This is a genomic window from Streptomyces sp. 2A115, assembly GCF_052245575.1.
GTDB lineage: Bacteria > Actinomycetota > Actinomycetes > Streptomycetales > Streptomycetaceae > Streptomyces.
This window is the reverse complement of sequence record NZ_JBQQCG010000081.1, coordinates 1-55,048: the sequence shown is the minus strand read 5'-3', so window position 1 is coordinate 55,048 and position 55,048 is coordinate 1. Positions and strand designations below refer to the sequence as shown.

The 55,048-nt window shown below is 70.2% G+C and carries 41 protein-coding genes and 1 pseudogene; 16 read left to right on the top strand and 26 right to left on the bottom strand.

Annotated elements, in window-relative coordinates; all coding sequences use genetic code 11:
• Positions 1-2,255: pseudogene (locus tag ACTWQR_RS44140) on the top strand (hypothetical protein); the annotation flags it as partial.
• A 53-nt stretch (positions 2,256-2,308) separates the two neighbouring features.
• Here the strand turns inward: ACTWQR_RS44140 and ACTWQR_RS44135 are convergent.
• The 11 genes from ACTWQR_RS44135 to ACTWQR_RS44085 form a co-directional block, all read right to left on the bottom strand.
• The gene (locus ACTWQR_RS44135; protein WP_443232934.1) at positions 2,309-3,778 is read right to left on the bottom strand and encodes an aldehyde dehydrogenase family protein; all 1,470 of its coding nucleotides are present in this window, start codon (positions 3,776-3,778) and stop codon (positions 2,309-2,311) included.
• A gap of 183 nt (positions 3,779-3,961) precedes the next feature.
• Complete coding sequence (locus ACTWQR_RS44130) at positions 3,962-4,927, bottom strand: ABC transporter substrate-binding protein (protein WP_443232933.1); 966 nt, start codon at positions 4,925-4,927, stop codon at positions 3,962-3,964.
• 88 nt (positions 4,928-5,015) lie between these two features.
• Positions 5,016-6,944, bottom strand: a complete 1,929-nt coding sequence (locus ACTWQR_RS44125; protein ID WP_443232937.1) for an ABC transporter permease subunit — start codon at positions 6,942-6,944, stop codon at positions 5,016-5,018.
• 193 nt (positions 6,945-7,137) lie between these two features.
• On the bottom strand, positions 7,138-8,229 hold the full coding sequence (locus ACTWQR_RS44120) for a quaternary amine ABC transporter ATP-binding protein (RefSeq protein ID WP_443232932.1): 1,092 nt from the start codon (positions 8,227-8,229) through the stop codon (positions 7,138-7,140).
• The gene (locus tag ACTWQR_RS44115; RefSeq protein ID WP_443232931.1) at positions 8,229-9,776 is read right to left on the bottom strand and encodes a GMC family oxidoreductase; all 1,548 of its coding nucleotides are present in this window, start codon (positions 9,774-9,776) and stop codon (positions 8,229-8,231) included. Before ACTWQR_RS44115 ends, ACTWQR_RS44120 begins: the two co-directional genes overlap by 1 nt.
• Before the next feature lie 137 nt (positions 9,777-9,913).
• On the bottom strand, positions 9,914-11,131 hold the full coding sequence (locus ACTWQR_RS44110; RefSeq protein WP_443232930.1) for an aromatic ring-hydroxylating oxygenase subunit alpha: 1,218 nt from the start codon (positions 11,129-11,131) through the stop codon (positions 9,914-9,916).
• A gap of 12 nt (positions 11,132-11,143) precedes the next feature.
• Complete coding sequence (gene solA, locus ACTWQR_RS44105; RefSeq protein ID WP_443232929.1) at positions 11,144-12,298, bottom strand: N-methyl-L-tryptophan oxidase; 1,155 nt, start codon at positions 12,296-12,298, stop codon at positions 11,144-11,146.
• Between the two features lie 120 nt (positions 12,299-12,418).
• Positions 12,419-14,905 (bottom strand): GcvT family protein, encoded by a 2,487-nt coding sequence (locus ACTWQR_RS44100; RefSeq protein WP_443232928.1) that lies wholly within the window; start codon positions 14,903-14,905, stop codon positions 12,419-12,421.
• Positions 14,906-15,000: 95 nt separating this feature from the next.
• Entirely contained in the window at positions 15,001-15,627 is a 627-nt protein-coding gene (locus ACTWQR_RS44095) for an MBL fold metallo-hydrolase (RefSeq protein ID WP_443232927.1), read from the bottom strand.
• Positions 15,624-16,709 (bottom strand): S-(hydroxymethyl)mycothiol dehydrogenase, encoded by a 1,086-nt coding sequence (locus ACTWQR_RS44090; RefSeq protein ID WP_443232926.1) that lies wholly within the window; start codon positions 16,707-16,709, stop codon positions 15,624-15,626. Before ACTWQR_RS44090 ends, ACTWQR_RS44095 begins: the two co-directional genes overlap by 4 nt.
• A gap of 246 nt (positions 16,710-16,955) precedes the next feature.
• Complete coding sequence (locus ACTWQR_RS44085; RefSeq protein WP_443232936.1) at positions 16,956-17,699, bottom strand: IclR family transcriptional regulator; 744 nt, start codon at positions 17,697-17,699, stop codon at positions 16,956-16,958.
• Positions 17,700-17,989: 290 nt separating this feature from the next.
• Between ACTWQR_RS44085 and ACTWQR_RS44080 the strand changes: the two genes are divergently transcribed.
• Together ACTWQR_RS44080 and ACTWQR_RS44075 are read left to right on the top strand one after the other, a co-directional pair.
• A complete protein-coding gene (locus tag ACTWQR_RS44080) occupies positions 17,990-18,310 on the top strand; it encodes a bifunctional 3-phenylpropionate/cinnamic acid dioxygenase ferredoxin subunit (protein ID WP_443232925.1) in 321 nt (106 codons plus the stop codon).
• Between the two features lie 430 nt (positions 18,311-18,740).
• Positions 18,741-19,925, top strand: coding sequence for an NAD(P)/FAD-dependent oxidoreductase (locus ACTWQR_RS44075; RefSeq protein WP_443232924.1), 1,185 nt, complete (start codon positions 18,741-18,743; stop codon positions 19,923-19,925).
• A gap of 142 nt (positions 19,926-20,067) precedes the next feature.
• On the opposite strand, the gene ACTWQR_RS44070 is transcribed toward ACTWQR_RS44075, so the two are convergent.
• The gene (locus ACTWQR_RS44070) at positions 20,068-20,649 is read right to left on the bottom strand and encodes a hypothetical protein (protein ID WP_443232923.1); all 582 of its coding nucleotides are present in this window, start codon (positions 20,647-20,649) and stop codon (positions 20,068-20,070) included.
• Positions 20,650-21,069: 420 nt separating this feature from the next.
• On the opposite strand from ACTWQR_RS44070, the gene ACTWQR_RS44065 reads away from it, so the two are divergent.
• The 3 genes from ACTWQR_RS44065 to ACTWQR_RS44055 are packed head-to-tail and all read left to right on the top strand — an operon-like array spanning position 21,070 to position 24,866.
• The gene (locus ACTWQR_RS44065; RefSeq protein WP_443232922.1) at positions 21,070-24,024 is read left to right on the top strand and encodes a nitrate- and nitrite sensing domain-containing protein; all 2,955 of its coding nucleotides are present in this window, start codon (positions 21,070-21,072) and stop codon (positions 24,022-24,024) included.
• Positions 24,021-24,461, top strand: a complete 441-nt coding sequence (locus ACTWQR_RS44060) for a roadblock/LC7 domain-containing protein (protein WP_443232921.1) — start codon at positions 24,021-24,023, stop codon at positions 24,459-24,461. Before ACTWQR_RS44065 ends, ACTWQR_RS44060 begins: the two co-directional genes overlap by 4 nt.
• 9 nt (positions 24,462-24,470) lie before the next feature.
• Complete coding sequence (locus ACTWQR_RS44055) at positions 24,471-24,866, top strand: DUF742 domain-containing protein (RefSeq protein WP_443232920.1); 396 nt, start codon at positions 24,471-24,473, stop codon at positions 24,864-24,866.
• A 93-nt stretch (positions 24,867-24,959) separates the two neighbouring features.
• Here ACTWQR_RS44055 and ACTWQR_RS44050 read toward each other — a convergent pair whose 3' ends face one another.
• Both ACTWQR_RS44050 and ACTWQR_RS44045 read right to left on the bottom strand, forming a co-directional pair.
• Positions 24,960-25,481, bottom strand: a complete 522-nt coding sequence (locus ACTWQR_RS44050; RefSeq protein ID WP_443232919.1) for a thioesterase family protein — start codon at positions 25,479-25,481, stop codon at positions 24,960-24,962.
• Positions 25,478-26,404 (bottom strand): 3-hydroxyacyl-CoA dehydrogenase NAD-binding domain-containing protein, encoded by a 927-nt coding sequence (locus ACTWQR_RS44045; RefSeq protein ID WP_443232918.1) that lies wholly within the window; start codon positions 26,402-26,404, stop codon positions 25,478-25,480. Before ACTWQR_RS44045 ends, ACTWQR_RS44050 begins: the two co-directional genes overlap by 4 nt.
• 1 nt (position 26,405) lies before the next feature.
• Here ACTWQR_RS44045 and ACTWQR_RS44040 point away from each other — a divergent pair, with 1 nt between their 5' ends.
• Positions 26,406-26,615, top strand: coding sequence for a hypothetical protein (locus ACTWQR_RS44040; RefSeq protein ID WP_443232917.1), 210 nt, complete (start codon positions 26,406-26,408; stop codon positions 26,613-26,615).
• A 38-nt stretch (positions 26,616-26,653) separates the two neighbouring features.
• On the opposite strand, the gene ACTWQR_RS44035 is transcribed toward ACTWQR_RS44040, so the two are convergent.
• Both ACTWQR_RS44035 and ACTWQR_RS44030 read right to left on the bottom strand, forming a co-directional pair.
• The gene (locus ACTWQR_RS44035; RefSeq protein ID WP_443232916.1) at positions 26,654-27,547 is read right to left on the bottom strand and encodes a 3-keto-5-aminohexanoate cleavage protein; all 894 of its coding nucleotides are present in this window, start codon (positions 27,545-27,547) and stop codon (positions 26,654-26,656) included.
• A gap of 180 nt (positions 27,548-27,727) precedes the next feature.
• Complete coding sequence (locus ACTWQR_RS44030; protein ID WP_443232915.1) at positions 27,728-28,642, bottom strand: IclR family transcriptional regulator; 915 nt, start codon at positions 28,640-28,642, stop codon at positions 27,728-27,730.
• 617 nt (positions 28,643-29,259) lie between these two features.
• On the opposite strand from ACTWQR_RS44030, the gene ACTWQR_RS44025 reads away from it, so the two are divergent.
• Positions 29,260-33,024, top strand: a complete 3,765-nt coding sequence (locus tag ACTWQR_RS44025) for a hydantoinase B/oxoprolinase family protein (RefSeq protein WP_443232914.1) — start codon at positions 29,260-29,262, stop codon at positions 33,022-33,024.
• A complete protein-coding gene (locus tag ACTWQR_RS44020) occupies positions 33,005-33,610 on the top strand; it encodes a GTP-binding protein (RefSeq protein WP_443232913.1) in 606 nt (201 codons plus the stop codon). Before ACTWQR_RS44025 ends, ACTWQR_RS44020 begins: the two co-directional genes overlap by 20 nt.
• A gap of 161 nt (positions 33,611-33,771) precedes the next feature.
• Here the strand turns inward: ACTWQR_RS44020 and glpK are convergent, their stop codons facing one another.
• The 6 genes from glpK to ACTWQR_RS43990 all read right to left on the bottom strand — a co-directional run bounded on the left by glpK (position 33,772) and on the right by ACTWQR_RS43990 (position 40,626).
• Positions 33,772-35,283, bottom strand: coding sequence for a glycerol kinase GlpK (gene glpK / locus ACTWQR_RS44015; protein WP_443232912.1), 1,512 nt, complete (start codon positions 35,281-35,283; stop codon positions 33,772-33,774).
• 22 nt (positions 35,284-35,305) lie between these two features.
• Positions 35,306-36,031, bottom strand: coding sequence for an MIP/aquaporin family protein (locus ACTWQR_RS44010; protein WP_443232911.1), 726 nt, complete (start codon positions 36,029-36,031; stop codon positions 35,306-35,308).
• A gap of 422 nt (positions 36,032-36,453) precedes the next feature.
• Entirely contained in the window at positions 36,454-38,094 is a 1,641-nt protein-coding gene (locus ACTWQR_RS44005; RefSeq protein WP_443232910.1) for an EAL domain-containing protein, read from the bottom strand.
• A gap of 147 nt (positions 38,095-38,241) precedes the next feature.
• Positions 38,242-39,432 carry a lipid-transfer protein gene (locus ACTWQR_RS44000; protein WP_443232909.1) on the bottom strand — a complete coding sequence of 397 codons (1,191 nt, stop codon included), beginning with the start codon at positions 39,430-39,432 and terminating at the stop codon, positions 38,242-38,244.
• A complete protein-coding gene (locus ACTWQR_RS43995; RefSeq protein WP_443232935.1) occupies positions 39,429-39,854 on the bottom strand; it encodes a Zn-ribbon domain-containing OB-fold protein in 426 nt (141 codons plus the stop codon). The genes ACTWQR_RS44000 and ACTWQR_RS43995 overlap by 4 nt, the downstream gene beginning before the upstream one ends.
• 280 nt (positions 39,855-40,134) lie before the next feature.
• Complete coding sequence (locus ACTWQR_RS43990) at positions 40,135-40,626, bottom strand: FBP domain-containing protein (RefSeq protein ID WP_443232908.1); 492 nt, start codon at positions 40,624-40,626, stop codon at positions 40,135-40,137.
• Between the two features lie 71 nt (positions 40,627-40,697).
• Here ACTWQR_RS43990 and ACTWQR_RS43985 point away from each other — a divergent pair, with 71 nt between their 5' ends.
• The 4 genes from ACTWQR_RS43985 (at position 40,698) to ACTWQR_RS43970 (ending at position 44,083) form a co-directional block, all read left to right on the top strand.
• Positions 40,698-41,267, top strand: coding sequence for a TetR/AcrR family transcriptional regulator (locus ACTWQR_RS43985; RefSeq protein WP_443232907.1), 570 nt, complete (start codon positions 40,698-40,700; stop codon positions 41,265-41,267).
• 95 nt (positions 41,268-41,362) lie between these two features.
• Positions 41,363-42,547, top strand: coding sequence for a GDSL-type esterase/lipase family protein (locus tag ACTWQR_RS43980; RefSeq protein WP_443232906.1), 1,185 nt, complete (start codon positions 41,363-41,365; stop codon positions 42,545-42,547).
• Positions 42,548-42,689: 142 nt separating this feature from the next.
• A complete protein-coding gene (locus tag ACTWQR_RS43975; RefSeq protein ID WP_443232905.1) occupies positions 42,690-43,526 on the top strand; it encodes a M15 family metallopeptidase in 837 nt (278 codons plus the stop codon).
• A 20-nt stretch (positions 43,527-43,546) separates the two neighbouring features.
• Complete coding sequence (locus ACTWQR_RS43970) at positions 43,547-44,083, top strand: NUDIX domain-containing protein (RefSeq protein WP_443232904.1); 537 nt, start codon at positions 43,547-43,549, stop codon at positions 44,081-44,083.
• 89 nt (positions 44,084-44,172) lie between these two features.
• Here the strand turns inward: ACTWQR_RS43970 and ACTWQR_RS43965 are convergent, their stop codons facing one another.
• Positions 44,173-46,536 (bottom strand): glycoside hydrolase family 31 protein, encoded by a 2,364-nt coding sequence (locus ACTWQR_RS43965; RefSeq protein ID WP_443232903.1) that lies wholly within the window; start codon positions 46,534-46,536, stop codon positions 44,173-44,175.
• A gap of 213 nt (positions 46,537-46,749) precedes the next feature.
• On the opposite strand from ACTWQR_RS43965, the gene ACTWQR_RS43960 reads away from it, so the two are divergent.
• Complete coding sequence (locus tag ACTWQR_RS43960; protein ID WP_443232902.1) at positions 46,750-48,717, top strand: acetoacetate--CoA ligase; 1,968 nt, start codon at positions 46,750-46,752, stop codon at positions 48,715-48,717.
• A gap of 43 nt (positions 48,718-48,760) precedes the next feature.
• Here ACTWQR_RS43960 and ACTWQR_RS43955 read toward each other — a convergent pair whose 3' ends face one another.
• Positions 48,761-50,080: an aminotransferase class I/II-fold pyridoxal phosphate-dependent enzyme gene (locus tag ACTWQR_RS43955; protein WP_443232901.1), complete on the bottom strand. Its 1,320-nt coding sequence runs from the start codon at positions 50,078-50,080 to the stop codon at positions 48,761-48,763.
• A 62-nt stretch (positions 50,081-50,142) separates the two neighbouring features.
• Between ACTWQR_RS43955 and ACTWQR_RS43950 the strand changes: the two genes are divergently transcribed.
• Both ACTWQR_RS43950 and ACTWQR_RS43945 read left to right on the top strand, forming a co-directional pair.
• On the top strand, positions 50,143-51,396 hold the full coding sequence (locus tag ACTWQR_RS43950; RefSeq protein ID WP_443232900.1) for an MFS transporter: 1,254 nt from the start codon (positions 50,143-50,145) through the stop codon (positions 51,394-51,396).
• Between the two features lie 22 nt (positions 51,397-51,418).
• Positions 51,419-52,315, top strand: coding sequence for a hypothetical protein (locus ACTWQR_RS43945; protein ID WP_443232899.1), 897 nt, complete (start codon positions 51,419-51,421; stop codon positions 52,313-52,315).
• A gap of 78 nt (positions 52,316-52,393) precedes the next feature.
• Here the strand turns inward: ACTWQR_RS43945 and ptsP are convergent, their stop codons facing one another.
• Both ptsP and ACTWQR_RS43935 read right to left on the bottom strand, forming a co-directional pair.
• Entirely contained in the window at positions 52,394-54,064 is a 1,671-nt protein-coding gene (gene ptsP, locus ACTWQR_RS43940; RefSeq protein ID WP_443232898.1) for a phosphoenolpyruvate--protein phosphotransferase, read from the bottom strand.
• A 77-nt stretch (positions 54,065-54,141) separates the two neighbouring features.
• Entirely contained in the window at positions 54,142-54,591 is a 450-nt protein-coding gene (locus ACTWQR_RS43935) for a PTS sugar transporter subunit IIA (RefSeq protein ID WP_443232897.1), read from the bottom strand.
• Positions 54,592-55,048: the final 457 nt, after the last annotated feature.

The following is a 55,048-nucleotide window of genomic DNA, read 5'->3' as shown; positions in this document are numbered from 1 at the left end:
ACCCGGCCATGCACGACGAGCACGCCGCCGACGAGGAGCGGCAGGCGCTGCGTACACGTGCGACCGAACGGGACGAGGAGATCCGGGAGCTGGCGGCCCGGCTCGCCAAGGACCGGGAGCTGGCCGCGCGGCTCGCCTCCTGGCGGACCGGATGCCCGGCGGGGCGGCTCGCCGAGCTGGCCACGGCGGCCCACGACGCGCGCGTGTTCGCCGAGGAGGCCGAGGCGGAACTCGCTGAGGCGCGCACCGTCCGGGCCGAGGCCGACGAGTCCGCGGCCGAGGCGGCTCTCGTACGGGACGAGCGGCAGGAGGCCGCGCAGCGGGCCCGGCGTGCCGCCGACGCGCTCGCCGGACTCGCCTTCCGGTTGCGCGAGCGCGCCGGCTGGCAGGTCAAGCTGCGTGAACTCGCCGATGAGGCGGCCGAGTCGGAGGCCCGCGCCCAGTCCTGTCTGGAGCGCGCCCGCGCCGCCGACGAGGACCGGCGCGGCGCCCAGCGTGCCGCCGACGACGCCCGCCGCACGGCACGCGCGCTGCGCGCCGAGCGTGCGGAGATCGCCGGCGCACCCGACGACGTACCAGAGGCCGATCCGGCGGCGACGAAGTCGTCGCTGCCCGCCCTCCGCGAGGCCTACCGCGCCGCCTCCCAGCTCTACGAGAAGGTCGGTGTCGGCGCCGACCTGCGGGCCGAGCAGGCCCGAGCGGAGAGCGACGAGAGCGGGGCGCTCGCGGAGCTGGACCGGCTGAGCAACAAGGTGCGCACGCGCGCCGCCCAGTTGCTGGAGTCCACCGACGGCTCCGACGGCCCGTCCCGGCAGGCCGCCGCCGCCCGCGCCGAGGAGCTGGTCCAGCTCCTCGAAACCCGCGCGTCGACCGCGAGCGAGCAGCTCGGACGGCTGCGCGGCGAGGCCGAGCGGCACGCGCCCGAGGACGGCGAGGAGGCGCACACCGAGCTGCCGGAGGATCTGGTACCGCGCGACTCCGAGCACGCCCAGAGCCTGCTGCGCACCGCGACCGGCGAACTCGCCTCACGCACCGACGCGTTGAGCCAGGCGCGCGAGGCCCACGCCGAGCTGCTCGACGCCCACCGTGCCGCCGAGGACGCGGCCGGCGGCTTCGACGAGACGGCTGCCCTGCTCCGGGACCTCCTCAGGGAGCACTCCGACGAGGAGCCGGAGGAGTCCGAGCCCTACCCCGGCACCCTGGAAGAGGCCCGGCAGTCCGCCGCCGAGGCCCGTCGCTCCCTGCGCGGCTGTGCCGCTGACCTCTCCGCCGCCGAGGCGGCCGTGCGCGAGGCGAGCGACATCCTCGTACGGCATGCCAACTCGACGCGCTACGAGCAGGTACGCACCCCCGCGCGCCAGCAGATCCGCGAGCTGCCCGGGTCCGCGCTGCCCGAGCACGCGCAGAAGTGGGCGGACGCCTTCGCACCCCGACTCCGGGTGCTCACGGACGAGTTGGCGCAGTTGGAGCGCAACCGGGACTCGATCGTGGACCGGCTGCGCGGGCTCGTGGAGTCCGCGCTCGCTACGCTCAGGTCGGCCCAGCGGCTGTCCCGCCTCCCGGAGGGGCTCGGGGAGTGGTCGGGGCAGGAGTTCCTCCGTATCCGCTTCGAGGAGCCCGACCAGGCCACGCTCGCCGAGCGGCTCGGCGAGGTCGTCGACGAGGCGACCCGCGCCGCCGTCAAGAAGAACTCGGACATGCGCCGCGACGGCATGTCCCTGCTCCTCAGAGGAGTCAGCGCGGCACTTCAGCCCAAGGGCGTCGCCGTCGAGATCCTCAAGCCCGACGCCGTGCTCCGCGCCGAGCGCGTTCCCGTCGGGCAGATGGGCGACGTGTTCTCCGGCGGCCAGCTGCTCACCGCCGCCATCGCCCTGTACTGCACGATGGCGGCCCTGCGCTCCAACGACCGGGGCCGCGACAAGCACCGCCACGCGGGCACGCTGTTCCTGGACAACCCGATCGGGCGGGCCAACGCCACGTATCTGCTGGAGCTGCAACGGGCCGTCTCGGACGCGCTCGGCGTCCAGCTCCTCTACACCACCGGCCTGTTCGACACGACGGCGCTCGCCGAGTTCCCGCTGGTCATCCGCCTCCGCAACGACGCGGACCTCCGTGCCGGGCTGAAGTACATCAGCGTGGAGGAACACCTCCGGCCGGGACTGCCGCAGCAGGCCCCGGCCGGGGAGGGGGAGACGGTGCACAGCGAGATCACGGCGACGCGGATGTTCAAGCGGCCCGCGCCCCAAGGGACGTAGCCCCAAGGGAGGTACCTCCAAGGGACGTACCTACAAAGGCAGGGCCCCAGGGGTTACGAGAACCAGCCCTGTGGCACCGGGTTCGTGTTGCGCCAGATGTGCTTCGGTTCCTGGTACTCCGCCAGGCCCGTAGGGCCGAGTTCGCGGCCGAAGCCGGACTGCTTGAAGCCGCCCCACTCCGCCTGCGGAACGTACGGGTGGTAGTCGTTGATCCAGATGGTGCCGATGCGCAGCTTGGAGACGACTCGCTGGGCGCGTGCCTGGTCGGTGGTCCAGACGGCTCCGGCGAGACCGTAGATGGTGTCGTTCGCCAGGCGGATCGCGTCGGCCTCGTCGGTGAACCGCTCCACCGTGAGCACCGGACCGAAGGACTCCTCCTGGATGACGGACATGTCGGCGCGGCACTCGTCGAGGACCGTCGGGAGGTAGAAGAAGCCGTTCTCCAGGGCCGGGTCGCCGCTGGGGCCGGCGCCGCCGCAGCGCAGCACCGCTCCCTCCGCGAGTCCCGCCGCGACATACGCCTCGACCTTGGCGAGATGCTGGGCGGAGATCAGCGCGCCGGTCTGGGCGTTCTCGTCGAAGGGCCCCCCGAGCCGGATCAGCTGGGCCCTGCGGACGACCTCGTCCACGAACCGGTCGTGCAACGAGTCCTCGACCAGCAGCCGGGCGCCCGCCGAGCAGACCTGCCCCGAGTGGAGGAAGACGGCGGTGAGCGCCATGTCGACGGCGGTCTCGAAGTCGGCGTCGGCGAAGACGATGTTCGGGTTCTTGCCGCCCAGCTCCAGCGCGACCTTCTTCACGGTGCCGGCGGCCGTGGCCATCAGCCGGCGGCCGGTGTGGATGCCGCCGGTGAAGGAGACCATGTCCACGTCCGGGTGGTCGGCGAGCGGCGCGCCCGCCTCGGGACCGGCGCCCAGGACCAGGTTCGCGACGCCGGCCGGAAGTCCGGCCTCCTCCAGGAGGCGGACGAGGTGGATCGCGGTGTGCGGGGTGAGCTCGCTCGGCTTGAGGACGAAGGTGTTGCCCGCGGCGAGGGCCGGGGCGACCTTCCAGGCGGTCTGGAGCAGGGGGTAGTTCCAGGGGGTGATCAGGGCACAGACGCCGACCGGTTCGTAGACGACCCGGCTGTCGGCCTCCGGATTGCCGGTGTCGATGACCCGTCCCGCGTCGGCGGCGGCGAGGCGCCCGTAGTAGCGGAAGCAGGCGGTGACGTCGTCGATGTCGTACGCGCTCTCCACCAGCCGCTTTCCGGTGTCCAGGGACTCGGCGCGGGCCATCGCCTCCTTGTCCCGCTGGAGCAGATCCGCCACGCGCAGCAGCAGGGCGCCGCGTTCCGCGGCGGGAACGGTCGGCCAGGGACCCTCGTCGAAGGCCCGCCGGGCGGCGGCGATCGCCTCCACGGTGTCCTTGCCGCCGGCCTCGTCGACGACCGCGACCAGGGTGCCGTCGGCGGGGCAGCGGATCTCGCGGGTCCGTTCGTCGAGAGCGGACCTCCAGGTTCCGCCGATGAAGAGCTCGGGCATCGTGCTTCCTCCTGGAAGGGTCTGATCGGGAGCTGTGCTGCCTGGGGTTGATGTTCACCCCGGCCCCCGGGTTGGGGTTCACCCCGGCCGCGCCCCGCCCCTCGGTGGTGGGGCGGGGCGCGCGGTGTGCTGTTGTGCCGTCAGGGCCTGATCCGCGCGGGACAGGACCTACGGCCTACGGCCTTACGCCGGCAGCCAGGCCTTCACGACGTCGGGGTTGGCGTCGACCCACTTCTTCGCCGCCGCCTCCGGGGACATCTTTTCCTGGGCGATCATCTTCGCGACCTCGTTCTGCTGCTCCGCGCTCCACTTGAAGTTCTTGAGGAACTCGGCGCCCTTTCCGCCGTCCTTGGCGAAGTCGGCGTTGAGGAACTTCTGCAGCGGGGTGTTGGGGTATGCGCAGGCGACCTTCTTCGGGTCGGCGTCGCAGCCCTCCTTGTACTCCGGCAGCTTCACCTCGACCATCTCCACCTCGGCGTTGAGCCACTGCGGGGTCCACCAGTAGGTGAGGAAGGGCTTCTTGCTCTTGGCGTTCTGCTGGATCTGGGTGATCTGCGCGGCCTCGGAGCCCGCGTAGACCGTCTTCAGATCCAGGTTCAGGTTCTTGATGATGGCGTCGTCGAATGTGACGTAGTCCGGGGAACCTTCGAGCAGCTGGCCCTTGCCACCGCTCTCCGAGGTCTTGAGGTCGTCCGCGTACTTGGAGAGGTTCTTGTAGTCGGTGACCTCGGGGTTCTCGTCGGCCCAGTACTTGGGGACGAACCAGCCGATGTGACCGGTGACGCCGAGATCGCCCGCCGCCACGACGGTCTTCTTGTCCGTGACGTACTGCTTCTCCTGCTCGGGGTGGCCCCAGTCCTCCAGGACGGCGTCGATCGTGCCCTTGCTGAGCGCGTCCCAGGCGATGACCTCGCCCATCTGCTTGGTGTTGACCTTGTAGTCGAGCTCGGTCTCCAGCACGTACTGGGCGACGGCCGTGTTGGCCTCCGCGCCCACCCACGAAGGCTTGGTGAGGGTGATGGTGTCGTTGCTGCCCGAGGAGCTGGACTTGCCGGTGTCGGCCGCGCCGCAGCCGGCGACGGCGGTCAGCCCGAGACCGGCGGTGAGGGCGAGGGCGGTGCGGAGTATGAGGCGTTGTCTGGTCTGCACGATGAGTTCTTCCTTAACTTGCTTAAGCATGCTTGCTTGCAATGAAGTTGCTTGTAGGGCAGGGAAGTTGACCGAACTGACCGGCCTGCTAGTTGTCCTTCCTCCGCGCCGGGGCGGGCTGGGTCACCCGGTCCAGGACCAGACCGAGACAGACGATCGCCGCGCCCGCCACCAGGCCGACCCCGAGGTCGCCGCGGGACAGGCCGTACACGACGTCGTAGCCGAGCGCTCCGCCGCCGACAAGGCCGCCGACGATGACGACGGCCAGTACCAGCACCACACCCTGGTTGACGGCGAGCAGCAACGCGGGCCTGGCCAGCGGCAGCTGGACCTGGCGCAGCTGCTGCATACCGGTGGCGCCCAGCGAGCGGGCGGCCTCCAGCGCGGCCGGGTCGGTCTTCTTCAGACCCTGGGTGGTGATGCGCACCACGGCGGGCAGGGCGTACGCGACGGCCGCGGTGATCGCGGCGGCACGTCCCACGCCGAACAGCGCGACGACCGGGATGAGGTAGACGAACTGCGGCAGGGTCTGGAGGACGTCAAGGACCGGCCGCAGCACGCGCTCCACCCAGGAGACACGGGCGGCGAGGATGCCGGTGGCGACTCCCAGCAGGAGCGTGAGCAGCAGGGCGGCCAGCACCTGCGACAGCGTGTCCAGGGTGTTCGACCAGACGCCGAGGACGCCGGTGGCCGCCAGCGCCGCGGCCGCGCCGAGCGCGGTGCGCCAGGTGCCGGCCAGCAGGGCCAGGCCCGCGACCAGCAGGAGCAGCGACCACCACGGGGCGCCCTGCAGGACGTCGCGGAGCGGGTTCAGCACCCAGGACGTGAAGTTGGACGCCCAGACCTCGGTACCGCCGAGGACGGGGACGTCCGCGTGGAGGTGGTCGACCATCCAGTCCTGGAAGGAGTTGACGGAGCTGGATATGTCGTACGTCCAGGCGTCCGGCCATTCCGCGGCCCCGGCGACCTTGCCCGCCACGACCGCCACCACGGTGCCCACGGCGGCCAGCGCCCAGGCCGGGCCGCCGTGCAGCAGGCTACGGCCGTCGGTGACCGGGGGTGCGCCGAGCTGCTCGCCCGCGGCCTCCGTCGTGCGGTCCAGCCATACGGCGATCAGCACGATCGGGATACCCGCGGCGAGCGCCGCTCCGACGTCGACGGTGGACAGCGCGGAGTAGACCTCGTCGCCGAGACCGCCGGCGCCGATCACGGACGCGATGACCACCATGGACAGGGCCATCATGATCGTCTGATTGAGGCCGAGGAGCAGTTCCTTGCGGGCCAGTGGCAGCCTGGCCGTGCGCAGCCGCTGCCAGCCGCTCGCGCCGAGCGAGGCCGATGCCTCGAGCACGGACGGGTCGGCGCCGCGCAGGCCGAGAGAGGTGAGGCGGGCCATGGGGGGCGCCGCGTAGATCACGGTGGAGAGCAGGGCGGCGGGTGAGCCGGTGCCGAAGACCAGCACGAAGGGGAGGAGGTACGCGAAGGCCGGGAGTACCTGCATGGTGTCCAGGATGGGGCGCAGGGCCCGGTCGACCCGGTCCGAGAGACCGGACGCGAGGCCGAGCAGGACACCGACCAGCGCCGAGATCGCGACCGCGACGATCATGAGGGCCAGCGTCGTCATGGCCGGTTCCCACATGCCGAGCAGACCGCAGCCGGCGAAGGCTCCGAGCGCTATCGCGCCGACCTTGAGCCCTGTCCGGCCCGCTCCGCCGGCCCGCCAGGCGAGCAGTACGGCGGCTGCGGTGACGCCGGGCCAGCCCAGGAAGTCCAGCAGCTGGTAGACGCCGTCGACGGCGTCCACCGAGGTGTTGCTGATGTGCAGCAGGAAGTACAGGAAGATCGGGCTGGTGTCGCGGTTGTCGACGATCCACTGGCTGAAGTCGTCCAGCGGTCCCGAGACGTCCACGCCCAGCGCGCCCGGCCAGCTGTCACTGCCCCACAGGACGGCGGCGAGGGGCACGAGCACTACCGCGAGGGCGGCGAGGCCGGTCAGCCGACGGCTCGCGGGGCGCATCGCGGCCAGCCGGGCCCTCAGTACGGCCCAGGTGCCGACGACTTCGGGGCCGCCCGGTGGGGAGTCGACCTTCTCCGGATGTTTCGCGTTGTCCGTCTTGGCGGGGAGCATGGTGCTCATCGGCTGCTCACCGCCGGTTTGCCGGGTGTCTGTGCGCCCTGGGCGCCGGTATGCCTCGTACAGCAATGAGCGATCATGCGGCCGCACCCGCCTTCGGCGACGTGCTGTCGATCCCCGCGACAACGGCGAGCAGCGCCGCGTGGTCGACGACACCGAGCAGCTTGCCGTCGTCCATGACCCGCGCCGGCACACCCTCACGGGCGACGGCCTCGATCGCGGTGGCGACCGTGCACACGGGGGTGACCTCGGGGCCGAGCTCCGCCTCGCCGTCGCGCGCCGGGCGCATGGCCGAGCGGGCGGTGATGACCTGCTCACGGGGTACGTCGCGGACGAAGTCCCGTACGTAGTCGTCGGCCGGGGAGGCGACGATCTCCTCCGGGGTGCCGCACTGCACGATCTCTCCGTCGCGCATCAGCGCGATCCGGTCGCCGAGCCGCAGGGCCTCGTTCAGGTCGTGGGTGATGAAGATCATCGTGCGGCCCTCCTCGCGGTGGAGCCGGATGACCTCCTCCTGCATGTCGCGCCGGATCAGCGGGTCGAGCGCGCTGAACGGCTCGTCGAACAGCAGGACTTCGGGGTCGACGGCCAGGGCGCGGGCCAGGCCGACACGCTGCTGCTGGCCGCCGGACAGCTGGGTGGGGCGGCGGTGTTCCATGCCGTCGAGGCCGACCTTGGTGATCATCTTCATGGCCTGGGTGCGGCGTTCGAGCTTGCCCACGCCCTGGATCTCGAGGCCGTAGGCGATGTTGTCGAGGACCGAGCGGTGCGGCAGCAGTCCGAAGTTCTGGAAGACCATCGCCGCCCGGTGCCTGCGCAGCTCGCGGAGCCGGTTGCGGTCCATGGCGATGACGTCCTCGCCGTCGATCTCCAGGGCGCCGGAGGTGGGCTCGATGAGCCGGGTCAGACAGCGCACCAGGGTGGACTTGCCCGAGCCGGACAGGCCCATGACAACGAAGACCTCACCCTGCCGAACGTCGAACGACACATCGCGCACGGCGACCGTGCAGCCGGTTCGGCGGCGCAGCTCGTCGGGGGGCAGGTCCGCCAGTTCACTCCCGGGGACGCGCTCGGCCTTGGGCCCGAAGACCTTCCAGAGATTGCGGACGGAGAATACGGAGACGGTGCTGTCACGCACCGTCTCCTCTTTCGTCATGGATGTGGACATCAGGCATCGTCTCCGGGGGTGATGGTCCGGCTGAGCAGATCGGCGCACTTCTCGCCGACCATGAGGACCCCGATCATCGGGTTGACGGCGGGGATGGTCGGGAAGACGGAGGCGTCGGCGATCCGCAGACCGCTGACCCCGCGCACGGTCAGATCGGGGCCGACCACGGCGAGCGGGTCGTCGGGGGCGCCGATGCGGCAGGTTCCGGCGGGGTGGTAGACGGTGTGCGCCACCTTGCGGGCGTACTCGCCGAGTTCCTCGTCGCCGGTCAGCTCCGGACCGGGGCACACCTCGCGCTTCAGCCAGGAGGCCAGCGGTTCGGTCCCCGCGATCTCGCGGGCGATGCGGATGCCGTCCACCAGGGTGCGGCCGTCGTAGTCGTCCTCGTCGGTGAAGTACCGGAAGTCGAGGGCGGGTTTGACGGCCGGGTCGGCACTGGTGAGGTAGAGGCGGCCGCGACTCTTCGGCTTGGGGATGTTGGGCGTCATCGACACCCCGTATCGCGGCTTCTCGTAGCCGAGGCGCTCGGGGTTGTCGGTGAAGGGTATTTGGTAGAAGTGGAACATCAGGTCCGGGCCCTTGGCGGCCGGGTCCCGGCGCACGAACAGACCCGCGTCGGAGTCCATCGCGGAGTTGTCCGGTATGGGGCCGTGGGTCTCCCACACGATCACCGACTCCGGATGGTCGAGCAGGTTCTCGCCGACTCCGGGCAGATCCTGGACGACGGGGATGCCGAGCGACTCCAGGTCCTGCTTGGGGCCGATGCCGGAGAGCATCAGCAGCCGCGGCGTGTCCACCGCTCCCGCGCAGACGATGACTTCGCGGGCGGCGGTGACCGTCGTCTCCGTACCGTCCTTGGTGCGCACGCGCACTCCCGTGGCCCGGCCGCCGTCCGTCTCGAGACGGAACGCCCAGGTCTCCAGCATCAGTTGGAGGTTGGGGCGATCCAGGAAGGGGTGGAGATACGCGACCGAGGCGGAGGACCGCTTGTTGTTCTCCGGATGGTACGCGAGGTCGAAGAAGCCGACGCCCTCGTGGAAGGGCGCCTTGTTGAAGCCCTCGACGCGCGGCACGTCCGCGGCCTCGCGGGCGGCCTCGACGAAGTCGCGGGCGATCGCGTTGCGGTCCTTCTCGTCGACCGGGACGATGTTGTTGAGCAGCCGGTCGTAGTACGGGTCCATGGACGCCGCGTCCCAGCCCTCGGCGCCCGCGTCCGCCCACTCGTCCCAGTCGGACGGCAGGGGCTTGAAGCTGATCAGCGTGTTGTGGGACGAGCATCCGCCCAGCACCCGGGCGCGGCTGTGCCGAATGTGAGAGTTGCCACGCGGCTGAGGCGTCGTCGGATAGTCGTAGTCGAGGTCACCGCCGAGCAGGCCGAGCCAGCGGCGCAGCGTCAGCACCTCCGGCCGGTCCACGTCGGTCGGACCGCCTTCGATGACGGCGACACGGACCGTCGGGTCCTCGGTGAGGCGGGAGGCGATGACCGAGCCCGCGGTACCTCCACCGACGACCACATAGTCGTAGTCGGGTCTCTCCTGCTGGGACATTCGGTTGCTGCTCCTTGTCGTGCTTGCCGGGAGAGGCCCCGGCCCCATGCCGCGGCCGGACGGCTCGTGACATGGGGGTGGAGCGCCTGCCCTCGACTTCTGAAGTCATTCACGATCAGGGCCCGATGTGGCGTAGCTCACATGAGCACGGGGTTTTCCGTGGTCTTCGTGTTCTCCGCGTTCTGTGTGCCGTTCGTGCCGTTCCCGGCGTCGAGCCGCTGCGTCAGCCAGTGGTGGAACTCGCTGATGTGGTGCTCACTGGGCACCAGCACGCCACCGGAGCGATAGGCCCGCGAGTCCATGGCAGGCTGAGTACGCTCGCAAGCGTCGAAGTCCTGAACGTTAACACGATGAAACAGTTCGACGGATTTCGAGACATCTGCCCCGGACTCGACGATCTCGGGCGCGTACAGCCAGTCGCACTCGACGACCGTGCGGTCCTCCGCCATCGGGTACATCCTGTGCATGATCACGTGGTCGGGCACCAGGTTGATGAAAACCTGCGGCCGAACCGTGATCGCGTAGTAACGGCGGTCCTGGTCGTCGGCGATGCCGTCGAGCCGCCCGAAGCCCTCGGTCCCGTCGACCGTGAAGCCCCGGACATCCTCGCCGAACTCGGCGCCGTGGCCGACGAAGTACTGGGCGGCGTAGCCGTCGGCGAACTCGGGGAGAACCTCGGTGAGTTCGGGGTGGATCGTCGCGCAGTGGTAGCACTCCATGAAGTTCTCGACGATCAGTTTCCAGTTGGCCTTCACGTCGTAGGTGACGCGCTTGCCGAGGGCCAGGCTCTCGGTGCGGTAGCGCTCGATGGACGCGACGTCGCCGAGGCGCTCGATCGTGGCACCCATGACCGTTTCCTCGAAGGAGGGGGGCTCGTCCGCCAGGCAGAGCCAGGCGTAGCCGAGCCACTCCCGCAGCGCGACCTTGACCAGGCCGTACTCGGTACGGTCGACGTCCGGCATCCGCACCAGGTTGGGCGCGGCGATGAGCTTGCCGTCGAGGTCGTAGGTCCAGGCGTGGTACGGGCACTGGAGGTTGCGCCGCACCTCGCCGGACTCCTCGGTGCACAGCCGGGCACCGCGGTGCCGGCAGACATTGAGGAAGGCACGCAGCTCCCCGGTGCGCGAGCGGGTGACGAGGACGTTCTCGCGGCCGATCTGGACGGTGCGGAAAGCCCCTGGCTTCACCAGATCCGCGGCGCGGACGGCGCAGAACCACATCGACTCGAAGATGTGCTCCTGCTCCTGACGGAAGATCGCCGGGTCGGTGTAGTAGTGGCCCGGCAGGGTGGCCACCAGGCTCGGGGAGAGCGGGGCGGGGGAGATCTGGTCGGGGGAGACGGGGGTCGTCGTCACGGGTGGTACTCCTCAGGCGGGCGCGGCGGCGAGGCGGAGTGGATCGAAGAGGCCGATCGGGTGATCGGTGGTGCCCGTCAGGGCGAGATCGGCGAGGATCTCGCCGACGACCGGTACGAACTTGAAGCCGTGCCCGGAGAACCCGCAGGCCACGGTCACGGACTCCGGGTGCGCGGGATGGCGGGCGATGACGAAGTGCTCGTCGGGGGTGTTGGAGTACATGCAGGTGGCGGCCTTGATGAAGGTGCCGGGCAGGTCCGGGATGCAGCGGGACATGTGGTCCGCCATGTCCTTGATCTCGTTCTCGTGGACCGTCCGGTCGATGGTCTCCGGAGTGCAGATCTGGCCCTTGCGGAAGAAGGCGACCTTGGCGCCCAGCTCCGGGCCGTCGATGGACGGGAAGCCGTAGACCTGGACCCCGGCCGCGTCCTCCCAGATGTAGATCGGGTGTTTCCGGGGCACGAAGGGCTGGACCCCGCCCTTCGGCTGGAACCAGAACATGACCTGCCGCTCGATGGTGAACGGCACCCCGACATCGGTGAGCAGCTGCGGCGCCCACGCCCCCGGACAGATCACCAACTGGCCTGCCGTGTAGGTGTTCTCGGCCGTGTGGACGCGTACGCCGTCCTTGTACGGCTCCCAGCGCGTCATCGGCTCGTCGAAGTGCAGCTCGGCGCCCTGCTGGGTGGCGAGCTGGAGATGGGCCGCGACCATGTTCTCGGGGCGGACGAGGCCGGCCTTCTTCTCGTAGATCGCGACCTCGTCGTCGTTCGGGTTCAGGGTCGGGAAGCGGCGGCGGATCTCGGCCGCGTCCAGGATCTCGTGGGGCAGGTCCCACTGGGTGGCGGAACGCAGCGACCCGGCGAACGTCAGCGAGTCGGGAGCACCGATCATCACGCCGCCGCAGAGCGTCGCGATGGTCCGGCCGGTGGCCCGCTCCACGTCCTCATACAGCTCGTACGCGCGCAGCAGCAGCGGCACGTACGCCGGATCCTCGAAGTAGGACTGACGGGTGATCCGCGAACCGCCGTGGCTGGAACCGCGGTTGTGCACCGGGCCGAACTTCTCCAGCCCGAGCACGCGGGCACCGCGCGCGGACAGATGGTGCGCGGCGGCGCTGCCCATACCGCCGAGACCGATCACGATCACGTCATAGGTGGGGGACACAAGGGACCTCCTGAGCTCGCTGTGCTGCGGGGCGGGGGGCTCCGCGCCTCGTCAGGGGCGCGGGAACTGCGGAACCAGCCCCCCACAATCCGCACGTTGTCCACGGCCTTCGAGCGGAGCTCAACGGCGGATGCGGGTCATCTTCGGATCGAAGAGCGGCTCTTCGGCGACGGTCGCGGGAACCTTCTCGCCGAAGTACTCGACGTGCACACCCGTTCCCGTGAGAAGCGGCGGCAGCCACGCGTACGCGACGCAGCGGCCCAGCGTGTAGCCGTACGACGCGCTGGTGACGTAGCCCGCCGGGGCGCCGTCGACGTACACGGGCTCCTTGCCGAGGACGACGGACGCCGGGTCGTCGAGGAGAAGAGGGGTGAGTCTGCGCGTAGGTTCGTTCAACGATTCCACCGCGGACTTCCCGGTGAACTCTCCCTTGTCGAGCCGGACGGCGAAGCCCACACCCGCTTCGTACGGCGTGTGCTCGTCGGTCATGTCGACGCCCCAGGCGCGGTAACCCTTCTCCAGGCGCAGGCTGTTGAAGGCCGAGCGCCCGGCCGCGATGACGCCGTGCTCCTGACCGGCCTCCCAGAGGATGTCCCAGAGACGGAGCCCCAGGTCGGCGCTGGTGTAGAGCTCCCAGCCCAGTTCGCCGACGTACGACAGGCGCATCGCCGTCACGGGGACGTGCCCGAGGTACGTCTCCTTCGCGCGGAAGTAGCCGAAGCCCTCGTGCGAGAAGTCGTCGCGGGTCAGCGGTTGGACAAGCTCACGGGCGAGCGGGCCCCAGACTCCGATGCAGCAGGTGCCGGAGGTGATGTCCCTGATCTGTACTCCCCCACTCTCGGCTGCGCTCGAGCGGGAGGTGCCCCCACCTGGGGCGTGCCTGGCCAACCAGTCCAGGTCGGCCGGGGAGTTGGCGCCCACCTGAAAGCGGTCGGGGCCAAGGCGCGCCACGGTGAGGTCGGAGCGGATGCCGCCGGTCTCGTCAAGGAGCAGGGTGTAGGTGACCGCGCCGGGCTTCTTGCGGAGGTTGTTGGTGGTCATACCGTGCAGGAAGTCGAGGGCTCCGGGGCCGGTGACCTCCAGGCGGCGCAGCGGCGTCATGTCGTACAGGGCGACCTTCTCGCGCGTCGCTTTCGCCTCGGCCGCCGCGATGGGCGACCAGTAGCGGGCCGACCAGGCGTCGCGTTCGGGGAGGCCTTCGAGCGCGTCGACGAGCGGGGCGTTCGCCTCGTACCAGTGCGGGCGCTCCCAGCCGCCGCCCTCCAGGAAGTACGCGCCCAGCTCCTGCTGGCGGGCGTAGAAGGGGCTGACGCGCAGCGGACGTGGCTGTTCCATCGGCTGGAGCGGGTGCAGGACGTCGTACACCTCGACGAACTGCTGCGAGCCGCGCTCCCTGATGTACGAGGGTGAGCGCTGGGCGTCCTCGAAGCGGGTGAGGTCGCATTCGTGGGCGTCGATCTCCGGGCGGCCGTGGACCATCCACTCGGCCACTGCCTTGGCGACGCCGGCCGAGTGCGTGACCCAGACCGCTTCGGCGAGCCAGAAGCCCTTGAGGGCACGCGATTCGCCGAGCACCGGCATGCCGTCCGGGGTGAAGGAGAAGACGCCGTTGAAGCCTTCCTCGATCTCGGTCTCGCGCAGCGCGGGCATCAGTCGACGGCAGTCGTCCCAGCTCGGTGCCCAGTCCTCCTCGGTGAAGGGGAGCGAGGACGGCATCTCCAAGTCGCTCGCGCGTGCCTCGTCGTAGGCGAGGATCGCGAGCGGGTCGACGGGGAGCGGCTTGTGGGCGTAGCTGCCGATGCCGATGCGGTTGTGGTGCTCGCGGAAGTAGAGGTCGCGGTCCTGGAAACGGAGGATGGGCTTCGAGGCTTCGGTGGTCGCGTCCTCGAGGTCGGCCAGGGGCTTGGTCTTCGCGTACTGGTGCGCCAGCGGCTGGAGCGGTACGTCGAGTCCGGCCATGCGGCCGATGACCGGGCCCCAGAAACCCGCGGCGGAGACCACGTGTTCGGCGGGGAAGGTGCCCTGGTCGGTGACGACGGCTGTGACTCGGCCGTCTTCCTTCTCGATCCCGGTGACCGTGTGCCGCTCCAGGAAGCGGGCGCCGCGTTCCCGGGCCCGTTCCATCTGGGCGCGGGCCGCGAGCAGGGCGCGGGCCAGGCCGTCGTCGGGGGTGTGGAAGCCGCCGAGTACGGCCGACTCGTCGATGAGAGGCCAGAGTTCCTTGCAGCGGGCCGCGCTCACGATCTCGCCGCGTACGCCCCAGGAGGCGGCGTAACCGGCTTTGCGGTGCAGGTCGGCCAGGCGCTCGGGGGTCGTCGCGAGTTCCAGGCCGCCCACCGGGTTGAAGCAGGAGACGCCGTCCACCTCTAGGGAGTTGAACTTCTCGACCGTGTACCGGGCGAAGGCGGTGAGGGTCTTGGAGGGGCTGGTCTGGAAGACCAGGCCCGGCGCGTGCGAGGTGGAGCCGCCGGGAGCGGGCAGCGGCCCCTGTTCGAGGACGGTGACGTCGGTCCAGCCGAGAGCGGTGAGCTCGTCGGCGAGGGAGCAGCCGACGATGCCGGCGCCCACGATGACCACGCGGGGATTGGTTTCGGGCGTGCTGGACATGCCCCTCCTTGTCGTGGTGGGGAGTGAACGCGCTTGTGGGGCAATGCGCCTATGGGTGTGGGGGGGGGGGCGATGTGCGATTGGGCTCAACGCGCTTATGGAATGGGGATATTGGGGCGCTCGGCGGCGATCGTGGTGTCGTCGCCGTGGCCGGTGCGGACGACCGTTTCGCCGGGCAGCGTGAGCAGCCGATCGCGGATGGAGGCCTCGATGGTGGGCCGGTCGGAGTAGGAGCGGCCGGTGGCGCCCGGCCCGCCGTGGAAGAGGGTGTCCCCGGTGAAGACCGTGTCGAGGAACGCGGCGTGGAGAGAGCAACTGCCCCATGTGTGGCCGGGGTTGTGGATCACTTGGAGCTCGATCCCGGCGACGCTGATCCGCTGGCCGTCGGTGAGGTCGCCGTCCGGCTTGCGGTCGGGATGCGTCGCGGCCCACAGCTCCTGGTCGGCGGGGTGCAGGAGCACGGGCGCGCCGGTGAGTTCCGCCAGGTCGGCCGCCGCGTCGACATGGTCGTCGTGCGCGTGGGTGCACACGACGGCGGTGACCCGGCGGCCCGCGACGGCCTCGTGGATCGCACGGGCGTCGTGCGCGGCGTCGACGATCAGCACCTCTTCGTCGTCACCGACCAGCCACACGTTGTTGTCGACCTCGAAGGTCTCGCCATCGAGGCTGAACGTGCCGGAGGTGACGACGCGTTCGACCCGGACGGTCCCGGTGGTGCTCAAAGGACCACCACCGAGCGCAGCACCTCACCGCGGTGCATCTTGGCGAACGCCTCCTCGACCTGGTCGAGCGCGATGGTCTCCGAGACGAACGCGTTGAGGTCCAGCAGACCGTAGAGGTACTGGTCGATGAGGAACGGAAAGTCGCGGCTGGGCAGACAGTCGCCGTACCAGGACGACTTGAGGGCGCCGCCGCGCGAGAACAGGTCGATCAGCGGGAGGTCGATCCTCATCTCCGGGTCGGGGACGCCGACCTGGACCAACGTGCCCGCGTGGTCGCGCATGTAGAAGGCCTGCTTGTACGTCTCCGGGCGGCCCACCGCGTCGATGGCGATGTCCACACCGAAGCCGCCGGTGAGCGCGCGCACGGCCTCGACCGCGTCGGTGCCACGGGAGTTGACCGTGTGGGTGGCGCCGAACTTCTCCGCCTGGTCGAGCTTCTTGTCGTCGATGTCGACGGCGATGACCTTCATGGCTCCGTTGAGGCAGGCCCCCGCGATCGCCGCGTTGCCCACGCCGCCGCAGCCGATGACGGCGACCGTGTCACCGCGGCCCACCTTGCCGGTGTTCACGGCCGCGCCGTATCCGGCCATCACGCCACAGCCGATCAGGCCCGCGGCCTCGGGGCGGGCCGCCGGGTTGATCTTGATCGCCTGCCCGGCCGCGACCAGGGTCTTCTCGGCGAAGGCGCCGATCCCCAGGGCGTTGCTGAGCGGGGTGCCGTCGAGCAGCGTCATCGGCTGGGCGGCGTTGCGCGAGTCGAAGCAGTACCAGGGGCGGCCCCGGCGACAGGAGCGACAGGAACCGCAGGGCGCGCGCCAGGCGAGGACCACGTAGTCGCCAGGGGCCAGGTCGGTGACACCGGCGCCGATCGCCTCGATCGTGCCCGCCGCCTCATGGCCCAGCAGGAACGGGAAGTCGTCGTTGATCGCGCCTTCCCGATAGTGCAGATCCGTGTGGCAGACCCCGCAGGCCTGCACGTTGACGAGCACCTCACCCGGACCGGGATCGGGAACGACGATCGTCTGCACCTCGACGGGTGCGCCCTTCTTCAAGGCGACTACGGCACGGACCTCATGTGGCACGACCAGCTCCTCTGCTGTTGCGCAATGCACGATGGGTTGCGCTATGAGGAACATAGTGAGAACGCTGCCAGGGAGTCGTCAAGAGGGGTGGGTTAATCCTTGGCAAAAGGAACGGGCGACGCGAAACCTCCCCGACACACAGAAGCGCGGGGCCAGGAATTCCTGGCCCCGCGCTGTGTCCCTGCCGTGCCCCGGTCGGCTCCGATCTGGTCCCCCGGGTGTCTCAGGCGTCCGCCCCGGACTCCGTCAGAAGCCGTATCCCATCCGGCGCGACAGGTCGGAGGCGGCTGCGACCGTGCGCTTGGCGAGTTCCGGCAGTCGGTCCGAGTCGAGCCGGTACACCGGGCCCGAGACGCTGATCGCTCCGATCACCTTGCCGTCGTGGGCGCGCACCGGGGCCGCCGCCGCGGCCAGCCCCAGCTCCAGCTCCTCCTGAGCGGTGGAGTATCCCTGCTCGACCACGGCGTCCAGCTCGGCGCGCAGCGTGGCCGTGCCGGTGATCGTGCGCTCCGTGAAGCGCGGCAGCGGTCTGGCCAGTAAACCTTCGCGGAGCGTCGGCGGCAGATGGGCCAGCAGCATCTTGCCGCTGGAGGTGGCGTGCAGCGGGGTGCGTCTGCCCAGCCAGTTCTGTGCGGTGACGGACGCGGCGCCGCGGGCCTGCATGATGTTGACCGCCGCGTCGTCGTCCAGGACCGCGATGTTGACGGTCTCCCCGAGCTCGTCCGCGAGCTCGCGGCACACGGGCACGCCCTCCTGGGAGATGTCCAGGCGCGCTGCCGCCGCCCCCGCGAGGCGTAGCACGCCGGCGCCCAGGTAGTACTTCCCGCGGTCCTTGGCCTGGGCGACCAGGCCGCGGTTCTCCAGTACTCCGAGGAGCCGGAAGGCGGTGGACTTGTGCACCTCCAGCTCGTCGGCGATCTCGGTGACGCCCGCCTCGCCGTGCCGGGCGAGGATCTCCAGCACGCTCACGGCGCGGTCCACCGACTGCACGGCGCTGCCCGCGCCCTTGGTCTGCTTCTCCGGAGTCTCCTCGGTCTGCTCAGCCTGCTTCTGAGTGCGGGTCATAGCTCAACTCTCACCACCTTGCGGCCCTGATTGGGCCGCATCTTGCGGAAAACCCTTGACGCGGCGGGCATCCCGCCCGGATTCTGTTGCGCATGGCGTTCCCTCATGCGCTATACGAAACTTCATGTTACCGAACAGTCCGGGACCTGGTAGGTCCCGGACCAGACCGGACCTGTAGGTCCAGGACCATGAGTCCTGGACTGAGAGGGGGGCCCGTGATTCCCGTCTGCCGCCTTGATGACCTCCCCGCGGGCGAATCCGTCCGTATCGACACCACACCGCCCATCGCCGTGTTCAACGCCGACGGCGAGCTGTACGCCATCGATGACACCTGCACCCACCAGGACGCGTCTCTCTCCGAGGGCTGGCTGGAGGGCTGTCTGGTCGAATGCCCGCTTCACGCCGCATCATTCGATCTCCGCACCGGCCACCCGACGTGCCTGCCCGCTCGTCGCGCCGTTCGCACCCACCGCGTCAGCGTCGACGACGGCATCATCCACGTCCACGTGGCAGGCGAAGAGGAATCGGCGGCATGAAGATCACTTGCCTGAGGGCCGGGACCGCGGTCGCCCCCGGCGGTGTGACGGTACGCCCGGCTGGGCGCGACCGTGTGGCGCTTCTGGGTGAGTGCGACCACGGGGCGCGTCCAGTCCATGCGGTGCACCCGGCGCGTCCGGTGGGACACGGCCATGCGGCGTCGGTGGCCGAGTGCTGTCACGCGACGCGTACCACCGGGCGTGTCGGTGCCGCGGGCGGGTTCCCCGCTGCCGGCTCCGCGCGTGAGCCCGGGCGAGCCTGTGCTGTCCGCGACCGAGCCTCTGTCGTCCGCGAGCGAGCCTGTGCTGTGTGCGAACTTGGGCGTGCCCGGGCCGGCCGCGAGCCAGGGCACGCCGCCCGTGCCCCCCGTGCGTCCGAGGCCGCCCATACCGTCCCCGCCGCCCTCGCCCCCCGGAAGGGACACCGCGCATGAGGACCGTGACCGTGGTCGGGGCCTCGCTCTCCGGTCTGTACGCCGCCCGTGAGCTGCGTGCCCAGGGGTTCGACGGGCGGCTGGTGATCGTCGGAGACGAACCGCACCTCCCGTACGACCGCCCGCCGCTGTCCAAGGACTTCCTCACAGGCCGGGCCGACGAGGACCAACTCGCCCTCACCGACGCCGAGGAGACCGTCGAACTCGACGCCGAATGGCTTCTCGGCGTCCGCGCACGCGGCCTGGACGCACGCGGCCGCACCGTCCTCCTCGACGACGGCCGCACCGTCTCCTCCGACGGCGTGGTCATCGCCACCGGCGCCTCGGCCCGCAGACTCCCGGGCTGCGACCTCGCCGGAGTGCACACCCTGCGCACCCTCGACGACGCCCGAGCCCTGCGCGCCGAACTGACCGCGGGCCCCCGGCGCGTCGTCGTCATCGGCGGCGGCTTCATCGGCGCCGAGACTGCGTCCTCGTGCGCCGGACTCGGCCACGAGGTCACCGTCGTCGAAGCCGCCCCGCTGCCCCTGGTGCCCCAACTCGGCCCGGAGATGGCCGCAGTGTGCTCCGCGCTGCACCGGCGCGGCGGCGTCGACCTCGTCACGGGCACCGGCGTCGCCGGGCTCCGCGGCACGGTCGCGGTCACTGGAGTGGAACTCGCCGACGGCCGCTTCCTCCCCGCCGACTCCGTGATCGTGGGCGTCGGCGCCATCCCCAACACCGACTGGCTGGCGGGCTCGACGCTCGCGCTGCACGACGGCGTGCTGTGCGACGACGGCTGCGTGACCGGACTGCCCCAGGTGGTCGCCGTCGGCGATGTCGCCCGCGTCGGCGGAGCCCGCGCCGAACACTGGACGAGCGCCACCGAACAGCCCCGGATCGCCGTCCGCAACCTCCTGGCCGGGCACACCGCGGAGACGGTGCGCCCGCTGCCCTACTTCTGGTCCGACCAGTACGGCGCCCGGATCCAGTTCGCGGGACGGCGGCTCGACACCGACACCGTGCGCATCGCGGAGGGCGCGGTCATCGACGGCACGCCCGACGAGGGCGGCTTCCTCGCCCTTTACGAGCGCGACGGTCGTACGACCGCGGTGCTCTCCGTGGATCGCCCACGCCCATTCATGCGGGCAAGGCGCGAACTGGGGCGCGTGGCGAGCGCGGTGGAGGCGGCGGCCTCCTAGGCGGAGCAGCCTCCTTGGAGGAGCAGCCTTCGTGGAGGGCGAAGGCACCGACCTCCGAGCGAGACAGGCGTCTTCCAAGGGCTGACCTCCGAGGAGACAGGTGCCTTCCAAGAAACAGCTGCCCTCCAAGGACAGCCGCCTCCTAGGAATGCGACAACTGCCCCGCGCCGCCGCCCTGCCGACGTATCCGCTCCTTGGCCCGCTCCGTCGTCCGCTCCTGGCGCCGGGCCCTGCGCCGCTCGCGCCGCAGGGCCCGCGCCGTGCTGCTCGGCACCGACACCACGCCGTTGCGCTGGTTCCACACCTGTCGGGTCACCCACACGTCCAGCGCGCCCCAAGTGGCCACCACCGTGCTTGCCACGCTGCTCAGCACCATGGGGAACGCGAGCCAGGAACCGGCCAGCGTGCACAGGAAGGCGACCATCGCCTGGATCAGCGTGAGGGCGATGATGATGACGGCCCGCACCGCCGACATACGCACGGGATCGGGCAGCCGACGCCTGCTCGCGGGCTCCTCGACCCACAACGGCCGGTAATACGCCTGCTCTTCGGCTTCCGTCAGCCCGGCTTCCGTCTGCTCTTCGGTCCGTATCGCCTGTCCTTCGGCCTCCATCGCTGGAATGTCGGCCGGAATATCGCGATCCGGCGCCTGCGGACCCCGCTGCGCCTCCGCGGTCGCCGCTTCGCCCGCCTCGGGTGCCTCGTACCGCTCCGCCGTGCCCATCAACTCGTCACTCCCCACCGCCCAGCAGCCACTCGTACCGGTGTCACGAGACGCCGGCTCCCCATTGGCTGCCCGGCTTGCGCTGTTTTACGCCGCCTGGGCGCGGCATGCGGCACCTGCTGCCGATTCCGCCTCCAACTTCCATACAGAAAGACGATCGACGTAACCCGAAGATTCCCACCGACCGAAAAATTCCGGCCAACTGGCCCTCTGGGCGGACCAGATGACGTCCGGCGTCCTGTGTCGGATTCAGGGAGACAATCTCCCGCAATGACCGGACAACTGCGGATGTCCTGTTCCCGCTGTGACCCGGTCGGCCCGGACAGGCCTTCGAGATACCTGTGTGACGGTAGTAGGCTCACGCCGTTTGTTGACGTACATGCGTGCCCCCGGCCGACGGGGGTCGAGCTGGGGGAGGCCATGCGCTTTCGCGGGAAGTCCATCCGCCGGAAGATCGTGGCGCTGCTCCTCGTGCCGCTGGTGTCTCTGACCGCGATCTGGGGCTTCGCCACCGTGCTCACGGGGCGCGAGGTCAACCGGCTGTTCGACAGGACGTTCATCGTCCAGGAGATCGCCTACCCCACCGAGGACGTCGTCAGCGTTCTGCAGGACGAGCGCCGCCAGACCCTCGTCTATCTCGCTGATCCCCGCGCCTCCGACGCTCTCAGCGACCTGCGGCGCACCCGGACCGCCACCGACGAGGTCGTGGCAAAGATCCGTAGGAACGCCAAGGACAGCGAAGTACAGGACGAGTTGGCCGCGGACAACGCCGAGCACCTCACCGCGATCCTGGACGCCTTCGACGGCGTCGGTTCGCTGCGCCAGAGCGTCGAGGACGGCACCGTAACCCGCGTCCAGGCCCTCGACCACTACAACGACCTGGTGGACCCCTGTTACACCCTCTTGTCCAACCTCCAGGTACTCGACAATGTGGACGTGGACAAGGAGGGCCGCGCCCTCGTCAACATGTCGCGCGCCCGTGAGCTGCTCGCCCGTGAGGACGCCCTGCTCGGCTCCTCCTTGGTCGTCGGCCGGGTCACCCGCGACGAGTCCCGTGACATCTCGGACCTCGTCGCACAGCGCACGCTCATGTACGAGACCAACTGGCCGCAGCTGTCCGCCGCGGAGCGTGAACGCTTCCAGCAGTACTGGAAGAACGCCGCCACGGGACCGCTGCGCGTGGCCGAGCAGTCCGCCATCGACTCCGCGCCCGGTGAGCCCCGCGGCGTCACCGCGAAGAGCTGGGACAGCGTAGCGGGCGACGTCCTCGACGGGCTCGACAAGCTCGACAACCAGGCCGGCGACCGCTTCCAGGACCGCGTCCGCCCCATCGCGCTCGGCGTCATCGTCAAGGCCAGCATCGCCGGCGTGCTCGGCCTGGCCGCGGTGCTGCTCTCGCTCTTCATGTCCGTCCGCATCGGCCGCGCCCTCATCCGCGACCTGCGCCGGCTCCGCCAGGAGGCCCACGAGACCGCCGGGGTCCGGCTGCCCAGCGTGATGCGCCGCCTCTCCGCGGGCGAACAGGTCGACGTGGAGACCGAAGTCCCGCGCCTGGAGTACGACAAGAACGAGATGGGCGAGGTCAGCCAGGCCCTCAACATCCTCCAGCGCGCCGCCGTCGAGGCCGCCGTCAAGCAGTCCGAGCTGCGCAGCGGCGTCTCCGAGGTCTTCGTGAACCTCGCCCGCCGCAGCCAGGTCCTGCTGCACAAGCAGCTCACCCTGCTCGACACCATGGAGCGCAGGACCGAGGACACCGACGAACTCGCCGACCTGTTCCGCCTCGACCACCTGACCACCCGTATGCGCCGGCACGCCGAGGGCCTGGTGATCCTCTCCGGAGCGGCCCCGTCCCGGCAATGGCGCAAACCCGTCCAGCTGATGGACGTCGTACGCGCCGCCGTCGCCGAGGTCGAGGACTACGAGCGCATCGAGGTACGGCGCCTGCCGCGCATGGCCGTCACCGGCTCGGCCGTCGCCGACGTCACCCACCTCGTGGCCGAACTCCTGGAGAACGCCACGGTGTTCTCGCCCCCGCACACGGCCGTTCAGGTGCTCGGCGAGCGCGTCGCCAACGGCTTCACGCTGGAGATCCACGACCGTGGCCTCGGGATGGCCGCGGAGGCGCTCCTCGACGCCAACCTGCGGCTCGCCGAGACCCCCGAGTTCGAGCTCTCGGACACCGACCGGCTCGGCCTCTTCGTGGTCAGCCGGCTCGCCCAGCGGCAGAACGTACGAGTCTCCCTGCAGCCGTCCCCGTACGGCGGTACCACCGCTGTGGTCTTCGTCCCCGACGCGCTGCTCTCGGACGACGTACCCGACACGAACGGCGTGGGTTTCCGGCTCGACCGGGCGCTCCCCTTGAAGAAGGGCGACGAGGGCCGCAAGGTCGCGCCGTCCGAGAAGTCGGCGCAGCTGCCCGGCCTGTCCGCCTCGATCCTGGACGGGCCCGTCGAGCTCGAGGCGCCGGTGGACCTGGACTCTCTCGGCGGCTTCCCGGGCGGTATCGGCGACGAGGACAGCGAGCGCGGCGGCATCTTCCGCCCGCGCCGCTCCATCGCCGGGGTGCCGGAGGACCAGCACCAGCAGGCCCGCGAGGTACCGCGCGAGCCGGCTCGCCCCGGTGACGACGATCATCCCGACGGACCCGTGCCGCTCCCGCGCCGTCGGACCCCCAAGCTCGTCAGCTCCCACGGCCGCCCCGTGACCCAGACCCAGCCGCGGCGTGATGAGGCGACGGAGCGCGCGGACGCCGACGAGGTGATGGAACTGCCCCCGGCGGCCCAGGATTCGCCCAAGCGGCCCGGCGCGCTCGAGGAGCTGCCGAAGCGCTCGAGGAACGCCAAGCGCGTGCCGTCGATCCGGGAGGCCGGGGACTCGCTCGCCGCCCGGCGGGGCACAGCCGACGAAGGCCTCATGAGCACCGGGTCGGCAGGCCGTGGCGCGGAGCCCCGCAAGGCCCTGGGGCGTGGCGCCGAGCGCACCGAGGCGGCGGGCCCTGGCCCCGGGTTCGGTGAGGGGTTCACCCGCCGGCCGGAGACCGCGGAACGCCGGGACGGCGAAGCTCCGGCCCTTCCCCAGCGCGCCGCACGTCGCGGCACAGAGCCCGGCACCGCGTCCGGAGGCGGCGGCACCGGCGCGCTGCCCCGCCGCGTACGGCAGGCCAGTCTGGCCCCGCAGCTGAAGGACGGCCCCGACCGGCGAACCCAGCGCGACGCGTCTCGTACGGCGGACACCGAGGAGCGCGACGCCGACGAAGTACGCAACCGTATGGCTTCGCTCCAGCGCGGCTGGCAGCGCGGCCGTCAGGAGAACGCCGCGGGCGACGACGCCCAGGGCGGCACAGCACCAGGAACGACTAAGGGGGACGGTCGATGACCGATCCGATGGCCACCGGCCACACCACGAACAGCACCGCGACGGGGGAACTCAACTGGCTGCTCGACGATTTGGTGGCGCGCGTCGCCAGCATCCGCAAGGCCCTCGTGCTCTCCGGCGACGGCCTTCCCACCGGCGTCTCCACTGACCTGACCAGGGAGGACAGTGAGCACCTCGCCGCCGTCGCATCCGGGTTCCACAGCCTCGCCAAGGGCGTCGGCCGCCACTTCGAGGCAGGTGGCGTCCGGCAGACGATCGTCGAACTCGAGGACGCCTTCCTGTTCGTCACGGCGGCGGGCGACGGCAGCGCTCTCGCCGTCCTCTCGGACGCCGACTCGGACGTCGGGCAGGTCGCGTACGAGATGACCCTGCTGGTGAAGAGGGTCGGCGCACATCTGGCCGCCGCTCCGCGCACCGAACTGCCCTCGGGCGGGTAGTGAGATGGCATGAGCGGAGACGGTCAGGGGATGTCCCACTGGTTCGACGACGAGGCCGGACCGGTGGTCCGTCCGTACGCCATGACACGCGGCCGCACGACCAGTGTGGGTCAGCACCGCCTCGACCTGATCGCGGTGGTCGTGACGGAGCAGCACGCCGACGACCCGGAGGCGGACCAGGCGCTGTCCCCGGAGCACGTGGACATCGTCGAACTCTGCCGTGACGCCCCCCAGTCGGTCGCCGAACTCGCCGCCGAACTCGACCTGCCCATCGGGGTGGTACGCGTCCTCATAGGCGACCTCGTGGGCGAGGAGCTGGTCCATGTGACGCGTCCGGTACCTCCCGCGGAGCTGCCGGACGAGAGCATCCTGCGGGATGTGATCAGCGGCCTCCGGGCCCTGTGACTCGGAGGGCCGGGTGATCCGGAGGGCCGGGTGATCCGGAGGTCGGGTGAACGGGGCGGCGGACGGTTGGGCCCGGCTGATCCGGCCTCCGCGTCAGGCGATGTGGGCGATGGACTGTCCGGCCCACGCGGGCGCCGCCTCCACCAACGCGGCGAGCCGGCCGTGGACGTTCTCCGGGAACGGGACGGCCCGGCCCGCCTTCTGGTCCACATGGAGGGCGAGTAGTTCCGACGTGGCGGCCACGGCGGCGTCCGGGGCCGGTTCGGTACGTGGCGCGCCCACGACGTACATCTCGTGCGTGAAGTGCGCCTTCTTGGCGCCCGCACCGAGGATCCGGGTGCGGACGACCACGTGGGCGCCTTCGGGCACGTCCCGGAGATAGCGGATGTGCGATTCGACCGTGTAGAGCGAGCAGCCGCTGTCCGCGCGGTACGAGTCGTCCATCCCCGTCGCGTCCATCATCGCGTCGGTCGCGTGGCCGAAGACGAGGACGTAGAACGCCTCGCTCAAGTGCCCGTTGTAGTCGATCCACTCCGGGCGCACGGTCTCGCGAAAGAGGGCCAGGGCGGGAGCGGGGGTGGGGGAGGCAGCGTGGGCCGGGGAGCGGGACGTCATCGGGCGCCGGGCCCGGGCAGTCGGCCGGTGGCGCGCAGGACGTCGATGACGCCCTGATCGCGCTCCGCGACGAGATCCGAGATGCTCCGTCCCTCGGCGGCGTCCTCGCAGCCCGCGACCACGGCGTCGTAGAGCTCCTTGTGCAGCTCCGGGGCCTCCAGACGGGTCCACGGCGACTTCAGGGACGGGCCGAAGTGGTCCAGCATGTGCGCCATGCCGCCTTCCCCGCCGGCCAGCGCGAACGTGAGCATCGGGCCCATGAACGCCCAGCGCAGACCGGGGCCCTCCGTGATGGAGAGATCGATCTCGCGCACTGTCGCCTCGCCGTTGGCGACCATGTGCAGGGCTTCGCGCCACAACGCCTCCTGGAGACGGTTGGCGATGAAGCCGGGCACCTCGCGCTCCATGGTGATGACGGACTTGCCCGCCACCTCGTAGAAGCGGGCGGCCCACGCGACGGCCGCCGCGTCCGTCCGCTCGCCGCCGACGACCTCGACGAGCGGGATGAGGTACGGAGGATTGAACGGGTGACCGACGACCAGCCGGCTCGGCGTGACGGACTCCGTCTGCATGTCGGTCATCGGGTAGCCGGACGTGGAGGACGCGATGACGATCCCGGCGGGCGTCGCCGCGTCGAGCTTCGCCAGCAACTCGCGCTTGAGCTCCAGCTTCTCCGGGGCGCTCTCCTGCACGAACTGGGCCTCCGACACCGCCTCTTCGAGCGTGTCGGTGACGGTGAGGCGGGCCGGGGAGGCGCCCGGGGCGAGGCCCAGCCGCTCCAGCGCGGGCCACGCGGCGTCGACGAGCCGGCGCAGCCGCGCCTCGGCGCCGGGCGCCGGGTCCCAGGCCCTGACGGCATAGCCGCGGGCGAGGAAGTGGGCGACCCAGCCGCCGCCGATGACTCCGGCGCCTACGCAGGCCACGGTGCGTACGTCTTCTGGAGTTGGCCTCGTCGCGGAAGCCTGCGAGGTCGCGGAGGTCTGGGAAGTGGCGGAGGTCTGGGAAGTGGCGGAAGCCTGCGAGGTCGCGGCGGCCCGCGAGGCGTGGAGAGGGCTGGGGGCGTCTGAAGGCTCGGTCACCGAGGGCTCCTTGAAGGTGGGGGACTGCGGCGGTGTGCACCGCGACGGCGAGTGACCGCGGCAGGCGATTTCGGGGATCACCCGGCCCGCCCGTCAGCCACGCGGCTTGAGGCCGAGCTCGAGGCGGGCCTCGTCCGGCGTCGCGACGCGCGCACCCATCGCCTCGACGATCGTCACCGCGCGCTCCACCAGCTGCGCGTTGGTCGCCTTGACGCCCTTGTCCAGATAGAGGTTGTCCTCGAGACCGACCCGTACATGGCCACCGAGCACCACCGACTGCGCCACCCACGGCATCTGCATCCGCCCGAGCGCGAAGCTGGCCCACTGGGCGCCCTCCGGCAGCATGTTCACCATCGACTGCAGCACGCCCGGGTCGGCGGGCGCGCCCCACGGGATGCCCATGCACAGCTGGAACACGGTCGGGTCGTCCAGGAGTCCCTCGGTGCGCAGCTGCTTGGCGAACCACAGGTGTCCGGTGTCGAAGATCTCCAACTCGGGCCGCACGCCCAGTTCCTGGATGCGCTTGGCACCCGTACGGAGCATGTCGGGGGTGGAGACGTAGAGGCTGGAGCCGTCGCCGAAATTGAGGGAACCGCAGTCCAGGGTGCAGATGTCAGGCAGCAGGTCCTCGACGTGCGGCAGCCGGTCGAGCCCGCCGACGAGGTCGGTGCCGGGCAGCTGCTTCAGTGGCTCCTCAGGGTCGATGACCAGGTCGCCACCCATGCCCGCGGTCAGGTTGATCACGATGTCGGTGCCGGTTTCCCTGATGCGCTCGACGACCTCCCGGTACAGCCGTGGGTCGCGGGAAGGCGCTCCCGTCTCAGGATCGCGTACGTGGATGTGGACGGCTGCCGCACCGGCTTCGGCGGCCTCCACGGCGGAGCGGGCGATCTGCTCGGGGGTCACGGGGACGTGCGGGCTCTTCCGTACCGTGTCGCCCGCACCGGTGAGGGCGCAAGTAACGATGACGTCCTGGTTCATGGGCATCCGGGGTCCTCCTCCGGGCTGGGGGCATCAAGCGAGGGTGGTGCCGCTTGCGTTGCGTGCAGCTGCTCGCATTGCGCTGTTCCGTCGCACATAGCGAACATGGCCTTTGAGGCGACGCACGTCAAGACCGCCCGCCCCCGGCCCCCGCCTACCCATGGACCCCGCCTACCCGCCCGGGCCTCACAACGCCCGCGCCGCCCGCGCGACTTCGTCCGCCGCGCCGCGCGCCAGCGCGCCCAGCGCCGGGAAGCGGGACTCGGGCACCCGGTCCTGCGGCCCCCAGATGCTCACGACGGCGAACGGCCGGTCGCGGCTGCCGAGGACGGGCGCCGAGACCCCGTACAGGTTGCGCTCCATCTCGCCCACGCAGACGCTGTATCCGCGCTCTCGCGTCTCGGCCAGCTCCGCGCTCAGCCGCCCCCGGTCGGCGACCGTGGTGTCGGTGTACGCGGTCAGCGGCTCGGCCAGCAGGGACTTCACCTCTTCTTCCGGCAGCCAGGCCAACAGCGCCTTGCCTGTCGAGGTGGCGTGCAACGGTGCCTGCCGCCCGAGCCACTTGGCGCTGAGGACCACTGGAGGCGTGACCTCGTCGATGTACGTCAGCCCCAGCTGCTGGACCACCGCGAGGTTGGCCGTCTCGCCCGTCTGCTCGCAGACTTGGCGCAGAATGCCATGGGTGCGGCGGATGAGCCCGTCGAACCCGGCGGCCGAAGCCATTCGCGCGACCGCGAATCCGATGGTGTAACGGCTGGTCAGCGGATCGCGCTCGACCATCCCGTACTGCTCCATGGTGGACAGCAGCCGCCAGGCCGTGGCCCGGTTGAGCCCGCAGCGGCTCGCGAGGTTCGTCGCAGTCTCGCCGTCCGGCGCGGTGTCGGCTGTCGCCTCCAGCAGGCTGATCGCCCGCTCCAGGGACTGCACCTTGCCCGACGATCCGCCTGGCTCGGCCATACGCGACGCGTTGCCGGCGCCGGCGCCGGCGCCGAAGACGGAACCGGAGCCGGAGCCGGAGCCGGAGCCGGAGCCGGAGCCGGAGTTCTCGTCAGTGCTCTCGCCGATGTTTTCGTCCGGGGGAAGTGGCTTGGGCGTACGCATTTTTGCTGGGCTCCTGACGGTTCGGAGAACTCGCGTTCAGCGAGGTCCCAGGGCGGCCATGCCGTGCCGACGACACCGAACGGCGGTGGCGCGGGCGGTACGTGGCCCCTTGTCCGGGCCCCTGAACGCGCTTCCTAGCTTCTCATCATCCGTGCAGTCATCGCGCTATATGAACGCAGCGATCTCACAGCGAGGCCAGTCCTGCCTGAGAACCATGCCCCTCCTCCCCACGCGACGACGCGCATGGACCTCCTACGCGGCAGTGCTCCGCTTGCCGCCTCCGTACCCGCCGTACCGCCGCGGGTCCTGGTGGCCGCATGCTCGGCCGCATGCGGGGCACTTTCCGGGGGCCGGCCGGTGCGCGGTGCAGGCGGGCGTGTCGGTGAAGCTCTTCGCCCGGCAGGCGGACGCGCACCGAACGCCAGGGCGGCGCCAAGGCCGAACTGCCGGGCCGTACTCCATTCGGCCGACGCCAAGGAATGTCCCCCGGCCTTCGCCGAGAAGCGACGCCCGCTATGGACCGAACGCTGAGGCGCCCGACCCCGATATGATCTGACCGATCGTCGACCGGCACCTCCGGCTCAGCGTCGGAGCAGCGCGACATCGGGGAGACAGACGTGAAGGGCTGGCAGTTCTGGGTCGATCGCGGCGGCACCTTCACGGATGTCGTCGCGCAACGCCCGGACGGCCGATTGCTCACCCGTAAACTCCTCTCCGAGAACCCGGCGCGGTACACCGACGCCGCCGTGGCTGGCATCCGCGAACTCCTCACCGAAGCCGGTGAGGGCTTGATCGGACGGGAAGCCGGACAGGGCGACGGCCTGGCAGATGAACACAGAGCCGGACAGGCAGCCGGACAGAGCGACGGCCTGCCGGTGGAATCCGTCCGCATGGGCACCACCGTCGCCACCAACGCCCTCCTGGAACGCAAGGGCGAACGCACCCTCCTCGTCGTCACCCGCGGCTTCCGCGACGCCCTGCGCATCGCCTATCAGAACCGCCCCCGGATCTTCGCCCGCGAGATCGAGCTCCCCGAGCTGCTCCACGAACGGGTCGTCGAGGTCGACGAGCGCATCGCCGCCGACGGCACCGTCCTGCGCGCGCCCGACCTGGACGCCCTCGCCGAGGCACTCCAGGAGGCGTACGACGCCGGAATCCGCGCCGTCGCCGTCGTCTGCATGCACAGCCATCTCCACCCGGCCCACGAACAGTCCATCGGCGAGCTGGCCGCCCGCACCGGTTTCCAGCAGATCTCGCTCTCCAGCGAGGTCAGCCCGCTGATGAAGCTCGTCCCGCGCGGCGACACGGCCGTCGTGGACGCCTATCTGTCGCCCGTGCTGCGCCGCTACGTCCAGCACGTCGCCGACGAGCTCCGCGGTGTCCGGCTGATGTTCATGCAGTCCAACGGAGGCCTCGCCGAGGCCGGACAGTTCCGCGGCAAGGACGCCATCCTCTCCGGGCCGGCGGGCGGCATCGTCGGCATGGCACGGATGTCGCAGCTCGCCGGCTTCGACCGGGTCATCGGCTTCGACATGGGCGGCACATCCACGGACGTCTCGCACTTCGCCGGTGAGTACGAACGCGTCTTCACCACCCAGATCGCCGGGGTCCGGCTGCGCGCGCCGATGCTGGACATCCACACCGTCGCGGCGGGCGGCGGCTCCGTCCTCCACTTCGACGGCTCCCGCTACCGCGTAGGGCCGGACTCGGCGGGCGCGGACCCGGGCCCCGCCTGCTACCGGGGCGGCGGCCCGCTCACTGTCACCGACGCCAACGTGGCACTCGGCCGGATCCAACCCGCCCATTTCCCCAGGGTGTTCGGCCCCGACGGAGACCAGTCCCTCGACGACGCCCTCGTCCGCGACCGCTTCGCAGCCCTGGCCCGCGAGATCCGTGACCGGACCGGCGACGACCGCACTCCCGAGCAGGTCGCCGAGGGCTACCTCCAGATCGCCGTGGCCAACATCGCCAACGCCGTGAAGCGCATCTCGGTCCAGAAGGGCCACGACGTCACCCGGTACGTACTGACCACCTTCGGTGGTGCGGGCGGCCAGCACGCGTGCATGGTCGCCGACTCGCTCGGCATCCGCACCGTCCTCGTCCCGCCCATGGCCGGTGTGCTCTCCGCGCTCGGCATCGGCCTCGCCGACACCACGGCCATGCGCGAGCAGTCCGTCGAGGCGCCCCTGGAGGCGTCCGCGATGCCGCACGTCCTGAAGACCGCCGACGACCTGGAGGGCTCCGCCCGCGCCGAACTCCTCGCCGAGGACGTCCCCAAGGAGCGCATCCAGGTCACCCGCCGCGCCCAGCTGCGCTATGACGGCACGGACACAGCACTCGTCGTCGAGCTGACCGAGCCCGACACCATGATCCGCACCTTCGAAGACCGCCATCGCGCCACCTACTCCTTCACCCTCGACCGTCCGGTCGTCGTCGAAGCCCTCTCCGTGGAAGCCACCGGTCTCACCGAACCCCCCGATCTGTCCGCCCTCGCCACCCCGCACTTCGCGCCCGGCACCCGGGAGACGGTCAGCCTCCACACGGGCGGTACCTGGCGCGACGTACCCCTGCGCCGCCGCGAGGAACTGCCCCCCGGCGAAACCGTCACCGGCCCCGCGATCATCACCGAGGCCAGCGCGACGACCGTCGTCGACGACGGCTGGCAGGCGGCCATGACCGACGACGGGCATCTGGTCATGGAACGCGTGGCGGTCACGGAGAGTTCCGATCTCGGCACAGAAGCCGACCCTGTTCTCCTCGAGGTCTTCAACAACCTCTTCATGTCCATCGCCGAACAGATGGGCGCCCGCCTGGAGTCCACCGCCCAGTCCGTCAACATCAAGGAGCGCCTGGACTTCTCCTGCGCGCTCTTCGACCCGGACGGCAACCTGGTCGCCAACGCTCCCCATATCCCTGTGCACTTGGGCTCGATGGGAACGAGCGTCAAGGAGGTCATCCGCCGCCGCGCCGACGGCATGCGCCCCGGGGACACCTACGCGGTCAACGACCCGTACCACGGTGGGACCCACCTCCCCGACGTCACCGTGATCACGCCGGTCTTCGACACGGAGGGTGACGGCACGAACGGTGACCGGATCCTCTTCTACGTCGCCTCGCGCGGTCACCACGCCGAGATCGGCGGCATCGCCCCCGGCTCCATGCCGGCCAACAGCCGCACCATCGAGGAGGAGGGCATCCTCTTCGACAACTGGCTGCTCGTGGAAGGCGGCCGCTTCCGCGAGGCGGAGACACGCCGTCTGCTCACCGAGGCGCCCTACCCCTCACGCAACCCGAAGACCAACCTCGCCGACCTGCGCGCACAGATCGCCGCCAACCAGAAGGGCGTCGACGAAGTCGCCCGCATGATCGAGAACTTCGGCCTCGACGTCGTACAGGCGTACATGAGGCACGTCCAGGACAATGCCGAGGAAGCGGTCCGCCGTGTCATCGACGCCCTGGAGGACGGTGAGTTCGCGTACGAGACCGACTCCGGGGCGGTCATCCGAGTCCGCGTCTCCGTAGACCGCGAAAAACGCTCCGCCACTGTCGACTTCACCGGTACGTCCCCGCAACTGACCACCAACTTCAACGCACCGTTCTCCGTGGTCAACGCGGCGGTCCTGTATGTCTTCCGCACCCTGGTCGCCGACGACATCCCGCTCAACGACGGCTGTCTGCGTCCCCTCGACATCGTCGTACCGGCCGGCTCGATGCTCGCCCCCGAACCCCCGGCCGCCGTGGTCGCCGGGAACGTCGAGACCTCTCAGGCCATCACCGGCGCCCTGTACGGTGCCCTGGGAGTGCAGGCCGAGGGCTCCGGCACCATGAACAACGTCACCTTCGGCAACGAGCGGTACCAGTACTACGAGACCGTGGCCTCCGGCTCCGGCGCGGGCGACGGCTTCTCCGGCGCGCCCGTCGTACAGACCCACATGACCAACTCGCGGCTCACCGACCCCGAGGTCCTGGAATGGCGACTGCCCGTCCAGCTCGACGAGTTCGCCGTACGGCGGGGGAGCGGCGGGGCCGGTCGGTGGCGGGGCGGCGACGGTGCCGTGCGCCGCATCCGTTTCCACGAGCCCATGACCGTCTCGACACTCTCCCAGCACCGCAGGGTCCCGCCCTACGGCATGGCGGGCGGCGAACCCGGCGCGCTGGGCGCCAACCGCGTGGAGCGCGCGGACGGTACGGTCACCGAACTCGCCGGAAGCGACGCGGCGGACGTGGGCCCCGGTGACGTACTGGTCATCGAGACCCCAGGCGGTGGCGGGTACGGTCCGCCATCGCGCGACACCACCGAAGTACGCGACACCACCGAAGTGACTGAAGTACGCGACACCACTGAAGCAGGAGAAGAGATCGATGATCTTCGGGCGCTCTGAGCGCGGCAAGACCCCCGTCGAGCCCGTCACGCTCAAGATCCTCGTGGCGGGCGGCTTCGGTGTGGGCAAGACCACCCTCGTCGGCGCGGTCAGCGAGATCAAGCCGCTGCGCACCGAGGAGCTGCTCACCGAGGCGGGTCGTCCGATCGACGACACCAGCGGCGTGGAGGGCAAGCACACCACGACGGTCGCCATGGACTTCGGCCGCATCACGCTCCGCGAGGACCTGGTGCTGTACCTCTTCGGGACGCCAGGTCAGGACCGCTTCTGGTTCCTGTGGGACGAGCTCGCCACCGGCGCCCTGGGGGCCGTCGTGCTCGCCGACACCCGCCGCCTGGAGGACTGCTTCGCCGCCATCGACTACTTCGAACGGCGCTCCATACCCTTCGTGGTGGGCGTCAACTGCTTCGAGGGAGCCGCCCGTTATCCCACCGAGGACGTTCGCCAGGCCCTCGACCTCGACCCCGGAGTACCCGTGGTCCTCTGCGACGCGCGCGGCCGGGAGTCCGTCAAGGAGGTCCTCATCGAGGTCGTCCAGCACGCGATGGCGTACGCGGCCGAACGCCGCCAGACCGTCACCACCTGAAGCGCCACCTGAGGCAGGGGGGCCGCTCCTCCGAGCCGGCACGGGTACGGCCCGCACCCCCGCCGACCGGGGTACGAGCCGTAGTCCCGAGGTGCTCCGCGCGAGGCACGCACGCGTGGAGCGCGAAAACGGTGGATCGCTGGGAAAAGAGGGTCAGTTCGTCAGCCCGCGCCGTCCTCCTGCCAGCCGAAGCTCTTCTCCACCGCCTTGTGCCAGTTGTGGTATTCGCGATCGCGGACCGACGCCTCCATGGACGGAGTCCACTCGACGTCCTTCTGCCAGTGCGACTTCAGCTCGTCCAGGTCGTTCCACACCCCCGTCGCGAGGCCGGCCGCGTACGCCGCTCCCAGACAGGTCGTCTCGGATACCTTCGGGCGGATCACCGGCACACCGAGCACATCGGCCTGGTGCTGCATCAGCAGATTGTTCTTGGTCATGCCGCCGTCCACCTTCAGGGTCGTGATCTGTACCCCGGAGTCCTGGAACATGGCGTCCACGACCTCACGCGTCTGCCAGCTCGTCGCCTCCAGCACGGCACGGGCGAGGTGCCCCTTCGTGACGTACCGCGTGAGGCCGGTGACGACACCGCGCGCGTCGGAGCGCCAGTACGGCGCGAAGAGGCCCGAGAACGCGGGCACGATGTACGCGCCGCCGTTGTCGTCGACGCTCGCCGCCAGCGTCTCGATCTCGTCGGAGGTACGGATGATGCCCAGCTGGTCACGGAACCACTGCACCAGCGCCCCGGTGATCGCGATCGACCCTTCGAGGCAGTAGACGGGTGCCTCGGTGCCGATCTTGTACCCCATGGTCGTCAGCAGGCCGCTCTTCGAGGGCACCGGCCGGTTCCCCGTGTTGAGCAGCAGGAAGCTGCCTGTGCCGTACGTGTTCTTGGCCGTCCCCACGTCGTAGCAGGCCTGCCCGAACACCGCCGCCTGCTGGTCGCCCAGCGCCGACGCGACCGGCACTCCGGAGAGCTGGCCCACGGCTGTCCCGTACACCTCGGACGAGGACTTGATCTCGGGGAGGACGGCTTCGGGGACGTTCATGGCGGAGAGGATGGACTGATCCCACTGGAGCGTTTCGAGGTTCATCAGCATGGTGCGCCCGGCGTTGGTCACATCGGTGACGTGATGCCCGCCGTCCGTACCGCCGGTCAGGTTCCAGATCAGCCAGGAGTCGATCGTGCCGAAGGCGATCTCGCCGCGCTCGGCGCGGGCCCGCAGCCCGGGCACGTTGTCCAGCAGCCAGGCCGCCTTCGGCCCGGAGAAGTAGCTGGCCAGCGGGAGCCCGGTCTGCTCGCGGAAACGGTCCTGCCCGTCCGAGCCGCCGAGTTCGTTGCAGAGCGCGGAGGTACGGGTGTCCTGCCAGACGATCGCGTTGTGCACGGGCTTGCCCGTGGCGCGGTCCCAAAGGACCGTCGTCTCCCGCTGGTTGGTGATCCCCAGCGCGCTGAGCTGGTCGGCGCGGAGCCCGGCCTTCGCGATCGCGCCCGCGACCACGGCCTGCACCTTCGACCAGATCTCGGTGGCGTCGTGCTCCACCCAGCCGGGCTTGGGGAAGATCTGGCGGTGTTCGCGCTGGTCGACGGCGACGATCGCGCCGTCCTGGTTGAAGATGATGCAGCGGCTGGACGTGGTGCCCTGGTCGATTGAGGCGACGAACTTGTCCGTCATGACGTCCCCTTCGTCGGATCCTTCAGAAGGCTGCGTTGAAAATGAGCCCGGACAGCGCCCCGCCTATCAGCGGTCCCACCACCGGGATCCACGCGTAACTCCAGTCCGAGGTGCCCTTGTTGGGGATCGGGAGCAGGGCGTGGGTGATGCGCGGGCCCAGGTCACGGGCCGGGTTGATGGCGTATCCCGTGGGCCCGCCGAGCGACAGTCCGATGCCGACCACCAGGAAGGAGACGATCAGAATCGCGGTGCCGGACTCGCCGAGCCCCTTCGTGAGGCCGAAGGCCAGGATCGGCAGGACCAGAGCGACGGTCGCGATGATCTCGGTGATGAGGTTCGCCACGGGATTGCGGATCGCGGGCGCGGTGGAGAAGATCCCGAGCGTCGGCTGCGCCTTGTCCTCCTCGGCGTTGGCCTGGAACTGCGCGAGGTAGACCAGCCAGCACAGGACCGCGCCGAGAATGGCGCCGACCATCTGCCCGGCGACATAGATGTGGACCTTGTCCCAGTCCCCGGTGTCGATGGCGATGCCGAGCGTCACCGCCGGGTTGAGGTGTCCGCCGGACAGCGGAGCGGCGGTGTAGGCCCCTGCCATCACGCCGAAGCCCCAGCCGAACGCGATGACGACCCAACCGCCGTCCTTCGCCTTGGAGTAGTTCAGTACGACGGCGGCGACCACTCCGGCGCCGAAGAGGATCAGGATCGCTGTGCCGATGACCTCACCGACGAAAATGTCTCCATTGCTCATGGCGGCTCCTAGGCCCTCGCCCGGGGCGATCCGCCCCGGGCCACCGTGCAGGGTGCGTTTCCCATGGCTACTTCAGCCGAGGGCAGGGAGATCCCGCGCCCCGCCCGGCGTCCGTGACGAGCGTGCCGTCGCAGCCGAATCGCCCGTGGGAGATGGCCCGTTGGCGCAGGCGAGAGCCCGCGCGGCGCAGTGCCTGAATACGCCGGAATGCGGCGATGCCGACTGACACCCGGAAGTGTTCACCGGCACTGTAAGAGCGTCAAGGTCGCGGGCGGCAATGGTTCGGAGCCGCGAACACGCCCGGACCGGGACGGCCGAACTCCGAGACAGGCGTACGACGAAGGAGTGTGCGTGGCTGACGCGGTTCCGCGGAGAGGGTGGGTGCGGTGGTTGCGGCTCCCCGCAAGGTCATCCCGGCCGGTTCAGCCCGCCCAGCTCTCGGCCTGTGCCGTTGCCGTGCCCGCCGAGCCGCGTCGGATCTCGTGGCCCGGCATGCCCGCCCGGCCCAGCACCCAGCTCGCTCCCCGGAGGGACTTCGCGGCCTGCTTGAGCGGGGCGAGCCAGGCGGCCGCCTGGCGATGATCGGTCACGCTGCCCGGGGTGCACAGCACCGTGGCCAGGGACAGCGTGACCGCGAGTCCGCCGACCGACCACGGCGTGTCGAGCACCGACACGGCCAGCGGATCAAGCTCCTCCGGATCGGCCAGGACCAGGAAGTCGTCACCACCGATGTGCCCCACACACGTGGCCCCGGACGCAGCCGCCTGCAGCGCCCGCCCCACCGCCCGAATCAGCTCGTCGCCCGCCGCGAACCCCGCACCGTCGTTGACCTGCTTGAAGCCGTCGACGTCCAGCCAGCTCAGCGCGAACACCCGCCCCTCGGTGATCCACCGGTCCACCTCTCCGGTGATCGCGTCCGAACCGGGCAGCCGCGTCAGCGGGTTCAGCCCCGCCGCCTCCTCCACGCGGCTCTCGGCCAGCGCCCGTACGAGATCAGCCAGGCGTACGACGCCCACGCACCGCCCTAGCCGGTCGACGACAGCGACGTCGTCCGACGTACGGTCACGCTCCCCGTCCGCCACCACGTCGAGGACCTCCCACGCGGTGGCGTCGATCCCGACCGTACGCGGCGGATCCCCGAGTTTGGCGGCCGGCCGATCGGCATACAGCGCATGCCCGTAGCGCCCCGACATCGACAGCAGGAACCGTGACCGGTGCACCGACCGCACCGGAACACCCGCGGCGTCCACGAGCACCACCCCGGACACCTCGGGCGACCCGGTCAGCAAGGCCTGCACCTGCCCCGCGGACGCGGTGGCCGGCAACAGCGCGGCGGGCCGTACGAACTGCCGTACCGGCGGCCCGTAGGGCGGCGTCGCCGCGGCGACGGGGGACAGGTCAGGAACGTACACGTCCGCCGCGGCCCGCCGCGCCGGAGGCGCGAACAACTCGCCCTGCGCCAGCTGCGCCCCGGCCGACATCGCCGCCGCGCACTGCAGCTCGGTCTCCACGCCCTCGACGGACAGCAGCGCGCCCAGCTGCTCGCACAGGGTCCGCATCGCCCGTACCACCGCCGGCCGTGCCAGCAGGGACGCGTCGAGCTTCACCAGGTCGGGCGCGAGATCCGCGAGTACCCGAAGGGGTACGTCACCGTCGCCGATGCCGTCCGCGCAGATCCGGAAGCCCTGGTCCCGCAGTGCCGCCACCGCCTCGAGGAGCGCCTGATGCGGCACATGCGTGAACGGTGGGCCGACGTCGACCGTCACCTCCCACGGCATGCGCCCGGCCTCGCGCACGGCGTCACGCAGCGCGGCGAGGCCTCCGAGATCGGCGAGGGTGCCGGCGAACACGTTGACGTGGAGCGGCAGCAGCGTCTCCTGACGCGCCGCCGACCGAATCGCCAACGCGGCCAGCCGACCGTCGAGTTCGGGATCACGGCGGGCCTGTGCGAGCACGTCACCTGTCTCCGGACGGGCGAGTATCTCCAACGCCGCGACCCCTCCGGTCGTCAGATTGACGACCGGCTGGAAGGCGAAGCGGAGAGTATCCGTCCAGGAGGGCACGGGAGCATGATGACCCGCCCCGCACACGCCCAGGCCCAGTTCACGAGCTGTTCACACAGGATTCTGAGCCGATCACACAGAGTACGCACAGCTCCCGCCGGGCACGCACTTATCGCTTCACTGTCGGCAACCTCGCCTGTCGGCAGGCTACTTGACGGCGATCACGGATGACCCGTGCCCGAACAGCCCCTGGTTCGCGGTGATGCCCACGCGCGCGCCCGAGAGCTGCCGCTCACCCGCCGCACCCCGCAACTGCCAGGTGAGCTCGCAGACTTGGGCGATGGCCTGCGCCGGAACGGCCTCTCCGAAGGAGGCGAGTCCGCCGCTGACGTTCACGGGTATTCGCCCTCCCGGCGCCGTCGCGCCCTCCCTCAGCAGCTTGGCCGCCTCGCCCTCGCCGCACAGCCCCAGATCCTCGTACCACTGCAACTCCAGCGCCGTGGACAGGTCGTACACCTCGGCGAGCGAGAGATCCTCCGGGCCGACGCCCGCCTCCTCGTACGCGGCTCGCGCGATCGACGCGCGGAACGTGTCGGCCGTCGGCTCCACCGCGACCGCCGAGTCCGTCGCGATGTCCGGCAGATCGAGCACGGCGTTGGGATAGCGCGGCGTCACCGTGGACACCGCGCGGATCCGCACCGGATCGGACACCCCGTGCCGCCGAGCGAACGCCATGCTGGACAGCACGAGCGCCGCCGCGCCGTCCGAGGTGGCGCAGATGTCGAGCAGCCGCAGCGGATCGGCGACCACGGCCGAGGCGGCGACTTCCTCGGCGGTGACCCGCTTGCGATAGCGCGCGTTCGGATTGAGCGCCCCCAGGGCCGCGTTCTTCACCTTGACCTGCGCGAAGTCCTCCAGCGTGTCCCCGTGGACGGCCATCCGCCGCCGCGCGTACAGCCCGAAGTACGTCGGATTCGTCGCTCCCAGGACCCGGAACCGCAGCCAGTCCGGATCGTCGGGCCGGTCTCCGCCCGCAGGCCGGAAGAACCCTTTGGGTGCCGCGTCCGCACCCACTACCAGCACGACATCCGCGAGGCCCGAAAGGATCTGCGCCCGCGCCGTGTTGACGGCCTGCGCCCCCGAAGCGCACGCCGCGTACACGCTCGCGACCCGAGCCCCCTGCCAGCCGAGCGCCTTGGCGAACGTCGCTCCCGCCACGTACCCCGGATATCCGCCACGGACCGTGTCCGCGCCGACGATCGAGCCGACGTCCCGCCAGTCGACCCCCGCGTCGGCCAGCGCCGCGCGCGCCGCCACCGTCCCGTACTCGACGAAACCGCGCCCCCACTTGCCCCAGGGGTGCATGCCCGCGCCGAGCACCGCCACCTCTGCCGTCATGCCGTCACCCCCGTCGGCCGCCAGTGCCACGCCGTCCAGGTCGTCTCCGTGTCCTCGTTCAGCACGCCCGGGACGACCTCCACCTCCATCCCCACCGCCAGATCGGCGACGGTGACCCCGGGAACCGTCTGGCCGAGCACCACAAGCCGCTCGGATTCCAGTTCCACAGCGATCAACGTGTACGGCTGCCATTCGAGTTCCGGGTCGGACACATACGGTGACGGCGGTCGGTAACGGCTGTCCGTGTACGACCAGACGCGGCCGCGCCGCGACAGGGGGACCTCCTCCAGATCGCCCCCCGGGCAACCCGGATTGCGGCAGAAGGCGTCCTCACGGGGGAAGAACACCGACGCGCAGGCCGAGCAACGCGTGCCGAGGAGCCGGAAGTCGTCCCCCTCGCCGGTGAACCAGCCGGTGACCACGGGTGTACGAGTGCGCGACAAGGCCCCTCCATGGCGGTGGATCTGACGGAACGTCAGAATTCTGCCACGGTCCACGTCGATTGGGCAGTGCGTCGCACTGCGTCACGGAGAACCAGTCGGCCCTCCTGGGCGTCGGAGTATCGGGAGGGACGGCCGGGGCCCACGGGGGTGGTTCCGGCCGTTCCTCATCGAGGGGCGGCTGCTCCTCGCTCGAGGGCGACTTCCGACTCGCTCAAGGTCGAGTTCCAACTCGGCGGCAGCAGGCCGCCGCTGTCCGGGGTCATGCGGTCACCTTGGCGACGAACGCGGACATGTTCGCCACGGTCCGTCGGATCTTCTCCTCCAGGGTGATCGTTTCGGGGAGCCGTGCACCGACGCCCGCGTCTTTCTTGCCTCGCACGTAGAGCGAGCAGGAGAGGTCGCTGCATATATAGGCGCCCACCGAGTTGCCCTGTTGCCCGGCCTTCCCCGCCTTCGGCGCGACCATCAGGGAGACCCCGCCGGTGTGGGTGGTCATGCACATCGAGCACATGCTGCGCCGCATCTGCCCGAAGGCAGGGCTGGGGCAGCGCAGCGCGAGCGCCCTTGGGCGGCCGTCCAGCTCGATGACGACGTAGGCGCGGTCAGGAGCCTGGGGGTCTCGCCAGCCGAGGTAGTCCAGGTCGTCCCAGGGGCGGTCGGCCAGGTCGCGCGGGACGGACAGGCGCTTCGCCTCGCCCTTGGTGCAGTTCGCGAAGGCGGCTCGGATCTCTTGCTCAGTCAGCGACTTCATAACGGCCAGGCTAATTTGCCTAATAGTCTTAGGCAACTGCATAATAGGCTTGGCTGAATGGGAGCAAGGCTATGCCGCGCGTAGGACTGACCACGGAACGCCTGACCCAGGCGGGAGCAGAACTGGCCGACGAGGTCGGCTTCGACGAGGTGACCGTCTCGGCGCTCGCCAGGCGGTTCGACGTCAAGGTCGCGAGCCTGTACTCGCACCTGAAGAACTCCCACGACCTCAAGACCAGAATCGCCCTGCTCGCTCTCGAGGAACTCGCGGACCGTGGCGCCGCCGCCCTGGCCGGGCGGGCCGGCAAAGATGCCCTGACCGCCTTCGCGAACGTCTATCGCGACTACGCCCGGGAGCATCCCGGCCGCTACGCCGCGGCCCAGCTGAGGCTCGACCCGGAGACGGCGGCAGCCAGCGCCGGCGTCAGACACGCACAGATGACGCGGGCGATCCTGCGCGGCTACGACCTGACGGAGCCGGACCAGACGCACGCGGTCCGGCTACTGGGCAGCGTCTTCCACGGCTACGTCAGCCTGGAGATGGGGGGCGGGTTCAGCCACAGCACCCCCGACACGCAGGAGACCTGGTCACGGACCCTCGATGCGCTGGACGCCCTGCTGCGGAACTGGCCCGCACCCTGACCGGAATCCCGCACCAGCCGGAAGCCGCCGCTTGCGCGACACCTCCGCAAAGCTCAACTGAACCATCCAGACATCTTGATCAACAGGTTGACGCAATGCACACCAGGCACAACTGGATCACCACACCCATCACCGCAGACTTTCTGCGCGGCGCCCTCGACCTGGAGCGCACCGAGCACGGAGTGCTGCCGCACCGGCTGCCGGCCCGGGCCCGCGCCCAATGCACCGACGGGCAACTGGCCATGGCCGAGGCCCAGCCGTCGGGCGTACGGCTGGTCTTCCGCACCTGGGCCACCGCCGTCGAACTGGACACGCTGCCCACCAAGCGGGTCTACGTGGGCGCCCCGCCCCGCCCGGACGGCGTGTACGACCTGCTCGTCGACGGCCGCCTGACCGGCCAGGCCGGCGTGAGGGGCGGCAACACTCTGGTTATCGACATGACCACGGGGACCGCCGAGAACCAGCCCGGCCCGGTCGGCACCCTCCGCTTCACCGGCCTGCCCGGCGGCGCCAAGGACGTCGAGATCTGGCTGCCGCACAACGAGACCACTGAACTCGTCGCCCTGCGCACCGACGCCCCCATCGACCCCGTACCGGATGGCGACCGCAGGGTATGGCTGCACCACGGCAGTTCGATCAGCCACGGTTCCGACGCCGCCAGCCCCACCACCACCTGGCCCGCGCTGGCCGCCTCGCTCGGCGACGTGGAGCTGATCAACATGGGCCTGGGCGGCAGCGCCCTGCTCGACCCGTTCACCGCCCGTGCATTGCGCGACACACCTGCCGACTTGATCAGCTTCAAGATCGGCATCAACATCGTCAACACCGACGTGATGCGCCTGCGCGCTTTCACTCCGGCGGTGCACGGTTTCCTCGACACCATCCGCGACGGCCACCCCACCACGCCGCTCCTGGTCGTCTCGCCCGTCCTGTGCCCCATCCACGAGGACACTCCGGGTCCCAGCGTCCCGGACTTCGGCAACCTCAGTGCGGGAAAGCTCCAGTTCCGGGCCGAGGGCGACCCCGCCGAGCGTGCCGTCGGCAAGCTCACCCTCAACGTCATCCGGGAAGAGCTGAGCCGCCTCGCGCGGCAGCGGATGGCGGACGACCCGAACCTGCACTATCTCGACGGCCGCGAACTCTACGGGGAGGCGGACTTCGCCGAGCTGCCGCTGCCCGACCAGCTCCACCCGGACGCCGCCACTCACCGCCGCATCGGCGAACGCTTCGCCACCATGGCCTTTGCCCCCGGCGGCCCGTTCACAGCCGAACGTGCCTGAAAAGCGCGCCCCAGAAGACCACGCGCCCAAGCCACTCGTCCGCGGGTGACGCCATCGGTTCCGGTCGACCGGTCGCCCGATCGGCCGCGGACTGTATCCGATCGCTTCACGCGCGGAACCCGCTCCTGGTAGACGCAGGGGCATGACACGACTCTCCACAGTAGTACGCGGTCTCGTCACCGCGCTCGCCGCCCTGCTGGCTGTCACCGCCGCCTCCGCCACCGCCCGGGCGACCCCCCGGCCGAAGGCCCCCGAGGACTTCGTGGCCCTGAGATCCGTGGACAGGACGATCATCGAGGAGATCCGCTACCTCACCCCGCACAACTTTGTGGGCGAGCGCATCGACGGCTATCAGCAGCCGCTCTGCATCCTCACCGAGCCCGCCGCGCAGGCCCTCCACAAGGCCCAGGCACGGCTGCTGAGCCAGGGCTACTCCCTGAAGGTCTACGACTGCTACCGGCCCCAGCGCGCCGTGGACCACTTCGTCCGCTGGGCCAAGGACCTCGACGACCAGACCATGAAGGGCGAGTTCTACCCGAACGTCGACAAGACCCGTCTGTTCGAGGACGGTTACATCGCCGAGAAATCAGGCCACAGCCGCGGCTCGACGATGGACCTCACGCTCGTGAAGCTTCCGGCGAAGCCGACCCGGCCGTACGTCCCCGGGGAGCCGCTCGTGCCCTGCTACGCGCCCCAGGGTGAGCGTTTTCCGGACAACTCCGTGGACATGGGCACCGGTTACGACTGCTTCGACACCCTTTCGCACACCCTCGACCCACGCATCGAGGGACAGCAGCGTGCGAACCGGCTCCTCCTGAAGGACACACTCGAAGGCCTCGGTTTCGTGAACCTTGCCGAGGAATGGTGGCACTTCACCTACAAGCCCGAGCTGTATCCCGACACGTATTTCGACTTCCCGGTGTCGATGCGTTCCCTCGTCCCGTCCCTCCTGAGGCGACCCGCGGAGACGTCCGTGTGATGATCGGATACAGTCCGGGCGTGTCTCCATCCCAGAATCCGTCCGCCAACTCCGCGCCGGACTCCCACTGTTCGAGCTGCGGATCGCCCTACGGAGAGGGCGTCTCCGGCTGGCCCCGTACCTGCGCCTCCTGCGGCACCGTGGCCTACCGCAACCCCTTGCCGGTCGCGGTGGCCCTTCAGCCCGTGTACGACACCAAGGGCGCAGCCCTGGTCGTCATCACCCGAAGCATCGCCCCCGCGCGCGGGGGTGTCGCTCTGCCCGGAGGGTTCATCGACCACCGCGAGGACTGGCGGCAGGCCGTCGTCCGTGAGCTCAAGGAGGAGACGGGCATCGCCGCGGCGAGCCGCGACGTACGGCTCGTCGACGCGATGAGCTCTCCCGACGGCCACCTGCTGCTCTTCGGCGCCCTCCCGGAGCGTCCGGCCGCCGACCTGCCCCCGTCCGCCCCGACGGACGAGACCGAGGGCTGGCAGCTGCTTCGCCGAGCGACCGAACTCGCCTTTCCGCTGCACACCATGGCGGTAAAGGCGTGGTTCGAGGGCCGCTACGTCTAAGGGGCTCTCAGGGCGCTGACGGGCTCTTGAGGGTTCCAGGACCTTGCTGGTTCCCTTCGGGTCCTCAGCGGCTCCTCAGGGGCGTGTCACTACGTCCCCAGCCCCCGCACTCGCACGGGGTACGACGGCTCACCCGGGCCGTCCTCCCCGTCCCGCTCGACGACCACCCGCTTCCCCTCCCAGCGCGTCACATAGCGCTCGATCTCCGGTTCCTCCCAGCCGTCACCCGAGTCCGGCACCACGAGCCCGCCCCCGGTCCCTCCGCGGGCGGGCGCCCACACCTCCAGCGCCAGCCCGCCGTCGTCGCCGCGGACGGGCACGACAGCGCCCGCGCGCGCCAGTACCGGAATCCGCGACAAGGGGGCGTCGATCAGAACCTGGCCGGGTCCCTCGTACTCCTTCTCGGTCACCGTGTCGTACCAGCGTCCCCGCGGCAGCTGCACCGCACGCCGGTCCGTGCCCGGATCCAGCACCGGCGCCACCAGGAGACAGTCACCGAGCAGGAAGGCGTCCTCACAGTCGCGCAGCGCCCTGTCCTCCGGCGCACCCCACCACATCGGCCGCACGTAAGGCGCTCCAGTGCGCCGTGCGAGATGCGCCAGCGTCATGAAGTACGGCCGCAGTCGTAGGCGTTCGACGAGCGCCACGCGCGCGTGCTCGAGGACGGCGGCACCGAACTCCCAGGGCTCCCTGCGCCCGGCCCGCAGACTCGCGTGCGTACGGAACAGCGGCAGATACGCGCCCAGCTGGAACCACCGCAGATACAGCTCCGGAGACGGGCTCCCGTCGAACCCGCCCACGTCGGGACCCGCATACGGAACCCCGCAGAGCCCGAGCCCCACCACCAGCGACAGCGATGCCCGCAGCCCCGGCCAGCCCGTGGCCACGTCCCCGGACCAGGTCCCTCCGTAGCGCTGCGTTCCGGCCCACCCGGAGCGCGAGAAGATGAACGGCCGCTCATGGGGCGTCAGTTCTCGCAGGCCCTCGTAGGCGGCCCGCGCCATACCGAGCGCGTACACGTTGTGCGCCTCACGGTGGTCTCCGCCGCGGCCCTCCAGGTCGTGCCGCGCCGAACGGGGCAGCGTCGACTCCCCAAAGGCGGTGAACGACACCGGCTCGTTCATGTCGTGCCAGAAGCCGGCGAAGCCCTGCGAGAGACGCTCCTCGTAGAGCCCGCCCCACCACCGGCGCACACGCGCGCGCGTGAAGTCCGGATACACGACCTCACCCGGCCACACGACCCCCCGCACTGGCCGCCCGGCGGAATCCCGCACGAACGCGTCCTCCGCGGTCCCGCTGCCGTACACGGCGTTACCGGGGTCGGCCTTGATCGCCGGGTCCACGATCGACACCAGCCGGATCCCGTCCCGCCGCAACTCCTCGGCGAGCACCGGCAGCTTCGGGAAGCGCTCCTGGTCGACAGTGAACGGCTGGTGCCCATCGAGGTGGTCGATGTCGAGGTGGATCGCCTCCAGCGGCAGCCCCCTCTCGTGGTAGCCGCCGACGATCCGCCGCACCTCCTGCTCGCTGCCGAACCCCCACCGCGCGTGATGGTGTCCGAGGGCCCACGCGGGCGGCAGCGCGGCGGCTCCGGTCAGCGAGGCCCACGTGTGCAGCACGCGGGCGGGGGTACCCACCATCACCCAGCAGCGCAGCGGCCCGCCGTCCATCCGGAGTTCGGTCGTCCCGGCCCGGTCGTGGCCGGACCCGGCGCCCTCCTCGCCCTCGCGCAGGATGACGCTGCCGTCCCAGGTGCTGTCGTGGAACACGAGGTGCGTGGCCGCGTCGGCCACCACCGTCTGCACCGGCATGGTGATGTACAGCGGGTCGTCACCGGGACCGAAGGCGTGCCCCGGATCGGTGTTCCACAGCCGGTACGTCCCGTCACGCAGCCTGGGCCCCGAAGCCCGCCCGCCCAGACCGAAGAACCGTGCGTCCGCGCCCACCTCGGACCGCTGTGTCCAGCGCGCCTCGCCCCCGTCGGCAGGTTCCCACCATCGGGGCGGCAGATCGCGCCGCAGGGTCACTCCGCCCGGCGTACGCACCTCCACGGCGCCGTGCCGGGAGACGACCACCGTCATGCGCTCCGACACCACCCGCCAGGCGCCGTCCTTGTCCGGCTCCAGAACGGCCCGCGGGTCCGGCTCTGGCGCGGGGCCCGCGAGCCCGTACGACGGCTCGGGCCCGGCCCCGTCCCAGGCCCAGAAGACGGCTCCGTTGACGGCGACGGTGATGCGCAGCTCCGACCGGGTGAACCGGACGACCCCGCCGCCGGGGCCCGGCTCCACGGTCAGGACCGGCCCCGGGACCCGCGCACGCTCGGTGCCACGCGTGGGCAGCCCGGCGGCGTCGGCACGCCTCCTGCGCCACGCGGCCCGCACGGAAAGCAACCCCTGAGCCGCCCCCGCCGAACCGATCGCCTTCACCCAACGCACCAGGTCACGACCGTCCATGCTGCTCAGCCTGCCATTGACAGTGCCAAATGGGGGAGTCGTTCAACTTCCGTTCACCCGTGGCATGACCACATCTTCACGAGCCGGACTATGTGGGGCACACCCTGGTGTGGAAGTCGATCACATGGCATCGTCCGTGTCAGCCGTGTGTATCGCACACCCGAGCCCGTGTGCGATACACGCACACGACGTGCACAGTCCGGGAGCCGCCCCATGACCTCAGCGAACCACTCACCGCTCTGGCAGCCCGATCGGGAACGCATCGCCCGGGCACAGATCACCCGATTCCAGGCCTGGGCGGCCGAGCACCACGGAGCGCCCTCCCAGGGCGGTTACGCAGCCCTGCACCGCTGGTCCGTGGACGAACTGGACACGTTCTGGAAAGCCGTCACCGAGTGGTTCGACGTACGGTTTTCAACCCCCTACGCGCGCGTGCTCGGCGACCGCTTCATGCCCGGCGCCCAGTGGTTCCCCGGCGCCACCCTCAACTACGCCGAGCACGCCCTGCGCGCGGCGGAAACCCGAGCGGACGAACCGGCCCTCCTGTACGTCGACGAGACTCACGAGCCGCGCCCGGTCAGCTGGGCCGAGCTGCGCCGCCAGGTCGGCTCCCTGGCGTCCGAGCTCCGTGCTCTCGGCGTACGTCCCGGAGACCGCGTCAGCGGCTACCTCCCCAACGTTCCGCAGGCCGTGGCCGCCCTCCTCGCCACCGCGGCCGTAGGCGGCGTATGGACGTCCTGTGCGCCCGACTTCGGCGCCCGCAGCGTCCTCGACCGTTTCCAGCAGGTCGAACCCGTCGTGCTGTTCACCGTCGACGGCTACCGCTACGGCGGCAAGGAGCACGACCGCCGCGACACCGTCGCCGAGCTGCGCCGCGAACTGTCCACCCTGCGCGCGGTCGTCCACATCCCGCTGCTCGGCACCGAGGCCCCCGAAGGCGCCCTGGAATGGTCCGCCCTCACCTCCGGGGACGTAGAGCCCGTCTTCGAAGACGTCCCTTTCGACCATCCGCTGTGGGTGCTCTACTCCTCCGGTACGACCGGCCTCCCCAAGGCCATCGTCCAGTCCCAGGGCGGCATCCTCGTCGAACACCTCAAGCAGCTCGGCCTGCACTGCGACCTGGGCCCCGACGACCGCTTCTTCTGGTACACGTCCACTGGCTGGATGATGTGGAACTTCCTCGTCTCCGGCCTCCTGACGGGCACCACGATCGTCTTGTACGACGGCAGCCCGGGCTACCCGGACACCGGCGCCCAATGGCGCATCGCCGAACGCACGGGCGCCACCCTCTTCGGCACCTCGGCGGCGTACGTCATGGCCTGCCGCAAAGCGGGCGTTCATCCCTCCGGCGACTTCGACCTCTCGCGCGTCCAGTGCGTCGCCACCACCGGCTCGCCCCTGCCGCCCGACGGATTCCGCTGGCTGCACGACGAGGTACGCGACGACCTGTGGATCGCCTCCGTCAGCGGCGGCACCGACGTGTGCTCCTGCTTCGCAGGAGCGGTACCCACTCTCCCGGTGTACGTCGGCGAACTTCAGGCCCCCGGCCTGGGCACCGACCTCCAGTCGTGGGACCCGAGCGGCAAACCCCTCACCGACGAGGTCGGCGAGCTGGTCGTCACCAACCCGATGCCGTCGATGCCCGTCCATTTCTGGAACGACCCCGACGGCAGCCGCTACCACGACAGCTACTTCGACACGTACCCCGGAGTCTGGCGTCACGGGGACTGGATCACCGTCACCTCGCGCGGATCGGTGATCATCCACGGCCGCTCGGACTCGACGCTCAACCGCCAGGGTGTACGCATGGGTTCGGCCGACATCTACGAAGCCGTCGAACGCCTCCCCGAGATCCGCGAGTCCCTCGTCATCGGCATCGAACAGCCCGACGGCGGCTACTGGATGCCACTTTTCGTCCACCTCGCCCCGGGAGCCGCCCTCGACGACGCCCTCCTGGGACGGATCAAGCAGACCATCCGCGAACAGCTCTCACCGCGACACGTCCCCGACGAGGTCATCGAAGTACCCGGCGTGCCGCACACCCTCACCGGCAAGCGCATCGAGGTCCCGATCAAACGCCTTCTCCAGGGCGCCCCCCTGGAGAAGGCCGTCAACCTCGGGTCCGTGGACAACGTCGACCTATTGCGCTTCTACGAAGAGCTGGCCCGCAAAAGCGGCTGACCACCTCACCGGTGCGGCTGACCAACCCCACGGGGGGACTCGATCAACCCCCGTACGTGGCCTCGGACTCGCCCAACACGATGGCGAAGTCCGAGGCCAGCCGCGCCGCGTCGGCCTGTTCGAGCGCGGCGACCGAGATCCGCACACCCGGTCCCGACTCGAGCCGGAACCGCGCCCCCGCCGCCACCCACCATCCGTGCGACCGCAGCCCGTTCACCACCGCGGACTCGTCACGCACCGGCACCCACACATTCATCCCGCTCACCCCGTGAGTCCCGATCCCGCGCCCCGACAGCTCCTCGACGAACGCGCTCCGCCGCGCCCCGTACGTCTCCCGAGCCCTCGCCACCAGCTCACGCGTCTCCTGGTCCGTCACCAGCCCGTAGACGGTCTCCTGGAGCAGATGGCTGACCCAGCCCGAGGTCAGAAGCATCCGGCCGTCGTGCCGGGCCAGCGTCGTCGGATCACAGGCACCCGCGGCCCACCGCAGGTCGGTCCCCAGGAACTTGCTCACGGTCCGCACATGCACCCACCGCGCGAGCCCTCCAGCCGTCAGCGTGCGCAGGGGAGCGCCCGCCACGGCAGAGGCATGGTCGTTCTCCACGACCAGCACATCGGGCTCCGCCTCAAGCACCTCGACGAGGGCATCCCGCCGCTTCACCGAAAAACACCCGCCGTACGGGTTCTGCGCCCGCGGACTGCACACCACAGCCCGCACTCCCGCCCGCAGAGCGGCCCGCAGCGCATCCGGACGCATTCCTTCGTCGTCCACAGCCACCGGCACCATACGCAGCCCCAACGCCGTGACGAGATCCAGCAGATGGTGATAACCGGGGTCTTCCATGGCGACTGCGTCCCCGGGACTCAACTCCACGGACAGCAGCCGCCCGATCAGATCCAGCGCTCCATGCGCGAACGTCACGTGATCGACCGGGACCCCGTCCGGCTCCAGCCACTCACGCACGGCCTCCTCCAGCCGCGCCAGCCGCGGTGTCGCGCGATGCGAACGCGCGCCAGGGGAAAGCCGAGACGGCGGAACCAAGTGGGGAAGCAGTTCCGGATCCGGATGCCCGCCCGCCAGGTCGCGCAGCCCTTCCGGCACCAGCGGCGGTCGCCGGGCGGCCACCGCCGGAGCCGCGGCCACCACGGTCCCGCCACGCCCGCGCGTGACCACGATCCCGCGCCGCCGCAGCTCCTTGTACGCCGTCGCGACCGTCCCCGGACTCACCCGGAGCTCATCGGCGAGCCTCCGCACCGGAGGCAGCGCCGCCCCTGGGCCCAACACGCCCTCGGCCACGCCCCTTTCGACGGACGAGGCAATTCCCTTGGCTGTCGTGCCACTGATCCCATATTGTGTTGCCACGTTGCCAAGTATGTATCAATACATAAATGGAAGCAAGGGGAGCAGTGAGTCAAAGGCACCGCGTGGCCGCATGGGCAAGTCGCGTTCCAGGAGGCCCCGACGGGCGAAGAACGCTCTGGACAGCCCTCGTCGACCGCGCCGGCAGCGGCCTCTGGGCAGCCGTCTCCGTCCTGTACTTCACCTACGTCGTCGGCCTCTCCGCCGCGGAGGTGGGCACACTCGCCGCCGTCTCCGGCGCCATCGGCATCGCCGGCGCACCGATCGGCGGACGCCTCGCCGACCGCCTGCCCCTCACCCGTGTACTGATCGCCCTGCAGGTCCTGCGCGCCCTGGCCTCGCTCGCGCTGCTCACCACGGACAACTACGCGCTTCTGCTGGCCATCTCGGCCGCCGGCAGCCTCGGCGACCGTGCCGCGAACGTCCTCACCAAGCTCTACGCCACCCGCGTCGCAGGCCCCGACCGCATCCGCTACCTGGCCGTGAACCGCACGGCCGCCAACGTCGGCTGGGCCCTCGGAGGCCTGGCCGCGGCCGCGGCCCTCACCGTCGGTACAACGGCCGCATATCAGTGGCTCCTCATCGGCGACGCCCTCTCGTTCATCGGGGCTGCGCTCCTGACCCTCCGCTGCAACGAGCCCCCGTCGCCTTCCCGGACCGTCGCGACCTCGGCCGGCCCTGTCCCGACGGCGAAGCCGGCCACGCCGTGGCGCGACCGCACCTACCTGACGTATGTCGCCACCGAGACCGTCCTCTTCCTGGACGACGCCGTGTTCAAGGTCGGACTGCCCCTGTGGATCGTGCACGTCGGCGCCCCGCACGGCCTCGCGCCCCTGCTCATGGTCCTCAACAACGTCATGGTCGTGGCTCTCCAGGTACCCCTGGCCCGCTTTGGCGCGACGACTTCCGCGGCTCGCGGCCTCCTCCTTCCGCTCTCGGCTGCCTTCGCCCTCGGTGGCGCCACCATGGCGCTCTCGGCCACCGGTGGAACCGTCCTCGCAACTGTCTGCCTGACCGCCTCAGCCGTCGTCTTCACACTGGCCGAGATGCTCCACGCCACCGTGTCCTGGGAACTCTCCGTGGCCCTCGCCCCCGACACGGCGCAAGGCACCTACCTCGGGGTCCACGGACTCGCACAGTCGGCCCAGCGCAGTGTCGGCCCTCTGATCGTCACGGCGGCCATCGCCACCGGCCCCGCCGGCTGGGCCACCTTCGGCACCGCCATCGCTCTGACCTGCGCCTTCCAACACCGCCTCGTGCGCGCAGCCGTCGCCCGACAGGCATTGTCAGTGCCGCCGGTTACGGTGAGTGAGCATTGATCGACCGACCACAGGGGGAAAGATGGCGCACGTCCAGCACCAGACCATGCGACGCGTCCTGCGTCGCGAAATCGCCGGAATCATCGGCCTGTTGACCGACGAGCAGGACTTCGCCGCGATGCGTCGGCGCTACCGCACCTTCACCTTCGACGACCACGCTAGCTATCTCCAGCAAGTGGAATCCCTGCTCAGGACACTCGCCTCCCAAGGCAGCCACACCACGGTGGCACTCTTCGACCCCGAGGAGTACGCGGAGTTCTGCGCCGAGCACGACCTGGAACCCGACACTCCATCCAGCCGCACTCGCTTCACGGCGGAACTCGCCGCGACGGGGGCGACCGTCCCGTACGACGGCCGGCCCCTCGACGACCTCGTCCCGAACCTCGTCGACGAGGCCGTCCGCCAGGCCACTTGGGAGTATGCGACCACGCTCCTGTCCCGCATCGGCACCTGCGCGTCCTGCGGCGAGGACATCGGCCGCGCCGCCTTCGTACGCGCCTCGGACCTGCTCGTGCGCATCCTCGAAGCCACGGGCCCCGGCGAGCGTCACCTCGTCTGCAGTGTCTCCACAGAGCCGGAGACATTGGTCGCCGTCCTCCAGGCTGACGACGACCAGCACGGAACGCCCCACCTCGACGAGGCCGAGGCCCTCGAATTCACCACCGTTCTCGCCCTCGGCATCGCCACCCAGAGCCCGGGAGGACTCGTCATGCGCACCAGCAGCCCCGACACGACCGACCGCGTCTACGGCTGGCGCCTGCGCGGAGAGGGTCTGGAACCCCTCACCGCCGGAGAGGTCTTCGACGCCTACTGCACAGACATCGACTCCGGCGACCTCGTTTCCCCGGAGTCGGGCGTCGACTACTGCGTACCACCGGACCTGCGGGACGACGGTCATACGCCGGGGCACACGCACTGAACACGCGAGGGGCGCCCCACCCATAGGTGAAGCGCCCCTCGATCGCAGCCGGTCAACGGTGACGGCGCAGGCCGACGGCTACTCGCCGGACAGCACAGCCTGAGCCGCCTTGCGCGCATCGTCGGCGCTGTCCGTGGCACGCGCGGCCGCCGCGGCACGCTCGCACTGCGCCAGCGTGTACTTGGCCAGAGTCCCGCGGACGTAAGGAATCGACGCCGCACCCATGGAGAGGGAGGTGACACCCAGACCCGTCAGCACGCATGCAAGCAGCGGGTCCGAAGCGGCCTCGCCGCAGACGCCACAGCTCTTGCCCTCGGCCTTGGCCGCCTCGGCGGATATCGCGACCAGATCGAGGAGCGCGGGCTGCCACGGGTCCTGGAGCCGGGACACGGCGCCCACCTGACGGTCGGCGGCGAAGGTGTACTGCGCGAGGTCGTTGGTCCCCAGCGACAGGAATTCGACCTCCTGCAGGATCGACCGCGCCCGCAGAGCGGCCGACGGAATCTCGACCATGGCACCGAACTTCGCCTGCAGCCCCGCCTCACGGCACGCGTCGGCGAACGCCTTGGCGTCGGCACGGTCCGCGACCATCGGCGCCATCACCTCAAGGTAGACAGGCAGCCCATCGGAAGCCTTGGCGAGCGCCGTCAGCTGCGTACGCAGCACATCGGGGTGATCGAGCAGTGTCCTCAAACCCCGCACACCCAGTGCCGGGTTCGGCTCGTCGGCCGGCGTCAGGAAGTCGAGCGGCTTGTCGGCGCCCGCGTCGAGCACACGCACCACGACCCGCCCCTCAGGGAAGGCCTCAAGCACCTTGCGATATGCCTCGACCTGCTTCTCCTCGGACGGCGCGTTTTTGCTGTCGTCAAGGAAGAGGAACTCGGTACGGAACAGTCCCACACCCTCGGCCCCGGCCTCGACCGCCGCCGGAACGTCCGCGGGACCACCGACATTGGCCAGCAGCGGGACCTTGTGCCCGTCAGAGGTGGCACCAGGTCCGGTCGACGCGGCCAGCGCAGCCTTCCGCGCAGCGGCCGCGGCCTCCATCTCGGCCTTCTTCTCGGCACTCGGGTTCACGAAGATCTCGCCCGTACTACCGTCCACCGCGATCATCGTGCCCTCGGCGATCTCACCCGCCCCTGGCAGCGCCACCACGGCGGGAACACCGAGGGCCCGCGCCAGGATCGCGCTGTGGCTGGTCGGCCCACCCTCCTCGGTAACGAAACCGAGGACCAGCGTCGGGTCCAGCAGAGCGGTGTCGGCGGGCGCGAGGTCACGAGCGATGAGGACGTACGGTTCGTCGCTGTCGGGGACACCCGGCATCGGAACACCGAGGAGGCGGGCGACGATACGGTTCCGCACGTCGTCGAGGTCCGCCACACGACCCGCGAGGTACTCACCGGCACCCGCCAGCAGAGCCCGGTACGCGGCGAACGCGTCGTACACGGCGCGCTCTGCCGTGCTCCCGACCGCGATACGCCGCTCGACATCGGCCATGAGCTCCGGGTCCTGGGCCATCATTGCCTGGGCCTCGAGTACGGCCTGGGCCTCGCCACCCGCCAGATTCCCACGCGCCATCAGGTCGGCCGCCACAGCTTCCACGGCCTTGCGGGCGCGCCCCTGTTCGCGCTCCGCGTCCTCCGTCGGAATCTGCTTGGCAGGCGGTTCGAGCACCGCCGTCCCCATGTGCCGAACCTCGCCGATCGCCACACCGTGGCTCACGCCGACACCTCGCAGCGTTGTCTCCATGTCACCCGTCTCCGATAGTGCGGCGGGTCCCGCCACCGCGATGGTTGTCGTGCCTGCCGTCCGTGACGGCACTGAAGTCACTGCCAGCTGAAGAGAGCGTCGCCAGCCTTCACGTCGCCGTCAACGTTGACATCGGAGAGGGACTCAGCTGTGGCCTCGAGCGCCACGATGGGACAGACCGGGGACTTGCCGGCGGCCTCGACGGCAGCCGGGTCCCAGCGCACCACGGCCTGACCGCGCTGCACGGTGTCGCCCTTGTTGATGAGCAGTTCGAAGCCCTCGCCATTGAGCTGGACAGTGTCGATGCCGAGGTGCGTCAGCACACCGTGCCCCTGATCGTCGACCACTACGAACGCGTGCGGGTGGAGCGAGACAACGACGCCGTCGATGGGGGCGACAGCCTCGGAGGCCTCACGAACCGGGTCGATCGCGGTGCCGGGGCCCACCATGGCACCGGAGAAGACCGGATCGGGTACGGCTGCGAGTCCGATGGCGCGTCCTGCAAGAGGGGACGTCACGATGGTCATGGGAACCCTCCCAGGGGTGGAGATGCATATGGACCGTCACTGCCTGTTGTGGACGGCGCACTGTTGAGCAGCGTAAGTCATAAGAAGTGACGGTTCCGCACCAGAGGTCACGGTTGGCGGCCTAGAGCACAGCGCAAACGATTTGCGCCCACTCCGGAGCCCCATGTAGGGTTGTACCCCTGCTTGAGGCTGAGTGACGCGACCAAGCGTCCTTGCCTGGCAGCAACCAACTTGTCAGATCCTATCTCGGGGCCTGGTTCCGCGTGTCTGCAGGACCATGGTCAGAGAGACAGAAAAACCCTGATAGAGTTTGGCAACACCGAAGGGAAGCGCCCGGAGGAAAGCCCCGGAGAAGGTTCTGTGGGTGAGTACGAAGGAAGTGTCCGTTCCTTGAGAACTCAACAGCGTGCCAAAAATCAACGCCAGATATGTTGATACCCCGTTCCCGGCCTGTCAT

What these genes read in the sequence shown, in the direction of transcription:
- ACTWQR_RS43980 (WP_443232906.1), top strand. Translation starts at nt 41,363, where the DNA reads ATGCACACCAGGCACAACTGGATCACCACACCCATCACCGCAGACTTT.
- glpK (WP_443232912.1), bottom strand. Translation starts at nt 35,283, where the DNA reads ATGACGGACAAGTTCGTCGCCTCAATCGACCAGGGCACCACGTCCAGC.
- ACTWQR_RS43990 (WP_443232908.1), bottom strand. Translation starts at nt 40,626, where the DNA reads ATGAAGTCGCTGACTGAGCAAGAGATCCGAGCCGCCTTCGCGAACTGC.
- ACTWQR_RS43945 (WP_443232899.1), top strand. Translation starts at nt 51,419, where the DNA reads ATGGCGCACGTCCAGCACCAGACCATGCGACGCGTCCTGCGTCGCGAA.
- ACTWQR_RS43935 (WP_443232897.1), bottom strand. Translation starts at nt 54,591, where the DNA reads ATGACCATCGTGACGTCCCCTCTTGCAGGACGCGCCATCGGACTCGCA.
- ACTWQR_RS44070 (WP_443232923.1), bottom strand. Translation starts at nt 20,649, where the DNA reads ATGGGCACGGCGGAGCGGTACGAGGCACCCGAGGCGGGCGAAGCGGCG.
- ACTWQR_RS44125 (WP_443232937.1), bottom strand. Translation starts at nt 6,944, where the DNA reads ATGCGCCCCGCGAGCCGTCGGCTGACCGGCCTCGCCGCCCTCGCGGTA.
- ACTWQR_RS43975 (WP_443232905.1), top strand. Translation starts at nt 42,690, where the DNA reads ATGACACGACTCTCCACAGTAGTACGCGGTCTCGTCACCGCGCTCGCC.
- ACTWQR_RS43965 (WP_443232903.1), bottom strand. Translation starts at nt 46,536, where the DNA reads ATGGACGGTCGTGACCTGGTGCGTTGGGTGAAGGCGATCGGTTCGGCG.
- ACTWQR_RS44000 (WP_443232909.1), bottom strand. Translation starts at nt 39,432, where the DNA reads ATGACGGCAGAGGTGGCGGTGCTCGGCGCGGGCATGCACCCCTGGGGC.
- ACTWQR_RS44010 (WP_443232911.1), bottom strand. Translation starts at nt 36,031, where the DNA reads ATGAGCAATGGAGACATTTTCGTCGGTGAGGTCATCGGCACAGCGATC.
- ACTWQR_RS44060 (WP_443232921.1), top strand. Translation starts at nt 24,021, where the DNA reads ATGACCGATCCGATGGCCACCGGCCACACCACGAACAGCACCGCGACG.
- ACTWQR_RS44065 (WP_443232922.1), top strand. Translation starts at nt 21,070, where the DNA reads ATGCGCTTTCGCGGGAAGTCCATCCGCCGGAAGATCGTGGCGCTGCTC.
- ptsP (WP_443232898.1), bottom strand. Translation starts at nt 54,064, where the DNA reads ATGGAGACAACGCTGCGAGGTGTCGGCGTGAGCCACGGTGTGGCGATC.
- ACTWQR_RS44075 (WP_443232924.1), top strand. Translation starts at nt 18,741, where the DNA reads ATGAGGACCGTGACCGTGGTCGGGGCCTCGCTCTCCGGTCTGTACGCC.
- ACTWQR_RS44020 (WP_443232913.1), top strand. Translation starts at nt 33,005, where the DNA reads ATGATCTTCGGGCGCTCTGAGCGCGGCAAGACCCCCGTCGAGCCCGTC.
- ACTWQR_RS44050 (WP_443232919.1), bottom strand. Translation starts at nt 25,481, where the DNA reads ATGACGTCCCGCTCCCCGGCCCACGCTGCCTCCCCCACCCCCGCTCCC.
- ACTWQR_RS44115 (WP_443232931.1), bottom strand. Translation starts at nt 9,776, where the DNA reads ATGTCCCAGCAGGAGAGACCCGACTACGACTATGTGGTCGTCGGTGGA.
- ACTWQR_RS44120 (WP_443232932.1), bottom strand. Translation starts at nt 8,229, where the DNA reads ATGTCCACATCCATGACGAAAGAGGAGACGGTGCGTGACAGCACCGTC.
- ACTWQR_RS43960 (WP_443232902.1), top strand. Translation starts at nt 46,750, where the DNA reads ATGACCTCAGCGAACCACTCACCGCTCTGGCAGCCCGATCGGGAACGC.
- ACTWQR_RS44055 (WP_443232920.1), top strand. Translation starts at nt 24,471, where the DNA reads ATGAGCGGAGACGGTCAGGGGATGTCCCACTGGTTCGACGACGAGGCC.
- ACTWQR_RS44100 (WP_443232928.1), bottom strand. Translation starts at nt 14,905, where the DNA reads ATGTCCAGCACGCCCGAAACCAATCCCCGCGTGGTCATCGTGGGCGCC.
- ACTWQR_RS44135 (WP_443232934.1), bottom strand. Translation starts at nt 3,778, where the DNA reads ATGCCCGAGCTCTTCATCGGCGGAACCTGGAGGTCCGCTCTCGACGAA.
- ACTWQR_RS44035 (WP_443232916.1), bottom strand. Translation starts at nt 27,547, where the DNA reads ATGCCCATGAACCAGGACGTCATCGTTACTTGCGCCCTCACCGGTGCG.
- ACTWQR_RS44030 (WP_443232915.1), bottom strand. Translation starts at nt 28,642, where the DNA reads ATGCGTACGCCCAAGCCACTTCCCCCGGACGAAAACATCGGCGAGAGC.
- ACTWQR_RS43985 (WP_443232907.1), top strand. Translation starts at nt 40,698, where the DNA reads ATGCCGCGCGTAGGACTGACCACGGAACGCCTGACCCAGGCGGGAGCA.